This is a genomic window from Geobacillus stearothermophilus ATCC 12980 (genome assembly GCF_030369615.1).
Lineage (GTDB): Bacteria > Bacillota > Bacilli > Bacillales > Anoxybacillaceae > Geobacillus > Geobacillus stearothermophilus.
Window position 1 is genome coordinate 1,309,439 of sequence record NZ_CP128494.1, and the last position, 53,871, is coordinate 1,363,309.

At 53.5% G+C, this 53,871-nt stretch carries 63 protein-coding genes, 1 other RNA gene and 6 pseudogenes (1 of these 70 running past the window's edge); 51 read left to right on the forward strand and 19 right to left on the reverse strand.

Annotated features, from left to right (window positions below):
- Window positions 1-47: 47 nt before the first annotated feature.
- The 12 genes and pseudogenes from QSJ10_RS06975 to QSJ10_RS07030 all read left to right on the forward strand — a co-directional run.
- Window positions 48-1,286, forward strand: a pseudogene (locus QSJ10_RS06975) (P-loop NTPase family protein); the annotation flags it as partial.
- On the forward strand, window positions 1,286-1,474 hold the full coding sequence (locus QSJ10_RS06980; RefSeq protein WP_053532316.1) for a hypothetical protein: 189 nt from the start codon (window positions 1,286-1,288) through the stop codon (window positions 1,472-1,474). The pseudogene QSJ10_RS06975 and the gene QSJ10_RS06980, both read left to right, overlap by 1 nt.
- Window positions 1,471-1,737, forward strand: coding sequence for a YpbS family protein (locus QSJ10_RS06985; protein ID WP_033015313.1), 267 nt, complete (start codon window positions 1,471-1,473; stop codon window positions 1,735-1,737). The genes QSJ10_RS06980 and QSJ10_RS06985 overlap by 4 nt, the downstream gene beginning before the upstream one ends.
- 62 nt (window positions 1,738-1,799) lie before the next feature.
- Window positions 1,800-2,006 carry a rhodanese-like domain-containing protein gene (locus QSJ10_RS06990; protein WP_053532317.1) on the forward strand — a complete coding sequence of 69 codons (207 nt, stop codon included), beginning with the start codon at window positions 1,800-1,802 and terminating at the stop codon, window positions 2,004-2,006.
- 249 nt (window positions 2,007-2,255) lie between these two features.
- Window positions 2,256-2,405, forward strand: a complete 150-nt coding sequence (locus QSJ10_RS06995; protein WP_015374731.1) for a hypothetical protein — start codon at window positions 2,256-2,258, stop codon at window positions 2,403-2,405.
- A gap of 138 nt (window positions 2,406-2,543) precedes the next feature.
- Window positions 2,544-3,071 carry a TlpA family protein disulfide reductase gene (locus tag QSJ10_RS07000; protein ID WP_053532318.1) on the forward strand — a complete coding sequence of 176 codons (528 nt, stop codon included), beginning with the start codon at window positions 2,544-2,546 and terminating at the stop codon, window positions 3,069-3,071.
- 123 nt (window positions 3,072-3,194) lie between these two features.
- On the forward strand, window positions 3,195-3,326 hold the full coding sequence (locus QSJ10_RS07005) for an FbpB family small basic protein (protein WP_080706519.1): 132 nt from the start codon (window positions 3,195-3,197) through the stop codon (window positions 3,324-3,326).
- Window positions 3,327-3,381: 55 nt separating this feature from the next.
- Entirely contained in the window at window positions 3,382-3,525 is a 144-nt protein-coding gene (locus QSJ10_RS07010; RefSeq protein ID WP_011231056.1) for an acid-soluble spore protein N, read from the forward strand.
- Between the two features lie 30 nt (window positions 3,526-3,555).
- The gene (gene tlp, locus QSJ10_RS07015; protein WP_033015308.1) at window positions 3,556-3,786 is read left to right on the forward strand and encodes a small acid-soluble spore protein Tlp; all 231 of its coding nucleotides are present in this window, start codon (window positions 3,556-3,558) and stop codon (window positions 3,784-3,786) included.
- A gap of 112 nt (window positions 3,787-3,898) precedes the next feature.
- Window positions 3,899-4,315, forward strand: coding sequence for an acyl-CoA thioesterase (locus QSJ10_RS07020; RefSeq protein ID WP_033015306.1), 417 nt, complete (start codon window positions 3,899-3,901; stop codon window positions 4,313-4,315).
- Between the two features lie 14 nt (window positions 4,316-4,329).
- Window positions 4,330-4,647, forward strand: a complete 318-nt coding sequence (locus tag QSJ10_RS07025) for a hypothetical protein (RefSeq protein ID WP_033015303.1) — start codon at window positions 4,330-4,332, stop codon at window positions 4,645-4,647.
- The gene (locus tag QSJ10_RS07030) at window positions 4,644-5,051 is read left to right on the forward strand and encodes a hotdog fold thioesterase (protein ID WP_033015300.1); all 408 of its coding nucleotides are present in this window, start codon (window positions 4,644-4,646) and stop codon (window positions 5,049-5,051) included. The genes QSJ10_RS07025 and QSJ10_RS07030 overlap by 4 nt, the downstream gene beginning before the upstream one ends.
- A 25-nt stretch (window positions 5,052-5,076) precedes the next feature.
- Here QSJ10_RS07030 and QSJ10_RS07035 read toward each other — a convergent pair whose 3' ends face one another.
- Window positions 5,077-5,367 (reverse strand): HesB/YadR/YfhF family protein, encoded by a 291-nt coding sequence (locus QSJ10_RS07035; protein ID WP_033015298.1) that lies wholly within the window; start codon window positions 5,365-5,367, stop codon window positions 5,077-5,079.
- A 182-nt stretch (window positions 5,368-5,549) separates the two neighbouring features.
- Here QSJ10_RS07035 and QSJ10_RS07040 point away from each other — a divergent pair, with 182 nt between their 5' ends.
- The gene (locus QSJ10_RS07040) at window positions 5,550-5,696 is read left to right on the forward strand and encodes a hypothetical protein (RefSeq protein ID WP_162839626.1); all 147 of its coding nucleotides are present in this window, start codon (window positions 5,550-5,552) and stop codon (window positions 5,694-5,696) included.
- Between the two features lie 314 nt (window positions 5,697-6,010).
- Complete coding sequence (locus QSJ10_RS07045; protein WP_033015297.1) at window positions 6,011-6,949, forward strand: magnesium transporter CorA family protein; 939 nt, start codon at window positions 6,011-6,013, stop codon at window positions 6,947-6,949.
- 23 nt (window positions 6,950-6,972) lie between these two features.
- On the opposite strand, the gene QSJ10_RS07050 is transcribed toward QSJ10_RS07045, so the two are convergent.
- Window positions 6,973-7,569 (reverse strand): DUF502 domain-containing protein, encoded by a 597-nt coding sequence (locus QSJ10_RS07050; protein WP_053532319.1) that lies wholly within the window; start codon window positions 7,567-7,569, stop codon window positions 6,973-6,975.
- 117 nt (window positions 7,570-7,686) lie between these two features.
- Between QSJ10_RS07050 and QSJ10_RS07055 the strand changes: the two are divergent.
- From QSJ10_RS07055 to QSJ10_RS07085, 7 genes and pseudogenes are all read left to right on the forward strand, one after another.
- A pseudogene (locus QSJ10_RS07055) lies at window positions 7,687-8,049 on the forward strand (hypothetical protein); the annotation flags it as partial.
- 170 nt (window positions 8,050-8,219) lie between these two features.
- Complete coding sequence (gene bioB, locus QSJ10_RS07060) at window positions 8,220-9,218, forward strand: biotin synthase BioB (protein ID WP_033015291.1); 999 nt, start codon at window positions 8,220-8,222, stop codon at window positions 9,216-9,218.
- 359 nt (window positions 9,219-9,577) lie between these two features.
- Complete coding sequence (locus QSJ10_RS07065) at window positions 9,578-9,796, forward strand: YozE family protein (RefSeq protein WP_033015279.1); 219 nt, start codon at window positions 9,578-9,580, stop codon at window positions 9,794-9,796.
- Between the two features lie 130 nt (window positions 9,797-9,926).
- Entirely contained in the window at window positions 9,927-10,568 is a 642-nt protein-coding gene (gene yodN, locus QSJ10_RS07070) for a germination protein YodN (RefSeq protein WP_033015277.1), read from the forward strand.
- Between the two features lie 237 nt (window positions 10,569-10,805).
- Window positions 10,806-10,985, forward strand: a complete 180-nt coding sequence (locus tag QSJ10_RS07075; protein WP_033015276.1) for a YozD family protein — start codon at window positions 10,806-10,808, stop codon at window positions 10,983-10,985.
- Window positions 10,986-11,287: 302 nt separating this feature from the next.
- Window positions 11,288-11,494, forward strand: a complete 207-nt coding sequence (locus QSJ10_RS07080; protein WP_230847107.1) for a hypothetical protein — start codon at window positions 11,288-11,290, stop codon at window positions 11,492-11,494.
- Between the two features lie 116 nt (window positions 11,495-11,610).
- Window positions 11,611-11,772, forward strand: coding sequence for a hypothetical protein (locus tag QSJ10_RS07085; RefSeq protein WP_162839633.1), 162 nt, complete (start codon window positions 11,611-11,613; stop codon window positions 11,770-11,772).
- Window positions 11,773-11,817: 45 nt separating this feature from the next.
- Here the strand turns inward: QSJ10_RS07085 and QSJ10_RS07090 are convergent, their stop codons facing one another.
- Window positions 11,818-11,976, reverse strand: a complete 159-nt coding sequence (locus QSJ10_RS07090; RefSeq protein WP_017437412.1) for a hypothetical protein — start codon at window positions 11,974-11,976, stop codon at window positions 11,818-11,820.
- 131 nt (window positions 11,977-12,107) lie between these two features.
- Here QSJ10_RS07090 and QSJ10_RS07095 point away from each other — a divergent pair, with 131 nt between their 5' ends.
- The 3 genes from QSJ10_RS07095 (at window position 12,108) to QSJ10_RS07105 (ending at window position 14,366) form a co-directional block, all read left to right on the forward strand.
- Window positions 12,108-12,506 carry a hypothetical protein gene (locus QSJ10_RS07095; RefSeq protein WP_033015275.1) on the forward strand — a complete coding sequence of 133 codons (399 nt, stop codon included), beginning with the start codon at window positions 12,108-12,110 and terminating at the stop codon, window positions 12,504-12,506.
- Between the two features lie 285 nt (window positions 12,507-12,791).
- Window positions 12,792-13,499: a purine-nucleoside phosphorylase gene (gene deoD / locus QSJ10_RS07100; protein WP_033009203.1), complete on the forward strand. Its 708-nt coding sequence runs from the start codon at window positions 12,792-12,794 to the stop codon at window positions 13,497-13,499.
- A gap of 51 nt (window positions 13,500-13,550) precedes the next feature.
- On the forward strand, window positions 13,551-14,366 hold the full coding sequence (locus tag QSJ10_RS07105) for a M15 family metallopeptidase (protein ID WP_033015274.1): 816 nt from the start codon (window positions 13,551-13,553) through the stop codon (window positions 14,364-14,366).
- Between the two features lie 182 nt (window positions 14,367-14,548).
- Here the strand turns inward: QSJ10_RS07105 and QSJ10_RS07110 are convergent, their stop codons facing one another.
- A complete protein-coding gene (locus QSJ10_RS07110; protein ID WP_033015273.1) occupies window positions 14,549-15,247 on the reverse strand; it encodes a class I SAM-dependent methyltransferase in 699 nt (232 codons plus the stop codon).
- Between the two features lie 174 nt (window positions 15,248-15,421).
- Between QSJ10_RS07110 and QSJ10_RS07115 the strand changes: the two genes are divergently transcribed.
- The 7 genes from QSJ10_RS07115 to QSJ10_RS07145 all read left to right on the forward strand — a co-directional run bounded on the left by QSJ10_RS07115 (window position 15,422) and on the right by QSJ10_RS07145 (window position 19,771).
- Window positions 15,422-16,300 (forward strand): cation diffusion facilitator family transporter, encoded by an 879-nt coding sequence (locus QSJ10_RS07115; protein ID WP_033015260.1) that lies wholly within the window; start codon window positions 15,422-15,424, stop codon window positions 16,298-16,300.
- A gap of 281 nt (window positions 16,301-16,581) precedes the next feature.
- Window positions 16,582-17,538 carry a magnesium transporter CorA family protein gene (locus QSJ10_RS07120; RefSeq protein ID WP_053532321.1) on the forward strand — a complete coding sequence of 319 codons (957 nt, stop codon included), beginning with the start codon at window positions 16,582-16,584 and terminating at the stop codon, window positions 17,536-17,538.
- Window positions 17,539-17,630: 92 nt separating this feature from the next.
- Window positions 17,631-17,720: a YjcZ family sporulation protein gene (locus tag QSJ10_RS07125; RefSeq protein ID WP_080706518.1), complete on the forward strand. Its 90-nt coding sequence runs from the start codon at window positions 17,631-17,633 to the stop codon at window positions 17,718-17,720.
- Between the two features lie 206 nt (window positions 17,721-17,926).
- Complete coding sequence (locus QSJ10_RS07130; protein WP_053532322.1) at window positions 17,927-18,346, forward strand: EamA family transporter; 420 nt, start codon at window positions 17,927-17,929, stop codon at window positions 18,344-18,346.
- 124 nt (window positions 18,347-18,470) lie between these two features.
- Window positions 18,471-18,569 carry a YjcZ family sporulation protein gene (locus QSJ10_RS07135; protein ID WP_080706517.1) on the forward strand — a complete coding sequence of 33 codons (99 nt, stop codon included), beginning with the start codon at window positions 18,471-18,473 and terminating at the stop codon, window positions 18,567-18,569.
- A gap of 33 nt (window positions 18,570-18,602) precedes the next feature.
- On the forward strand, window positions 18,603-18,737 hold the full coding sequence (locus tag QSJ10_RS07140) for a YjcZ family sporulation protein (RefSeq protein WP_080985683.1): 135 nt from the start codon (window positions 18,603-18,605) through the stop codon (window positions 18,735-18,737).
- Window positions 18,738-18,877: 140 nt separating this feature from the next.
- On the forward strand, window positions 18,878-19,771 hold the full coding sequence (locus QSJ10_RS07145) for a DUF1028 domain-containing protein (protein ID WP_053532325.1): 894 nt from the start codon (window positions 18,878-18,880) through the stop codon (window positions 19,769-19,771).
- Window positions 19,772-19,944: 173 nt separating this feature from the next.
- Here QSJ10_RS07145 and QSJ10_RS07150 read toward each other — a convergent pair whose 3' ends face one another.
- The 3 genes and pseudogenes from QSJ10_RS07150 to QSJ10_RS07160 form a co-directional block, all read right to left on the reverse strand.
- Window positions 19,945-21,312, reverse strand: coding sequence for an MATE family efflux transporter (locus QSJ10_RS07150; RefSeq protein ID WP_033015246.1), 1,368 nt, complete (start codon window positions 21,310-21,312; stop codon window positions 19,945-19,947).
- Between the two features lie 98 nt (window positions 21,313-21,410).
- Window positions 21,411-22,674 (reverse strand): annotated as a pseudogene (locus QSJ10_RS07155) (two-component system sensor histidine kinase NtrB).
- A gap of 136 nt (window positions 22,675-22,810) precedes the next feature.
- Window positions 22,811-23,980, reverse strand: coding sequence for an alanyl-tRNA editing protein (locus tag QSJ10_RS07160; RefSeq protein WP_053532323.1), 1,170 nt, complete (start codon window positions 23,978-23,980; stop codon window positions 22,811-22,813).
- 412 nt (window positions 23,981-24,392) lie between these two features.
- Between QSJ10_RS07160 and ilvA the strand changes: the two genes are divergently transcribed.
- The gene (ilvA, locus tag QSJ10_RS07165; RefSeq protein ID WP_033015242.1) at window positions 24,393-25,601 is read left to right on the forward strand and encodes a threonine ammonia-lyase; all 1,209 of its coding nucleotides are present in this window, start codon (window positions 24,393-24,395) and stop codon (window positions 25,599-25,601) included.
- 166 nt (window positions 25,602-25,767) lie between these two features.
- Here the strand turns inward: ilvA and QSJ10_RS07170 are convergent, their stop codons facing one another.
- Window positions 25,768-26,025 carry a DUF6154 family protein gene (locus QSJ10_RS07170; RefSeq protein WP_080706515.1) on the reverse strand — a complete coding sequence of 86 codons (258 nt, stop codon included), beginning with the start codon at window positions 26,023-26,025 and terminating at the stop codon, window positions 25,768-25,770.
- 142 nt (window positions 26,026-26,167) lie between these two features.
- On the opposite strand from QSJ10_RS07170, the gene QSJ10_RS07175 reads away from it, so the two are divergent.
- A complete protein-coding gene (locus tag QSJ10_RS07175) occupies window positions 26,168-26,956 on the forward strand; it encodes a GNAT family N-acetyltransferase (RefSeq protein ID WP_053532324.1) in 789 nt (262 codons plus the stop codon).
- 48 nt (window positions 26,957-27,004) lie between these two features.
- Here QSJ10_RS07175 and QSJ10_RS07180 read toward each other — a convergent pair whose 3' ends face one another.
- Both QSJ10_RS07180 and QSJ10_RS07185 read right to left on the reverse strand, forming a co-directional pair.
- Window positions 27,005-27,142 carry a hypothetical protein gene (locus tag QSJ10_RS07180; protein WP_183084005.1) on the reverse strand — a complete coding sequence of 46 codons (138 nt, stop codon included), beginning with the start codon at window positions 27,140-27,142 and terminating at the stop codon, window positions 27,005-27,007.
- 6 nt (window positions 27,143-27,148) lie between these two features.
- Window positions 27,149-27,397 carry a hypothetical protein gene (locus QSJ10_RS07185; protein ID WP_013145420.1) on the reverse strand — a complete coding sequence of 83 codons (249 nt, stop codon included), beginning with the start codon at window positions 27,395-27,397 and terminating at the stop codon, window positions 27,149-27,151.
- Between the two features lie 33 nt (window positions 27,398-27,430).
- Here QSJ10_RS07185 and QSJ10_RS07190 point away from each other — a divergent pair.
- A pseudogene (locus QSJ10_RS07190) lies at window positions 27,431-27,754 on the forward strand (TetR/AcrR family transcriptional regulator); the annotation flags it as partial.
- Between the two features lie 429 nt (window positions 27,755-28,183).
- Here QSJ10_RS07190 and QSJ10_RS07195 read toward each other — a convergent pair.
- Complete coding sequence (locus QSJ10_RS07195; protein ID WP_121626030.1) at window positions 28,184-29,320, reverse strand: IS110-like element ISGka2 family transposase; 1,137 nt, start codon at window positions 29,318-29,320, stop codon at window positions 28,184-28,186.
- A gap of 370 nt (window positions 29,321-29,690) precedes the next feature.
- Here QSJ10_RS07195 and ssrS point away from each other — a divergent pair.
- The 7 genes from ssrS (at window position 29,691) to QSJ10_RS07230 (ending at window position 33,808) form a co-directional block, all read left to right on the forward strand.
- Window positions 29,691-29,879, forward strand: a non-coding RNA gene (gene ssrS, locus QSJ10_RS07200) — 6S RNA.
- A gap of 205 nt (window positions 29,880-30,084) precedes the next feature.
- Entirely contained in the window at window positions 30,085-30,525 is a 441-nt protein-coding gene (locus tag QSJ10_RS07205) for a MarR family winged helix-turn-helix transcriptional regulator (protein WP_011231100.1), read from the forward strand.
- Between the two features lie 2 nt (window positions 30,526-30,527).
- On the forward strand, window positions 30,528-31,166 hold the full coding sequence (locus QSJ10_RS07210; protein ID WP_049625345.1) for an HlyD family secretion protein: 639 nt from the start codon (window positions 30,528-30,530) through the stop codon (window positions 31,164-31,166).
- A gap of 10 nt (window positions 31,167-31,176) precedes the next feature.
- Entirely contained in the window at window positions 31,177-32,889 is a 1,713-nt protein-coding gene (locus QSJ10_RS07215; protein ID WP_033015191.1) for a DHA2 family efflux MFS transporter permease subunit, read from the forward strand.
- Window positions 32,890-33,021: 132 nt separating this feature from the next.
- Window positions 33,022-33,171, forward strand: coding sequence for a YflJ family protein (locus tag QSJ10_RS07220; RefSeq protein WP_011231104.1), 150 nt, complete (start codon window positions 33,022-33,024; stop codon window positions 33,169-33,171).
- A gap of 89 nt (window positions 33,172-33,260) precedes the next feature.
- Window positions 33,261-33,455, forward strand: a complete 195-nt coding sequence (locus QSJ10_RS07225; RefSeq protein WP_033015194.1) for an NETI motif-containing protein — start codon at window positions 33,261-33,263, stop codon at window positions 33,453-33,455.
- Between the two features lie 146 nt (window positions 33,456-33,601).
- Entirely contained in the window at window positions 33,602-33,808 is a 207-nt protein-coding gene (locus QSJ10_RS07230) for a DUF6501 family protein (protein ID WP_014195730.1), read from the forward strand.
- 56 nt (window positions 33,809-33,864) lie between these two features.
- Here the strand turns inward: QSJ10_RS07230 and QSJ10_RS07235 are convergent, their stop codons facing one another.
- From QSJ10_RS07235 to QSJ10_RS07255, 5 genes and pseudogenes are all read right to left on the reverse strand, one after another.
- Window positions 33,865-35,157: an ATP-binding protein gene (locus QSJ10_RS07235; RefSeq protein WP_053532570.1), complete on the reverse strand. Its 1,293-nt coding sequence runs from the start codon at window positions 35,155-35,157 to the stop codon at window positions 33,865-33,867.
- A 148-nt stretch (window positions 35,158-35,305) separates the two neighbouring features.
- A pseudogene (locus QSJ10_RS15565) lies at window positions 35,306-35,443 on the reverse strand (MFS transporter); the annotation flags it as partial.
- 121 nt (window positions 35,444-35,564) lie between these two features.
- Window positions 35,565-36,713, reverse strand: coding sequence for a Ger(x)C family spore germination protein (locus QSJ10_RS07245; RefSeq protein WP_033015181.1), 1,149 nt, complete (start codon window positions 36,711-36,713; stop codon window positions 35,565-35,567).
- Window positions 36,710-38,242, reverse strand: coding sequence for a spore germination protein (locus QSJ10_RS07250; RefSeq protein ID WP_033015174.1), 1,533 nt, complete (start codon window positions 38,240-38,242; stop codon window positions 36,710-36,712). The genes QSJ10_RS07245 and QSJ10_RS07250 overlap by 4 nt, the downstream gene beginning before the upstream one ends.
- A complete protein-coding gene (locus QSJ10_RS07255; protein WP_033015170.1) occupies window positions 38,239-39,333 on the reverse strand; it encodes a GerAB/ArcD/ProY family transporter in 1,095 nt (364 codons plus the stop codon). Before QSJ10_RS07255 ends, QSJ10_RS07250 begins: the two co-directional genes overlap by 4 nt.
- A gap of 261 nt (window positions 39,334-39,594) precedes the next feature.
- Here QSJ10_RS07255 and QSJ10_RS07260 point away from each other — a divergent pair, with 261 nt between their 5' ends.
- The 4 genes from QSJ10_RS07260 (at window position 39,595) to QSJ10_RS07275 (ending at window position 42,947) form a co-directional block, all read left to right on the forward strand.
- Window positions 39,595-39,873 (forward strand): YetF domain-containing protein, encoded by a 279-nt coding sequence (locus QSJ10_RS07260; protein WP_053532572.1) that lies wholly within the window; start codon window positions 39,595-39,597, stop codon window positions 39,871-39,873.
- Window positions 39,874-39,993: 120 nt separating this feature from the next.
- Complete coding sequence (locus tag QSJ10_RS07265) at window positions 39,994-40,401, forward strand: GntR family transcriptional regulator (RefSeq protein WP_015374759.1); 408 nt, start codon at window positions 39,994-39,996, stop codon at window positions 40,399-40,401.
- Window positions 40,367-41,266, forward strand: a complete 900-nt coding sequence (locus QSJ10_RS07270; RefSeq protein WP_053532573.1) for an ABC transporter ATP-binding protein — start codon at window positions 40,367-40,369, stop codon at window positions 41,264-41,266. The genes QSJ10_RS07265 and QSJ10_RS07270 overlap by 35 nt, the downstream gene beginning before the upstream one ends.
- Entirely contained in the window at window positions 41,241-42,947 is a 1,707-nt protein-coding gene (locus QSJ10_RS07275) for an ABC transporter permease (protein WP_033015167.1), read from the forward strand. The genes QSJ10_RS07270 and QSJ10_RS07275 overlap by 26 nt, the downstream gene beginning before the upstream one ends.
- A 69-nt stretch (window positions 42,948-43,016) precedes the next feature.
- Here QSJ10_RS07275 and QSJ10_RS07280 read toward each other — a convergent pair whose 3' ends face one another.
- Window positions 43,017-43,244, reverse strand: a complete 228-nt coding sequence (locus tag QSJ10_RS07280; RefSeq protein ID WP_033015165.1) for a YczF family membrane protein — start codon at window positions 43,242-43,244, stop codon at window positions 43,017-43,019.
- A 132-nt stretch (window positions 43,245-43,376) separates the two neighbouring features.
- On the opposite strand from QSJ10_RS07280, the gene QSJ10_RS07285 reads away from it, so the two are divergent.
- From QSJ10_RS07285 to QSJ10_RS07305, 5 genes are all read left to right on the forward strand, one after another.
- Window positions 43,377-45,002, forward strand: a complete 1,626-nt coding sequence (locus tag QSJ10_RS07285) for a spore germination protein (RefSeq protein WP_033015164.1) — start codon at window positions 43,377-43,379, stop codon at window positions 45,000-45,002.
- Window positions 44,999-46,201 carry a Ger(x)C family spore germination protein gene (locus QSJ10_RS07290; RefSeq protein WP_053532575.1) on the forward strand — a complete coding sequence of 401 codons (1,203 nt, stop codon included), beginning with the start codon at window positions 44,999-45,001 and terminating at the stop codon, window positions 46,199-46,201. The genes QSJ10_RS07285 and QSJ10_RS07290 overlap by 4 nt, the downstream gene beginning before the upstream one ends.
- A gap of 53 nt (window positions 46,202-46,254) precedes the next feature.
- On the forward strand, window positions 46,255-47,358 hold the full coding sequence (locus QSJ10_RS07295; RefSeq protein WP_033015161.1) for a GerAB/ArcD/ProY family transporter: 1,104 nt from the start codon (window positions 46,255-46,257) through the stop codon (window positions 47,356-47,358).
- A 659-nt stretch (window positions 47,359-48,017) separates the two neighbouring features.
- Window positions 48,018-49,754: an ABC transporter ATP-binding protein gene (locus QSJ10_RS07300; RefSeq protein ID WP_033016723.1), complete on the forward strand. Its 1,737-nt coding sequence runs from the start codon at window positions 48,018-48,020 to the stop codon at window positions 49,752-49,754.
- Window positions 49,738-51,540 (forward strand): ABC transporter ATP-binding protein, encoded by a 1,803-nt coding sequence (locus QSJ10_RS07305; protein WP_033016724.1) that lies wholly within the window; start codon window positions 49,738-49,740, stop codon window positions 51,538-51,540. The genes QSJ10_RS07300 and QSJ10_RS07305 overlap by 17 nt, the downstream gene beginning before the upstream one ends.
- A 150-nt stretch (window positions 51,541-51,690) precedes the next feature.
- Here QSJ10_RS07305 and QSJ10_RS07310 read toward each other — a convergent pair.
- Both QSJ10_RS07310 and QSJ10_RS07315 read right to left on the reverse strand, forming a co-directional pair.
- Window positions 51,691-52,339 (reverse strand): annotated as a pseudogene (locus QSJ10_RS07310) (MOSC domain-containing protein).
- Window positions 52,340-52,344: 5 nt separating this feature from the next.
- Window positions 52,345-53,349, reverse strand: coding sequence for an LLM class flavin-dependent oxidoreductase (locus tag QSJ10_RS07315; RefSeq protein ID WP_033016728.1), 1,005 nt, complete (start codon window positions 53,347-53,349; stop codon window positions 52,345-52,347).
- Window positions 53,350-53,731: 382 nt separating this feature from the next.
- Here QSJ10_RS07315 and QSJ10_RS07320 point away from each other — a divergent pair, with 382 nt between their 5' ends.
- Window positions 53,732-53,871: the 5' end (the start) of a thioredoxin family protein gene (locus QSJ10_RS07320; protein WP_033016730.1), read on the forward strand. 424 nt of this gene lie beyond the right edge of the window; 140 of the gene's 564 nt are visible here — the first part of the coding sequence; the start codon lies at window positions 53,732-53,734; its stop codon lies off the right edge, out of view.

Consider the following 53,871-nt stretch of genomic DNA (forward strand, 5'->3'; position numbering starts at 1 on the left):
TGCACGACCGGCTTCAGCAAGCCGGCGACAACGAAAATGCCGATAAAGTGAAGCATGCCGATGCGCTGCTGTTTGTCACGTATTACAACCACGCGTTCTCGAAGGCAGACCGGGAGTTTTTGCTGCAGCTCGGGCGCGTCAAAGATGCGTTTTCGCTTGATAAAATGTTTTTCATCATCAATGCGGCTGATTTGGCCCAGTCGAAAGAGGAGCTTGAGGCCGTCATTTCCTATATGAACGGAGAGCTCGCCCGCTTCGGCATCCGCTTCCCGCGCCTTTATGCGCTCTCAAGCCGCTTGGCGCTGGCGGAAAAAACGGGGGCCGAGCCCGGTCCGCGCGGCGTCTTGGCGGACTCCGGCTTGTCTGCCTTTGAAACCGACTTCTTCCGCTTCTTAACGGAAGAACTGGCGGAAGTCGCCGTCGAGAGCGCATATGCCGAGCTTGAGCGGGCGCGGCGGGCGGCAGAGGAATTCGCGCGCGCCGCAGGGCAAAGCGAAGCGGAAAAAGCGGAGAAACGGCAGGCGCTTGAGGCGGTGAAAACGAAGATGCACGCCGTGCTTGCTGGCATTGATGATGCCTACGGCCGGCAGGCGCTTCGCCAGGAAGTCGACGAATTGCTCTATTACGTCAAGCAGCGCGTCTTTTTCCGCCTCAACGATGTGTTTAAGGAGGCGTTCAACCCGGCGGTGCTCCGCGACGACCAAGGCCCGGCGCGGCGGGCGCTTGAGCGTTGCCTCGACGAGTTGCTCGCATCGGTTGGCTTTGATTTGGCCCAAGAGTTGCGGGCGACGAGCTTGCGTGTTGAGTCGTTTTTGCACAAACAGCTGGCCGAGCAGTTCTCGCGCCTATTCCATGAGCTTCGTCGTTTCGATGATGCGCTCGCGCTCACGCCGCCTGAGCCGTTTGCCTTTTCGGCGCCGGAGTTTGCCAACGCCCTTGGGGATGTAGACCGGGTGCGGTTTACCAAGGCGCTTTCGCTGTATAAAAACGCCAAATCGTTTTTTGAGCGCGACGAAAAGCGGCGGATGAAAGAGGAAATTGAGGCGGCGCTTGTCGAGCCGATCGACGCCTATTTGGCTGAGCAAAAAGAGCGGCTTGTGGCGACGTACGAAGAACAATACAAGGCTGCCGTCGCCGCACTTTTGGCCGCTCTCGCGGAACAAGTCGACAGCTATATGGAGGGCTTGCTTGCCGCGCTCGCCGAAGCGGCGGATCATGAGGCGCTCGCCCGCATCGAAGCGGCGCTTCGCGGCCTTCTTTCGGGCCGCGTCGGGGAGGCGCGTTGATGAACCGGTTTCACGCTTGCGCTAAATGCATCTACTACCGTATAGAAAAGCGAGCCGACGGGCTGTACACGTATTGCCGCCGGCTCGGCTATAAGACGAAGCCAAACTATCGGTTCAACTGCTGGACGCCAAAACCGAACGTCCGGCGTTTGATGGAAAAAGAAGCAGGAAAGGACGAGGACCATTGAGCGAAGTACATCACGCCATCACCGCCCATATCAACAAACAGCACGCCATCTTAAAGCGGTTTGCCGCCCTTGAGCTCGAGCGCGAGCGGCGCATCGATGAGGCGGTTGAACGGTGCCGCCGCGGTGAGCCGTTTACGGTCGAGGCGATCAATGAAGTGACGAAACAAATGAACGAGCTGGCCGCCGGCGGCCTCGTGCCGGCGCGCCGCTATGTAACGCCAGAGATGGTGCGCGACTACGTGCGCCAGCTTGAAGAGAAGTAACGCACACAGCCGAAGCGTTGGCATTGGCTGCCCGGCTGCCGGCCTGTAAGCAGGCCGGGCTGATGAAAACGAAAGAGGGGGGAGAAACAATGGCGTCTCTCGTTTCCCACGAATGGCTGTTGGCGCATTTGTCCGATGAAACCATCCGTATTGTTGATTGCCGGTTTTGGCTTGGCGATCCGGCTAAAGGGGCGTCTCTTTACCGGGAAGACCATATTCCCGGAGCGGTGTACCCGATTGAAACGGGTGACCCGTCATCCGATGCTTAGTTTTCTCCGATTCGGGCTGAAACATCATTCGACGCCTCGGTGTTGTCGGATGGAACCGTTGTTTTCTTTTCGTTTTCTTTTTTCGGTCCGCATGAGGTCGAAGCGTTGTTGATTTTCAACGATTTTCACCTAGTGTTTGGTTCGCTTTTCTTCCATTGTTTCGGACGCCGGTTGAAGCCGCTGTATGCATAGTTTTTTGGCCGCTGGCGGATACTATAGGTGAACCGACGGAAGCAGAGGAGGAGACGCATGGGCCGGACCAAACTTGGCAATGCCAATGCCCAACGGAACAACAACGCCAAAAAGAAAAACGGCTTCAATGAATGGACGAGCGAGTTTGCTTCGTACGCCGAGGTGGAAGCCGAGAAACTGAAAAACGACCATAAAAACATCCGTTAATGACGAGGGCTCGCCCCTCGTTTTTTCGTCCTTAGACGTCAACGTTGGCAAACACAAACGTATGTGCTATAATGATGGGCAGAGCGGCGGAGGGCGCTGGATGGAAGAAAGGGCGCCGGCCGGCAGGGAGGGAAATGCGTGCGGAAATGGTTCGTCGTCCTATTGTTTTTGGCCGTTGCCGGCTATGGTCTTTGGAATGTGATGGCTGCCGGGAACGAACAGGAAACAGACGAAATAGAAAGCGGCCCGGGCATCGGCCAGACGGCCCCTGATTTGACGCTGCCGACGCTTGGCGGCAAAGCCGTCCGGCTGTCTGATTTGCGCGGCAAAGCGGTTGTCCTCAACTTTTGGACGTCGTGGTGTCCGCCGTGCAAAAAGGAAATGCCGGAGCTTGAGGCGTTTTACAAGCAGCACGGCCGCGAAGTCATGTTGCTTGCCGTCCATTTGACGACGCAAGATACACTCGATAATGCGGAGCGATTTGCGAAAGACAAAAAACTGACGTTGCCCGTCGCCTTGGATGTGCGCGGCGAGGCGCTTCACCGATACCGAATCCAGACGATTCCGACGACGTATATCATCGACCCAAACGGCGTCATCCGGCAAAAAATCATCGGCCCGGTGACCGCCGCGCAACTCGAAAAGAAGACAGCGCTCTTTCGTTGACCGAACAGTTTTGACGGAAGGCGCTTTTTTTTATGGTTCATTATTTTTTGAAAAGTTGTCATAATTTTTATCTTTTTTGGGCATGAATAAGATTACAATATAAATGAGGGGAGGTTGATAGCGATGAGACGATCCCGCAAAATGACTCTCCAAGAACTGATCAGCGAGAACAAACGGCAATTGTTGAGCGACCGGGAAGCGCTCGAGAAAATCGAGAAAAAGCTGGAAGAGCGGATGCTCAAGAAAGCAGAATGACCCATGCATAGCGGTCCTCCGGGCGGACAGACTAGATGGCGAGGAGGCGAAGACAATGAGCAATCCGAAAGGAAGCCGCAAACATTTTGTTCCCAACCATATCGGAACACAGCCTCGCGCCGCTGGAGGAAACAAAGGCAAACAAATGCAAGATCAATCCGGCCAGCATGCTCAAGTCATCCAAACGAAGGGTGAGTAGCTGGAAAATCTCGTAAAGGAGGAAGCCTATATGCCGCGTCCGAAACCGGATGACCGCAGCGACAATGTTGAGAAGCTGCAAGAGATGGTGCAAAACACCATTGAAAATATTGAAAAAGCCGAAGAAACGATGCAGTTTGCTTCCTCGGAAGAGCGGGAGAAAATTCGCGAGAAAAACCGCCGCCGCGAAGAAGCGATCGCGGCCATGCGCGCGGAAATTAAAGACGAAGCCGCTGCACGGGAGCACGGCTACCAATTATGACAAAGCTGCCCCGATGCGGGCGGCTTTGTTTTTTGGGTTGCCGCTTGAGCGGCCGGACGGACAAATGGTAACATAAAGGAGAAGCCCGGCAAAAAATGGAGGGAGAACGAACATGAAAGTGGCAGAAAAACAAATTGAAGTGCGTTATGCGGAAACAGACCAAATGGGCGTCGTCTACCACGCGAACTATTTAGTTTGGATGGAAGTCGGGCGTACGGAATTGATCAAACAGCTTGGCTTTCATTATGCCGACATGGAGAAAGAAGGCATCATTTCGCCTGTTGTCGATTTGCAAGTGTCGTACAAAAAGCCGCTTCGTTATGGGGAAACGGCGACCGTCCGCACATGGATTGACGCTTACGACGGCATCCGCGTCACATACGGCTACGAGATTCTCGCCCCGGACGGCGAGGTGGCCGTGACCGGCAAATCGCAGCACGTTTGCGTCAAGCGCGATACGTTTCGGCCGATCGTCATCCGCAAATATTTTCCCGAGTGGCATGAAGCGTATGAGCGGGCGAAACGATAAAGGGGAGCGGTGCGATGGCGTTTGGCATTCGCCGCCACGAGCTCGCGGCATGGAAAGAAAAAGTGAAGCGCGGCGAAATCGCCTTTTTGACCCATTATTGGCATGATGAACGGTTTCCGCACTGCACGACGGTGACGAAAGTCGGCTGCGCCGATGTCGAAAAACTTGCCGCCTGGGGGAGGCAATACGGGCTGAAGGAAGAGTGGATCGACCGGCGCAACGAGTTTCCGCATTTCGATTTGCTTGGGGAGACGCAGGTGCGCATTTTGCGGCAAGAAGGCCGGCTTCATGAGCTGGAACGATTCACGAAACGGGGGAAGAAGGAGTCATGATCGATTTGGCTGTTGTAAAAGAAATGACAAAACATACGTTAATCGAGACGCTCGGCATCGATATCATCGAGCTTGGCGAAGGGCGTGTCGTGGCGACGATGCCGGTCGACCATCGCACGCATCAGCCGGCCGGGCTGTTGCACGGCGGAGCATCGGTTGCCTTGGCCGAGACGGTCGCCAGCATCGGCGCGTACGCGCTTGTGGACCCCAACACGGAAAACGTCGTTGGATTGGAAATCAACGCCAATCACGTCCGCGTCGTTCGCCGTGGGACGGTGACGGCGACAGGGACGGTGTTGCACCGCGGCCGGACGACGATGGTTTGGGATGTGCGCATTACGGACGAACAAGGGGAGCTCGTCTGCATCTCCCGCTGCACGATCGCCATTATTCGAAAAAGCTAGCGTCACGGCTAGCTTTTTTCGCTGGTTAATGGAGCAAAAACACCGGTTCGCCGCTTTTTTCGTCCAAATCAACCGTCAAATCGCGGCCGTCAAAATACCATTGGTCGCTGTCTTCGACAAAAAACGTCACGCCGTCAACCGTTGTCTGCGCCGCTGGCTCTCCTGCCGGCTCGTCTTTCGTCATGCCAAGCGAAAACCCTTTTTGCACGGTGCTGTACCCGCCGTAGCGGACAAAAAAGCGGATCGCATCGCCCGGCTTCAGCCCGAGCTCCTGCTTGTACCAATCAAACGCTTTTTTTGTAATCATGATATTCATGGCTTCCCCTCCTCACTTGTTTATTATAAGTGAATGGACGGCGCCTGTAAAACGATTGTGTGAACATTAGCTGACAATTTTAGGATAAAATGCTTTCCATAAAGTGGCGGTGTCCTTGTTTTCATCGGTTGGAGTAAAACGCTGGCTGGCGGCAAACAGTAAAAGCGAAGGGGGTGAGGGCGGTGGGCAAAAAGCGGACGTTTCCGCTCAGCTACGAATCCGACGGACTGATGGGGAAAAGCAATGAAAAGCATCCGCGCCGCTCGGACAGCCAGCAAACGGGCAAACAAGCGCCTGATTTTTTCAACACGACGCCATCGAGCGAATAAAAAAGCCGAATCGAACGGGCGATGGTTGAACATCGCGCTGTTTTGTGAATAAAGTAGCCAGTAGGCTGCTTTTTTTCATGGCAACTACTATACAAACGGGCCGATCCGCGTTATCATTACTTGAGGGACATCTTTTTTGAAAGGAGTGGCGTTTTCGTATATGAGTAGTTCGAGCCCGAACGAACCGGAACCGGAATATAGCGGGGAACGCGGCCTGTTCCTTTTTCCGCCCGCTGCTCATCATACGAAAACGAGCTCCGGACGGAAAGGAAGAGGCGCCGCCTTCCTCGCATGAAAAGGAGGAAGGATGCCAGATGATGAAAATGTATTTGTCTGATGCGAGCGGCAAAATGCGCGAAATTGACCGGATCGAAAACGGCTGCTGGATCAATCTCGTCGCTCCGACCGAGGACGAAATTCGCTACATCGCCCACCATTTGGACATTCCGATCGATTCGATCAAAGATGCGTTGGACGACGAGGAGCGGTCGCGCGTCGAAAAGGAAGACAACCATGTGCTCATTATCGTCGACATTCCGATCGCCGCCCATGATGAAGTGGACGGCCCGATTTATGAAACGATTCCGATCGGCATGATCATTACGAACACATGCTTTATCACCGTCTGTTTGCAAGAAAATCCGATTTTTGAGGAATTTTCAAAAAACAAAATCAAAAACTTTTACACGTTTATGAAGACGCGGTTTGCGTTGCAAATGCTGTACATGATTTCCACGTATTATTTGCGCTACTTGAAGCAAATCAACCGGCGGACGAGCGAAATTGAAAAAGAGCTGCACCAGTCGATGAAAAACAAAGAACTGTTTTCGCTCCTTAGCATGGAAAAAAGCTTAGTCTACTTTATGACGTCGCTCAAGGCGAACAACATCGTCATGGAGCGGCTTATGCGCCTCAACTATTTGCGCATGTACGAAGATGACCAAGATTTGCTGCAAGACGTCATTATTGAAAACAAGCAGGCGATTGAAATGGCCGAAGTATACAGCAGCATTTTAAGCGGCATGATGGATGCGTTCGCTTCGGTCATCTCGAACAACTTAAACATTGTGATGAAGTTTTTGACCGCCATTACGATCGTCATTTCGCTGCCGACGATGGTGGCGAGTTTCTACGGCATGAACGTACCGATTCCGTACCAACACTCTCCGTACGCCTTTTTGATCGCGATGGCGCTCGCCGGTTCACTGTCAGCGGCGACGGCGTACATCTTTTGGAAAAAGCGATACTTTTGACGGCCGGCGGAACAACGGCTGCCCTATTGTTCGGGCAGCCGTTTTTGCGTTCTTGCCGCCACTCCGCCGGAGAGGATAAACTTCATCGCCTCTTCCGGCGCCATGTCGATGACTTCAACTTGTTCTTTTGGAACGAGGAGCGTCAGCCCCGCAACTTGAAACGTCTGCGGAACATAGACGGCCACATAATCGGCCAGCGGATCGTGCCAGGCGCCGACGTCATCCATTGTAATGAAGCCGAGGCATTTCCAGCCGCTTTCCGGCAGCGTGACGAGCACGACTTTGGAAAACGACCGTTTTTCCCCGATCAAAGAGGCGATCGTATCTTTGGCGACCGAATAAACGGTTTTCAGGAAGGGAATGCTTTCAAGCAACCGGTCGATCAGTCGAATGAGGCGGCCGCTCACGTATTGCGTCGACAGCCAGCCGAAGACCGTGATGAGCGCAACCGTTGCGAGCAAACCAAGGCCGGGGACGTAGCGGCTGTCCAGGTGTGGGCGGACGTATTGACCGAGCAATCCGTCCAAAACGGTGAATACTTTGTAGCACACATAGACCGCTACGAAAATCGGCACGATCGTCAACATGCCGTTTAGGAAATTTTTGGCCAAAAAGCGCATCCGTTTGCTCCCCTTTCCTTCATTCTCTTTGGCGCGGAGCTCCCCACTTCGATCGACGGAAACAAGCGGGAAGCTGCTCCTTTCCTACCATACCAGTTTTTCTTTTTGCCGACAACGCTTTTAAAAGGACGGCAGTCGACGGAAAAGCGGATTAAAGAAGGATTTATTGAACCAACGCTAAAAGAGGCGGTGCCGGGCGATTTAGGCCTTGTGTTGCCGTACAACACGATGAAAAGCTTGATTGAGATGACGGAAGCGCTCAATCACGTCACCCCGGGGCTGGCGTCGGAACATACGCTCTTTTATGGCGTCGAGGCGAAGTTTTATTCGGCGCGCCCGAAGCTAAACGACCGGTTTGAAACAGAAATTGCTGGGCTGTACGTTGGCGGCGACGGCGCCGGCATTACGCGCGGCCTCGCCCAAGCGAGCGCTTGCGGCGTCTGGATCGCCCGCGACATCGTCGAAAAATTGACGCGCTAAGCTGAAGGCGGCAAGGCAGGCTGTCCGAAACGGAAGCTTGCCTTGTTTTGCATCGGATGGTTCATCAGCGGGCGTTCGCCCGAAAAGTAAACTTAAAATAAATTTAGGTTGACAATCAATCGCCCGATTCGTTACGATAAATGTAATGATGTGGAAAGGGGAGAGGAACGATGGCAAATTGGCTTCATTTGGCTGAACAAGTGCTCGACGGCCATGAACTGACCGACGAGGAAGCGCTGGCGATATTGGATTGTCCGGACGAGGAGCTGCTCCTTCTTTTGCAAGGGGCGTACCGCATCCGCTCGGCGTACTACGGCAACAAGGTAAAACTGAATATGATCATTAACGCTAAGTCCGGTCTCTGTCCGGAAAATTGCGGCTACTGTTCCCAGTCGGCCGTAGCGACGGCGCCCGTGAAAACGTACAAAATGGTTGATAAGGAGACGCTGCTCCGCGGAGCGGAAGAAGCGCACCGGCTGCGCATCGGAACGTATTGCATTGTGGCGAGCGGCCGCGGGCCGAGCGATAAGGAGATCGACACCGTTGTGTCCGCGGTCAAGGAAATTAAAGAGCGGTTCGGGCTGAAAGTGTGCGCCTGCCTGGGGATTTTAAAGCCGGAGCAGGCGGCGCGGCTGAAGGAGGCGGGCGTGGACCGCTATAACCATAATATTAACACGTCAAAACAGCACCACCCGAACATTACGACGTCCCATACATACGACGATCGGGTGCGGACGGTGGAAACGGTGAAAGAGGCGGGTCTTTCGCCGTGTTCCGGCGTCATTGTCGGCATGAAGGAAACAAAGCGGGATGTCGTTGAGATGGCGCGCAGCCTGCGGGCGCTCGACGCGGATTCCATTCCGGTCAACTTTTTGCACGCGATCGACGGAACGCCGCTGGCCGGCACGAACGAGCTAAACCCGCGCTATTGCTTGAAAGTGTTGGCGCTGTTCCGGTATATGAATCCAACGAAAGAAATCCGCATCGCCGGCGGACGCGAAGTGAACTTGCGCTCCCTTCAGCCGCTCGGGCTGTATGCCGCCAACTCGATTTTTGTCGGCGACTATTTGACGACGGCCGGGCAGGAAAAGGCGGCCGATTATCAAATGCTTGAAGATCTAGGATTTGAAATTGAATTTGCCCCAGCACCGCCCGCCGGGGTGGTGTAACGGTTGACGGGGCTGACTCAAAAGTCCCTTTTTGATGGAATGTAACCGAAGTATGTGAAAGAGACCACCTCTGAAATCCTCGGTTTTACCGGGTTTTTCATGGTGGTCTATTTTTATGTCGCCCCAGATAGGAGCATTACCGCTCTTTTGGGTCAGCCCTTTTTCATATGGCTAGTCCGGGATCGGTCATTGGAAACGGCTTCTAGAAGGACGGGGATTTTATGGAAACAGCGGCCCGATGGTTGGCATGAAACGCGAACGTGGCGCGTACGATGGCAATACAAGCGGCAAAAAAGCTTCACAAACAGAAAAAAGCTCATTATAATAGCAACAAAGAGAAAGGAAGGGGATGGGGAAACATGGCAAGATCGTTTTATCGTTACTTATTGCGCTTCCGCCACGGGTGTGAAGAAGATCCAATCGTCCGGTTTGCGAACGGGGCGTACGATGACCACAGCTTTCCAAAAGGATCGGCCGACTACGAGGAGCTCAGCGGGTATTTGGAGGTGCATGGCGATTATTTGGAAAGCATGGTTCTCTTTGATGAACTATGGGAGCAGTTTTTACACGAAGCATAACATGGAAGAGGGTTTTGCTCCGAATATTGACAGCGATTTCAATCGTTTTTCCGCGCTGGCAAAGGTGTCCACCCTTGTATGCATGCATATACTATACTAACCATTTGTTCAACAAGGGTGGGAGATGCCAATGAGCGCGCCGAAACGCCCGAAATTTTCTGTCGGCGATATCGTTGTCAATACATTGTACGGAACAGTCGGAACCGTCACCGATATTCAGCAAGTAGACGGCACGTTTTTGTACGAAATCAACCATGGCCATAGCCTGTTTGCTGAGCAGACGCTCGTGTTGTTGTCTGAATTTACCGGCGATTTGTGGATTGCCGAAGAAATTGAAATTGAGCTGCCGTTTTTCCTTGGCGAAATTGTCCGCGTCCGCGATTATGGCGGCCAATTGTTCAAAGTCGTTGGAGTGCGGACAGAAATTTACCGCTATTATGGGGAAGGATGGGAAGAGACGATTTATGAATTGAAACGGCTGACGGACGGCTGGGAAATTGAAGTCCATCTCGAAGATATGATTCCGCTGGCCGATGGGGACGAAACGTCCGTCACGCTCGTGCAAGATATCGTGATCGCCGCGCCGATGAAGGCCTCGATCGCGCTGCCGCCCGCCGGCGAAAAGAGTGGGCCGTCGGTTGACGACCTGCTTGATATGTACAATGACTACAAAGCGCTGTATGAATGGTTCGGCGATGACCAATACAAACGAATGATGGAAACGGTTGTTCAACGGTTGCAAACGATTGTAAACTACCATAATAGGAACTGACAAAGAACAAAGAGAAAGTAGGGAATGCCGGCGAAGAGGACGAACGCAGCCATTCTGTTAACAATTGTTTCCATTATTTTATCTGCAATCGTCAGCTTGTCCATTTTGTTCCGCCTCCGTATTTTTTTGTTTTATTGGTACATATGGTATGAAGGAAGCGGAAAAAGTAGTACAACATGATTTTTGACATAAAACGGAAGGCGGCGACATACAACATTACAAAGGGGGCGAGATGGAGTGAAGGAGATTGAAGTGATTATTGATACGGAGGAGATCGCCGAATTTTTTTACCAACAGCTCATCCGCCGCGGCTTTGTGCCGACGCAGGAGGAACTGGAAGAGCTCGCGGATATTACGTTTGACTATTTGCTGGAAAAATGCATTATCGACGAAGAGATTGATGTCGACGACGAGTAACCGTCGTCGTTTTTACAATTACTCGGCCGCCGCGATGGCGGCCGCTTTCATCATGGCCAAATGCCGCTCGTAGCGGTCGGTCATCTCGCCTGAGGCCGGAAGCGGAAGCGTCTCGAGCGCCCGCATGATCGTGTCGTCGGTGAACCAGTCGCGCCGATCGTCAAAAGAATGGGTGAGACTCCCATGACAAAAAAAATTTCGTCACCATCGGAAGGATGAAAAGACCTCTATGTTGAATTTTACAATTTTACACATTTTGGAGTTCGGGTATTTTCAGGATAGGATACCGTCAAGTATGCCGGTTGACCGTGACGGCCGCCGATCATCATGAGGCGCTGTCGATTTTGTACCGAATGTTTAACGTGGCTGATTTGATTCCGAAAAACTGCCAAGCTCGGTTTAGGGGGACCGGCGATATTGTCTTGATCGACGAAGGGCGGAAAGGACAGACGTACTACCGCCTCTGCCCGGATGACTGGAAACGGGTGGAACGCCAGCTTGTCTGTTGACGGAATATTCAAAAATACAGTCGCCTTCAACCGATTGGGGATGGTATAATAGCGATAACATCGAATAAAGCCCGGCCGTTTAGGGAACGGATAAGAAAGGAAAGGGGACGGATCAGATGGAAGAGCAAAGACAACGGCGCGACACGCCGACGGTAGCGCCGGGAATTGACGATGATGAAGTGTTGAACGAAAAGGCGACGGAAGAGGAAATTGAGCGCGGAGACTATACGAAAGTCGTCACACTGGCGTGGGACGAAGTCGAGCCGTCGGAGCCCTGATCGAAATAGAAACCCTTGTGCGGCACAAGGGTTTCTCCGGGTTTGTTACGATTCGGGATTGTCGTGATGGCCCGGGCCGTTTTTCCGGCCGCCGGCGGCCGAGTATTCCTTGGCGTGCGCTGCGTCTTCAGCGATCAACGCCTCTTTTGGAATATGGTTGTTCTTTTTCTGCCCGTTGATGCGGTTGCGATGCTTTTTGCCCATCGTTTTCCCTCCTTGAACTGTCGTTGTCGTTAGTGTATGCGGCAAAAGGGCGGTTCATCGACGGAAAATGTTTGCAGGCGGCGCCGGGCGGGCGGAGCGGAGACTGAAGGGAACTGGGAGGGGGACGGAATATGGCCGCATTGGCGCTGGCGCTGTGCGTCGTCTCGATCGCCGCGTCGCTTTGGCTCAAAGAGCAGGTGGAGCGCGTTTTGTTTCGCTGGAGAAACGTTCCTGTTCTCCATGCGGCCAATATCGTCATCATTGCGGCCATCGTTGCGGTTGCCTATTATCGGCTGAGCGGCATCGGCGTCTACTTGCGTGATTTGGCCGACATCGATGGATTTTGGTATGTATTTGCCGGAACAACGCAGCTTGTGCTGCCGCTTTATTTGTTCGCCAGCTGGCTGCTCGCCAGGCGACGCGGGCGCGAGAAAAAATATACGCGCAGCAAAGACAAAAAGGTGCTGTATATCAACGAAAGGTATCTTGCGCGCCGCTATCGCGACGATTATCGTTCGAAAACGTCTTAAAAAGGGAGAGCAGCTCTCCCTTAAAATTTTGTTTTTTCTTTTTTGGACGTTGACGGCTGGTTGTTCGCTTTTGAGGATGGATTCGTTTTGTTGGCGTACTCCACCGCCTGCTCAAGTTTCTTTTTCACCGTCTTTCCTCCTTTCCCGCCGTGTGGGCGCGAATAGTATGCCCGCCTTTCGCTCAAGCTACTCGAGGCAAGACTGCCATTTTCCGCAAACATATGATATGATAAACAAGGGCATGGCCGAACCATAACCGTTCGAAGTCATAAGGAGGAATCGAGTTTGAGCGTACATATCGGAGCCAAACAAGGGGACATCGCCGAACGCATTTTGCTGCCGGGCGACCCGCTGCGCGCCAAATACATTGCCGAGACGTTTTTGGAAGGGGCGGTGTGCTACAATGAAGTGCGCGGCATGTTCGGATTTACGGGGACATACAAAGGGCATCGCGTCTCCGTCCAAGGGACGGGGATGGGAGTGCCGTCCATTTCGATTTATGTCAACGAATTGATCCAAAGCTATGGAGTAAAGACGCTCATCCGCGTCGGAACATGCGGCGCCATTCAACCGGATGTGCGCGTGCGTGACGTCATTTTGGCGATCGGCGCATCCACCGATTCTAACATGAACCGTCTCATTTTCCGCGGCCGCGATTATGCGCCGACGGCGGATTTCCACTTGCTGCGGACGGCATACGACGTTGGAATGGAAAAAGGATTGGCGCTCAAAGTCGGCAACGTCTTTACCGCCGACATGTTTTACAACGACGAACCAAACTGGGAAACGTGGGCGCGCTACGGCGTATTGGCCGTCGAGATGGAAACGGCGGCGCTCTATACGTTGGCGGCCAAATTCGGCTGCCGGGCGCTGTCGGTGCTGACGGTCAGCGACCATATTTTAACCGGCGAGGAGACGACAGCCGAAGAACGGCAAACGACGTTTAACGAAATGATCGAGGTGGCGCTCGAAGCGGCGGTTCGCAGCAGCTGATGATGCGGCGGCTGTTCGGTGCGCCCCGGGAAACAGAAAAGGGGAAGATGAATGAATCAGCGTTGGCAAACAGCGGCGCTTATGTGCCTGTTGCTCGTTGGCTGCCAAACGGGAGGAAGCGGTGACGGCGGCGCGGCCGGCTCGCCCGGGCAGCCGGCGGAACATACGGCGCCGCCCAGCGTTCATAAACGAGAGGAACTCAACCGGCCGGTTGACCCGGATTTGCAGCTTGAAGCGAAATATTGGAACGTCATCGAGGTGCGAAACGGCCAAAAGGTCATTATGAATCCGGACAACATTTTGGTGCTCGTCAATAAAGAGCAGTCGCTTCCGTCCGGTTACAAGCCGGCCGATTTGGTTGTGCCGCGCGTGCCGTTTTCGTTTGCCGACCCGAATGCAGAAAAGCGGCGTATGCGGGCCGAGGCGGCCGCCGCGCTCGAAGAAATGTTTGCCGCCGCCCGCCGCGATGGCATCGAGCTTGTCATGGTGTCCGCTTACCGGTCGTATGAGCGGCAGAAGGCGATTTTTGCGGAGGAGGTGCGGCAAAAAGGGGAGAAAAACGCCGTCCAGGCCGTCGCCCACCCGGGACAAAGCGAACACCAGACAGGGCTTGCAGTCGACATTAGCAGCCGGTCGATCGGCTGCCAGCTGACCGAGGCGTTCGGGGCGACAAAAGAAGGACAGTGGGTCGCTGCCCACGCGCACGAATACGGGTTTATCATCCGCTATCCGAAAGGGAAGGAAGCGGTGACCGGCTACAAGTATGAGCCGTGGCATCTTCGCTATGTCGGGCGGAAGGCCGCCGCCGTGATGAAAGAGCGCGGCATGACAATGGAAGAATATTTTCAAGCGGTAAAAAAAGTGTAAAGACGGGGCTTGCCTAAAAGAGCGGCAATGCTTCTATCTAGGGCAGCATGGAAAAACAGACCACCGCGAAAAACCCGGTAAAACCAAGGGTTTCAGAGGTGGTCTCTTTTTTACATACTTTCGGTTCCATTTCATCAAAAAGGGGCTTTTGAGTCAGTACCCGTGTTCGTTTGTTGCAGCCCCTATGTCTCACACCAAAACACGCAGTACCCGAGCCGGTCGGCAAATTGAGCTGTCAGCTGCTGATGCTTCTGCCACATGCTTGCCATCTCCGGCGTCGTCGGGAAGACGATGACGGCCGGCGCCCCTTCGCCCGCCGCCTCCGCCGCCGTTTTGTAAAAGAAATGGCGGCAGCGGAATCCGTTTTGTTCAAGCGTTTTTTTCCATTCGCCGGGCGTCATCAGCCGCTTGAAGCCGTAGAACGCGGTGATCCGCTGCTGCTCGGCGGCGGTGAGCCGCTTATGGCATGCTTCGATGCCGATGAATGTGCCCCCTTTCTTCAGCACGCGGCAGATTTCATCAAGGGCAGCAGGCAGTGAAACAAAGGCGAGCACCGATTCGGAAAGGACAAGATCAAACGTGCCGGCGGGAAACGGCAGCGATTCGACTGAAGCCTGGTGCAGGCGAACCGGAACCGCCATGGCACCGAAACGCTGCTTCGCCTTGGCGATCATTTTGGGATGGAGATCGATGGCCGTCACGTCCGCGCCGTACTGTCTAGCGATATACGCCGCTGTCTGCCCTGTGCCGCAGCCGACGTCAAGCACGGCGGTTGAGCGGTCAATATTAAGTTTACGTAAGATTTGTTTTGTCAACTCAAAACCGCCGGGGTGGGCGCCGTCAATCCCCATGTCCGCCAACCAGTCCAAATACGTCATCATGGCATTCTCTCCTTTTTCACTCAGTTGGTTTATCATATGCCAGAGAGCCGTTTTTTGTCTTTGAGCAAAAAAATTGGCTTGTCCCTATACTCATGAAAAAAAGCAATTTTGTTGCTATAGACCCAACCGCTATCAAGCTGGTACACTGATACGTGCAAGAACGAGAACGCTAGGTTGGTGAATGGAGTGGAACGGAAACAACGGGCGGAGGCTGGGGTGTTGTTAAGCCTCTTTATCTATCTTCTGCTGGCAGCCGGCAAGCTTTTGGCCGGGGCGGCAGCCGGATCGGACGGAGTGAAAGCGGACGGATGGAACAATTTGAGCGATGTGATGGCTTCCGTCGCTGTCTATATCGGCATGAAAATTGCCAAAAAACCGCGCGACCGCAATCATCCGTACGGACATTCGCGGGCGGAGAACATTTCGTCGCTGTTGGCCGCCTTTTTCATGATGTCCATCGGTATTGATGTGATTACAGACGGCGCCCGCACGCTTCTTGGCGGCGGGAGGGAGGCCGCCCCCGATTGGCTGGCGGCAGCGGTCGCCCTTGCTTCAGCAGCAGTGATGTTCATCATCTATGTCATCAATGTGCGGCTGGCGCGGCGGACGAACAGCATGGCGCTGGCGGCCGTAGCGAAAGACAACTTATCGGATGCACTCGTCAGCATTGGCGCCGCGCTTGGGATTGTCGGCGCGCATCTTGAGTGGGCATGGCTTGACCCGTTGGCGGCGCTCGTCATTGGTGCGCTCATTTGCAAGACGGCGTGGGAGGTGTTTATGGAAACGGCCCATGCGTTGACCGACGGGTTTGATGAAAGAAAGCTCGCCATTTACCGGCAAGAAATCGCTGCGGTCAGCGGGGTGCGTGATGTCGCGGATATTAAGGCGCGCATGCTCGGCGATGACGTTGTGCTCGAAGTAACCATCCGCGTCGATTCGCAGTTGACGGTAGTGAAAAGCCATGAAATTGCCGACGAGGTCGAGCGTTTAATGAAAAAACGGCATAACATCCGGGCGACGCACGTTCATGTGGAGCCGGAAGCGGTGCGCTGAGCGGAGGCCAAGCAAACGGGGGCGCGGCCGTCGCGCCCCAACCGCCTGCCGATCAAGAGGGAGGGATGGTCCTCCTTTTTTTCGAATGCTGCCGTCCGATGGACGCTCCTGCTTTGTTAAGGCATCGTTCCATTCGGCGGACAAAAGCGGCTTTCGGCGGGCACGGGGCGGCGTTGCTGCGCCGATGTTCCGGCCGTTTTTTCGGCGGCCGGCGAGGAGTAGTTTTTCGGCAAACGGCAAACAATACGAATAAACGCATCAGTTAGAAAGGAGACTCGTGTATGTCCATCCATCCGAACCCCCGCTTGCCGCTTGGCGGAATATACGAACGGCATGCGCCGGCGGGCGGCCAGTCGTGCTGGCTTCATTTCACCGCCGCCGCCAAGCCGGATTTGGAACGGTTCCTCTCCTCGCTGTCGATTCATCCGCTCGCCCGAAAACGGCTTATAGGTGGAACAGACATTCCACTGGTCGATGAGTACGAAGGATTCCTTTTTGTATCGTTGTTTATCATCCGTCCGTCCGGCCGAACGGCAAACATTCGCCTGCTTGCCGCCGAGCGGCATATCATCAGTTATATGGATGAAGATGACCCGTTTATCGGCCATGTGAAAGAACGGCTGTTGGATCATCGCGATCAGGCGCTGTACCCTGGATATGTTCTTTACCATTTCCTGGACTTAGCCGTCGCTCGCTTTTTGCAGGTGATCGACCAAATCGCCGACCGCATTCAGGCGCTTGAGCGGCAAGTGTTTGCGACGCCGTTCGCCAATGAAATCGGGCGTGAAATTTACCGGATGAAAACCCATCTTCATGAGCTGCGGCAAGTGGCCGAAGCGCAGGAAGAGGCGATCAAAACGATCCGCCATGCCGAGCTGCCGTACATCAACGCGGAAACGAATCCATACATCGATGAGGTGGCCTCCCGTTTCGCCCGCGTGCCGGCGGCGCTCGACGCGTTTAAGGAATCATTGTCCGCCATTTTCGATTTGCAACTGTCGCTCAAATCCGATCATATGAACGTCATTATGAAAACATTGACATTGGTGAGCGTCATATTTTTGCCGATGACGTTTATTGCCGGTGTCTACGGCATGAATTTTTCGTTTATGCCCGAGCTGAAATGGCGGTACGGGTATCCGTTCGCCCTGCTGCTGATGGCGACCGTCGCCGTCCTCATTGCCCTGTATTTTAAGCGCAAAGGTTGGTGGGGGGAGACTGGGACGAAAGAAAAATAGGCGCCAGCTTGCAAAAATGGGCGTTGGCCCGGTCGTTTGGGCGGGCGGACGCATATGATGGTCCCATCAACGGGACCAAGGAGGTGTCCGCCATGAGCAGTTTGGTCAGCAGCGGTTATGCGCTCGTCATTGTTTTGTTCATTTTGTTGATTATTGTCGGTTGTGTATGTGTCGCCTGGTAGGAAGCCGGACGGAAAAGAAGGGGAAGACGGGTCAAACAGTGCGGCTAGGCAAGACGGTGAAAGGGGCGGGCGCATCCCGTTTTGCGTCGGTTTCCCCTCGTTTTGTTCACAAAAACACGCCGGATGACGCGGTCGTGTTTTTTTATAGATAAAATGAGGCGGCGGTATAATGGAACGGAAGCGATTAGGGAAAAGGAGAACATCATATGGGGCATTTCAGTGAAGAAAAGCAAGGGGTTTTGTACACCGCCGCCTCATACTTGTTGTGGGGAGTGCTGCCACTCTATTGGAAACTGCTTGAGGCGCGCCCGGCGCTCGAGATTTTGGCGCACCGCATCATATGGTCGTTCGCTTTTATGATCATTCTTTTGGCGGCGACCGCCGTGCCGCTTTTGTATTTCGCCAAAGGGGCGAAGCGCGTGTCGATGACGATGCTCGGCTTTTTGCAATACATTTCGCCGACGATTAGTCTTCTCCTTGGTGTCTTTTTGTTCGGCGAACCGTTTACGCGAGCCCATTTGTACGCATTCAGCTGCATTTGGACGGCGCTTATCGTGTTTTCCGTTGTTCAAATCAAGCAAGCGCCAGGGCAGAAAAAATGGAAGCGAAGTTCGCTTAAAGCATAAAAGCGGTCCGAGAACGGGCCGTTTTTTTGTTTTTACGGCAAATACCTATTTTTGCCGAACCCCCTAACCATTTTCCTGGTTTGTGAATAGTCTACTAGTACAAAAACAAAGGAGGTGTTGGTAAATGGGTGCAGCTTACGGCGGCGGATTCGCGTTGATCGTTGTTCTGTTCATCTTGTTGATTATTGTCGGATGCGCATGTATCGGTGGTTGGGTGTGCTAACGAACCCTACTTTCTAGCAAGGAGGTGACGAATATGACATGCGGCTTTTATGGCGGCTGGGGCGGCTATGGCTTCGGTTATCCGGGTTACGGCGGCTACGGCTACGGCTTTGTGCTGATCGTCGTTTTGTTTATTTTGCTCATTATCGTCGGGGCAACATGGTGCTAGGCGGATGATGGGCATGCGGAGGGAGACGGCCGGGCAACGGCTGTTTCCCTCCGCTTTTTTTGTGAACAGGCAGGAACAACGAAAGGAAGTGGAGAAATCATAAACGATGAGAAAATGGAAAGCATATGGAGGACGGGGAAATGACACATATTGCAAAAGACATCGTCGCGACGTTTTCGATCGTCGCGTTCGATCCGGCGACCGGGGAGCTTGGCATCGCTGTTCAATCGAAATTTTTAGGCGTTGGTGCGGTTGTTCCGTGGGCGAAAGCGGGCGTCGGCGCCGTGGCGACGCAGTCATATGCCAACACGTCATACGGCCCACGCGGCCTCGAATGGATGGAACAAGGGAAAACGGCGCAAGAAACGCTTGAGTTGCTCGTTGCCGATGACAGCGAGCGCGATTTGCGCCAGGTCGGCATCGTGGATGCGAAAGGACGGGCAGCAACGTTCACCGGAAAAAAATGTTACCCGTGGGCGGGCGGCATTACCGGACCGAACTATGCAGCGCAAGGCAATATTTTAGCCGGGGAGGAAACGGTGCTGGCGATGGGAAGAACATTCGAGCAGGCCAAAGGGCCGCTCGCCGAGCGATTGCTAAAGGCGCTTCAAGCTGGTCAGGCGGCGGGGGGCGACCGCCGCGGGCAACAGTCGGCTGCCTTGCTCGTTGTGAAAGAAAGGGGCGGCTATGGCGGGTACAATGACCGCTATATCGATTTGCACGTTGACGACCACCCGCGGCCGATCGAGGAGCTCATTCGCCTGTATGAGCTGCGCCAGCTTTATTTTGAGAAACCGCGCCCCGAAAAAGTGGCTGTAATGGAAGGCGCGGTCAAGGAAGAGGCGGCTTTCCACTTGATCCGGCTCGGCTACTTGCCGAAAGAGCGCGCCGCCGACAGCGAGGCGCTTCACGAAGCGCTGAAAGCGTATATACATACAGAAAACTTTGAGGAACGCGAACTAGAAAAAGGGAAAATCGATCTTGACGTGCTCGCGTATATGAAACAGCAGCCGTCGCCGCAGGGGGAAAAATAAAAAAATAAAAACGATCACTGCATGGTTGGTCGGGCGGATGAATGGCGTTGTATGAAAAGCGAAGGTGTCCCAAAAGGAGCGGGACACCTTTTCCTATGACTGCATATGCGCAGACAATGATTTATGCGGTGTTTCGGTTCAGGAAAAACAGCCCGTGTTTGGGCAGCGGCCGTTTAGGAGGCGAGCGGCGCACGCCCGCTGTCATGTCTGCGCCAAACGGCCCGCAGGCGAAAGCTGAGAAACAGAGCACCTGCTGCCAATCCGGCGATCAGGCCGATCCAATAGCCGAACGCTCCGGCGGCAGTCAAGAGAGCGAGCGCGCAGCCAAGCGGAAGGCCAACGCCCCAATAGGCGAGAAGAGCGGACCAAAAAACAGCGTTCACCTCTTTATAGCCCCGCAGCGCTCCTTGGATGGGAGCGGCGATGGCATCGGAAACTTGAAAGAAGATCGCATAGAGCAAAAATTTCCCCGTCAACGCCGCCACTGTCGGATCGTTTGTATACAGTCGAGCAACATCGCCGCGGAAGATGGAAAGAAACAATGCAGCGGCGGCAGCGACCGCCAAGGCGAGGGTGATACCGATCAGGCAATATTGTTTGGCCGCTTCATAACGGTTGGCCCCAGCTTCAACGCCTACGGCGATCGTCAGCGCCATCGATAAGCTGAGCGGAATCATATACAACAAGGAAGCGAAGTTGAGGGCGCTTTGATGGGCAGCGACTGTTTCGGTGCCAAACCGGCCGACAAGCAGCGTCACCGCAGCGAAAATGCTCGTTTCAAAAAAGATGGCTGATCCGATCGGCACCCCGGTTTTCAGCAACTCTTTCCATGCGGCCCATGACGGACGGTAAAAACGGACGAGCACGCGATAGGGAGACAGACGGCGAAATTTCACCGCGGCAAAGGCAGCGGCCGCGAAGCAGTATGCGTACGTGATCGCTGTCGCATAGCCGGTGCCGATGCCGCCAAGGCGCGGAAACCCGCCATGCCCGTAAATCAACAGCCAGTTGAACAGCATATTGATCGGCAAGGCGGTGAGCGTAATCCACATCGTCACGTTCGTTTGCCCAAGTGCATCGATGAAATAGCGGAGCACAGAATAAAGAAACAGCGGGACGATCCCAAACGACAAGGCGCGTAAGTAATGAAAGGCGATATGCCGAACGTTTTCGTCCAAAGACATCTGTTTCAAGATCAACGGCACAGAAGCGGCGCCGGCCATGACAATGGCGGCAGCAAGCGCGACAGCCAAGTAGAGCGCCTGGGTGACGGCGCGGGCGATTGAGTCATGGCGTCCGGCGCCGAGATGATGCGAGACGATCGGGGACAAGGCGAGCAAAATGCCGCCGACGCCGGTCCACACCGGCACCCATAGGCTGGAGCCGATCGCGACGCCGGCAAGATCTTCGGCGCTCGCGTGGCCGGACATGGCGACATCGACAAAGTTCATGGCATATTGGCCCGTTTGCGAAACGAAAATGGGAAGAAACAAGGCGAACAGGCGCCGCCATTTGCCGTTGGGCGGAGCGGGCGTGGTCATAATCGTTCCCCCTTTTTCCATGATAAAGTGACACATTGTTCTAAATCATCAACCTCATCGTTTCCGAAGCCGGGATGGCCTCCCTCTTCGGAAGCAATTTACGACGAAAGAAACGGCGGTTGGCTGCAAAGCGGAAATTCGATCAAAAAACAAGTGCCGCGTGCATCGCTTTGCACTTTCATCGTCCCGCGATGCAGTTCGACGATTTTTTTCGATAACGACAGGCCGAGCCCAGTTCCCGTTTCCTTCGTTGAAAAAAACGGATCGAAAACATGGTCGATGACCGATGGCGGAATGCCGGGCCCATCGTCGCAGAAGCGAAGCTGGACGATATGGTTCACTTTCCGGCTGCTCACCGTGACATTCATCGTTTTGGCCACTTTGGCTTCCACAGCGTTGCGGAATAAGTTTAAAAACACTTGCAAAAGCTGGCGGCGGTCGCCGCTCATTTCGTAATCGTCCAGTTGTTCGTCGAGGTCAAAATGGACGTTCACACTGTGCAGCAACGCCTCGCTCTGCAGCAGAACGCCGACATCGTCGCGCAAAAAACGGTGCAGCCGGAACGTTTCCATCTTCACGTCCGCCGGCTTGGCGATGTTTAAAAAGTCGGTGATGATGCCGTTTGCCCGGTCAAGCTCAGGAATGAGCAGGCGTTCGACGAGCGAGGCGATCCGGTCTGGCAGCTCGGTTTTGAGCAGCTGCAAATAGCCGCGCACCGTTGTCAGCGGATTGCGGATTTCATGGGCGATGCCGGCGGCGATGCGGCCGGCGACGGCGAGCTTTTCCGTTTCTTTCATCATATTGAGCGACTGAAACATACTGATGACTCGTTTGATCGATCCGTCATCGTTGTAAATAAAACGGGTGTTGACGATGCCGTAAAATCGGTCGAGCACCTCGTGATTGTAGAGCGGCTCGCCTTTTTCAAGCGATTCGAGCGTTGCGATCAGCTCGTCAGGCAGCTTCAGCAGCTCGCGAATATGTTTGCCGATGATGGCGTCGCGCTCGACGCCCGTGTCAATGGCCGCCTGCAAATTGCAAAGCGTGATGATCCCTTTGTCGTCGACAAAAACGATATGGTGCGGCACGAGATCGAGCAGCGGCGTCAAAAAGGCTTCCACTTTTTCAAACGGTACGTCGCGATACAAGTCAATATCCCACTGCCATTTGGCTTCCTTTTCAAGGGACGGTGGAATGGTGCGAAGGTGCGGCCGGACGTCGCCGCGCTTTTTTTTCGATGGCGATTCCACTTTCGTAATCGGCAAAGGTGAACGGAAACGGAAGCGTTTCGATGAGCCGCTCATAAGCGCGCAGCTTTCGTTCGAGCTCTTCGATTTGCGATTGTACGAGTCGATCGTTCATCTCTTCAAACTCCTTAGCTGCATATTTCGTTTTTCATTTTACAAAAACCGCCATCCGTCGGCTATGGCGGACATCGCATCGATCCGACGGGAGGACGAAACGAATCGAAGCAACCGGGCGGTGCGGGCAGGAGCCGTCAATCGATGCCTGCCGTTTCCACGCGGGAAAGGAACTGGCTAAGCGCCTCAAGGGACGGAAAAGCAGCTTGCCCCTGCCGCTCGTTGCCGCCCCCTTTGCCGCCAAACAGGGCGGCTTGTTCTTTCAGCCAGTTCCCTGCATGGAGCAAGGAAGACGGTGCTTTGGCGATCACGGCGCGCCAATCGGAGGTGGAGGCGAGAAGCGCGGTTTTGCCATAACGGTCGGCGATCAGACGGGCGATCATTTGCAGTTCTTTTGCCCCATATTGGTCGTAACAGCCAATCACTGCACGTCCTGATTCGGCGGCGGCCCGTTCGGCTTCGACGGCAAAGACGATTGCCTCGTATTGGCGCAGCCGTTTTTCCCATTCTTTTTTCTCTTGTTCCCATTTTGCGATCACGTCGAGCAGCTGATCGCGGCTTGTCCCGAACCGACCTGCTGCCGTCTGCACGACGCGGTGGGTTTGCTGGTAGTCGGCAAGCGCCCGGCCGCCGCAAAGAAAGGAAAGACGCGTCATGCCGCGATGGCGCTCTGCTTTCAGCAATTTGATCACGCCGATTTCGCCCGTGCGTTTCACATGGGTGCCGCAGCACGCCGACAAATCGATCCATTTCATCTCGACAACACGGACAGAACCTTGGACATCGGGACGCTTGCGAAACGGCATCCGTTCTGCTTCTTCCGGCGTCACCCAATACGTCTCGACCGGGAGATTCGCGTAAATGAGTTCGTTGGCCCGGTTTTCCACTGCCAGCATGTCTGCTTCCGTCAGCGCACCCGCCGTGATGTCGATTGTGACGACCTCGCGCCCAAGGTGAAAACCGACTGTTTCGGCGCCGAGCTGTTCAACGAGTACAGCGGATAATAAATGTTGGCCGCTATGCTGTTGTGTATGATCGCGGCGCCGTTTCCTATCAAGGACGCATGAAACGGCGCCCATTCCCGGGTGGGCAGGAAGGCGGTGATACACTTCCCCGTTTTCGTCAAACACATCGAGCACCGGCAAGCCGGCGATCGTGCCGGCGTCAGACGGTTGGCCACCGCCTTCCGGGTAAAACGCTGTTTCCGCCAAGGTGACAATGTATGTTTCGCCGTCTTGGCGGACGCTTGTCACCGTTGTCGTCCACACTTCAACATCCGGCGCCGTATAGTACAACTTTTTCGTCACAACCGTTTCATCCCTTCGTCTTCCGAATGCTTTTCTTTCATATTAGCAAATTCCCTCGCGTTTGCCTATCGCCGATCTTTTTGGCCGCTTTTTCCCGTTGGCAATTGACTAAATCTATAGAACAATGTTCTAAATAAACAATATTCACAAAAGAAAAAGAACAGACCATAGACAGCTCTTCCCCTAGAAACACTCTGATGTTTTGAGACAAGTCCAACGTTCAAACGGTTTGACAAAGGAAGCGGGTTGCAGCGATGTTTGTTGAACATGATTTTATGCAACAAAACTATATGCTAAAAATAATCCAAAACCAACTAAAGAAAAGCAACATTTGTCGGTGATGGAATGTTTTGTATATAATAAAGCGGGGTGAACAAGAACCGGTCGCCCGATCGGAAAGGGTGGTTTGATGATGTTGACGTTAACAGACATTGAACAAGCGCGAGCGAAAATGAAAGGCATCGTCCACCAAACGCCGCTTGAGCATTCGCAGACGTTCAGCCGGCTGTCCGGCAATGAGGTGTATATGAAACTGGAAAATTTGCAAAAAACAGGTTCGTTTAAGGTGAGAGGCTCATTCAATAAAATTATGTCGCTCACGGAAGAAGAAAGGGCGCGCGGCGTCATCGCCGCCTCGGCCGGCAACCACGCCCAAGGGGTCGCCTACGCAAGCGGCATGCTCGGCATTCCTTGCACGATTGTCATGCCGAAAGGGGCGCCGCTCAGCAAAATTGAAGCGACGAAAAGCTACGGGGCGGAAGTCGTGCTGTACGGCGATGTGTTTGACGAGTCTTTGGAATATGCATTAGAGTTGCAACGTGAACGGGGGATGACATTTGTTCATCCGTTTGACGACTTGGCGGTGATGGCCGGCCAAGGGACGATCGGCTTAGAGCTGATCGAGCAGCTTCCCGACGTCGATGTCGTTCTTTGTCCGGTCGGCGGCGGCGGGTTGCTTGCGGGGGTGGCGCTTACGTTAAAACAGCTGAAGCCGTCGGTTGAAGTGTACGGCGTTGAGTCATCGGCTTGCCCCGGCATGACGGCGGCCATACGCCATAAACAGCCCGTCTCCATTGCCGCATCGAATACGATCGCCGATGGGATTGCCGTGAAAAAGCCGGGCAATATTACGTACCAATACATTGAGCAATACGTCGATGGCGTTGTATGCGTGAAAGAGGCGGAAATTTCGCGGACGATGCTGTATGTGCTCGAGCGGAACAAGCTGTTAATCGAAGGGGCGGCAGCTTGTCCGTTGGCGGCATTGTTGTATCAAAAGCTGCCGTTTCGCGGCAAAAAAATCGCCGCCATTTTAAGCGGCGGCAACGTCGATGTGACGCTCATTTCCCGCATCATTGAGCGGGGGCTTGTCGAAGCGGGCCGGTTTGTGACGTTTACAACGGTCATCTCCGACAAGCCGGGCCAGTTGAACAAGCTGCTGCGCATTATTGCGGAGCTTGAGGCAAACGTGATGTCGATTCACCATCAGCGCATCGGCGCCAAGGTGCTGCCAGGTCAGGCGGAAATTCACTTTTCGCTCGAGACAAAAAACGAAGACCACATTCAGCAAATCTACCAAGTGTTGTTGAAAGAAGGCTACGATGTACAGTTTTACCGATGAGCGCGCGATGGGAAAACGGTTTGTGTTTCGCCACTGTCTGTTAAGCAAACAGTGGAAAAGCCGTCTTCGAAATCATGTTCACAGGGCTGCCACATGAATACGAAACCATCATTTGCCCAACATAGCGGCTGTTCTTTATGACATGCAGGACAGCCGTTTTGTTTTGTCAATGCACGCGCGGCGCATCTTGCGGCCGCGTCGCGCCGAGGCCTTCGCGGGCCATTTTCGCTTTCAAGCTTTCCAGGACATACAAACCGAACATGCCAAGCAGCTCTTCATCAGTCATCTCACCAATCAGCTTGAGCACATCGCGGCGGCTAAGTTCATCTAAAATCGACATCGCCACCGCTTCGGCATCTTCTTCATCCCCGGTCAGTCGATCTTTATAGTATTCGTACAGATCGTCAATAAACTTCATCTGCACGGCCGCCCTGCTTTTGGAGGCAGCCTTCCTCCTTTCCTCACGGTCGGCCGAAGCCGGTCGCTCCCTGATCATCCCGCCATTGGCAACGGGTATACGTTATAGTATAATGGAAAAAATATCATTCGAAAAGCGGGGGAATTCTATGATTCGCCGGTTAACGGCTGAAGACCATCAACAAGTCTATTCGTTTTTGCGGCAAGATCCGTCGTTCAATTTATTTATCATCGGCGATATTGAGTCGTTTGGCTATGACGCCGATTTCCAAGACGTTTGGGGGCAGTTTGACGATGCCGGCTCGCTGAAGGCGGTGCTGCTCCGTTATTACGATTCCTACATTCCGTACGCGCCTGGCGATTTTGATGCCGATGGCTTTGCTCGTCTCATCCGCGAGACAGCCCCATCATCGTCCATCCAGCTGTCCGGCAAGGCGGACATTGCCAGGCAGTTCGAAGAGCGGCTGCCGCTTGGGGAGAAGCGAACGCTTTACTTTTGCGAGTGTCGGACGGATGAATACGCCCGTCAAGAAATGGGGGCGTTCGCCGTCAAAAAAGCCGAATTGGCCGATGTCGACCGGATTCTCGACTTGCGGCGCCGCATTGCCGAATTTGAAACGAGGCCGTCGTCCCGCGATATGCTAGTGAAAGGGATGGAAACCAATTCAGCTAGAACGTACTACATTGAACAAGACGGCCGAATGGTGGCCGCCGCATCGACATCAGCGGAAAACTCATTGTCGGCGATGATCGTCGGTGTCTGCACGGATCAGGAGCATCGAGGGAAAGGGTATGCCAGCACCATCGTGGCGAAGCTCGTTTGCGATTTGCTCGCTGAAGGGAAGATGCCGTGCTTGTTTTATGACAATCCAGACGCCGGCCGCATTTACCATCGCCTTGGTTTTCGCGATATCGGATTGTGGGCGATGTACCGTTAGAAGGCGGAAGTCCCGCCAGCTTGCTTGTGTACAAAAGCAGGCTGGCGGTTATTGTCCGTCCGCTCCGTTTGGCGTGACGCGGCGAATGTGCTCGTCGCCGCGCTCTTGCATCGCTTTTGCCTTGTCGTTGACGAGCTGTTTTTGGTCTACGATGGAAGAAGAAGGTGTTTGTTTTTTGTTCGCCATATGGAATCACCTCAATGGAGACGATTTTGCGCGCTGAATGAACATGTCCGCATCTTCGATCAGCCCGCAGACGCCGCATTGGACGCGGTAGCTCGGGCCGCGGTACGGGAGATGGAACGGTTCGAGCGCTTCATTTGTGTATTCATGCTCGATGTCGCCGGTGTGCGGATCGAGCTTGACCGCACGCGGATGCTGCTCAATGAGATGAAACCGCGTCCGGTTCGTTTTGCAGTTTGGGCATAGCATCGGTTCCAATCGAAGCCACCTCCATCTTTATCATTTGAAAACATGGCGGCCATTATGTATCAGCAGGCCCTGTACGACCGTGTTGGTCATGAGAAGCAATGGTTGACAATCATGGTGCAGTTCGGGTATGGTAAAGGAAAAACAAAAAATATTTCACTTTTTCAGAAAATAGTGTATTATAAATGGCAAAGGGGATTTTCTATGGCTGACAAACCGCTCAGAGACCGCATTATCGATACGGCGCTTCATTTATTTGAGAAATACGGCTACCACGGCGTGACGGTCGACCGCATCGTTGCGGAAAGCGATACGTCGAAAGGCGGGTTTTACCATAATTTTAACATCTTTCCGAAAGAAGTCTTCCACTTCTAAACGAAGTGAAAGTGGGAGATGAATTTTGGTTAGGTATAGCCTAAAATTGTCTCTTTTTCCGTGAAAATGCAGGACTGACGCGAGATTTTCATCCCTGGGTGGAGGGCAAAGCGTGCTGCCCATGGATCTTTTCCGTGAAAATGCAGGACTGACGCGAGATTTTCATCCCTGGGTGGAGGGCAAAGCGTGCTGCCCATGGATCTTTTCCGTGAAAATGCAGGACTGACGCGAGATTTTCATCCCTGGGTGGAGGGCAAAGCGTGCTGCCCATGGATCTTTTCCGTGAAAATCCCCACCACTTGGTGAGTGCGGTATACTCTCCTGATCCGTGAGGGTATACTGAAAATGGCCAAAAAAGGCAATAGGAAAGCAGAGGTGCCCGATTTTAGGCATCTCGTATAACCTGTCTGCCTTTTGGCTAGACTAAATAAGTTGTGGTTGGCGGAACGGCTCTTTGCGGGAGATCATGCAAAAGATGATCACCAACATCCGCCGAGCAATGGCGATGAGGGCTTTTTTCTTCCCGCACCGGGCCGCCAACGACCAAAACTTTCGGGACAAGGGATGCGTCTTGGATCGAGCTGCTGACCATGCCGCCTCGCATAACGCCGATCGGAGATGGGGATTGCCTTTTGTCGTGCGCGTGCTCTTTCGCTTTCCGGCGCTTTCATGGTTGCCGGGGGACAATCCAGTCCATGAAGCCGCCCGTTCCGGCGTTTCAAAGACGCTCATGTCGGTTCCCATCTCGGCGATGATGACGGCGGCGGTTTGTTTTTTCACTCCGGGCATGGTCATCAGCAGGTTCACTTCCTCGCGATACGGCTCGAGCAGGCGGTCGATGTGTTGGTCGACTTCTTCGATGAGCCGCTCCAATTCCTCAACGTGTTTCCACAAGAGGCGAAGGAGACGGAGCTCGTGTTCGGTCAAGGTGCCGAGCAGCGAATCGTACACCGCTTGCTTTTTCGTTTTGAGCCTTCCGCGCAGGCATTCATCCAACTCGTCCTTGTCCACGTATCCCTTCTCCAGCAGCCGGGCGAGGATGTCTTTTCCGGAAACGCCGAAGAGATCGGAGAGGACCGAGCCGAGTTTGACATTGGAAGACTCGAGCACTTTTTGAATCCGGTTTTTCTCCGAAGTCAGCTGTCCGACCCACTTTTTGCGGAGGCGGGTAAAATCCCGCAATTCGCGAATATCCGCTGGGGGGACGAAACTTTTTTCAACGAGTCCATGGCGGAGCAGCTTGGCGATCCACTCGGCGTCCGAGACATCGGTTTTTCTTCCCGGGACATTTTTGATCCGCTGCGGATTGGCCAGTGTCAAGTCGACATAGCCCTCGAGGAAGGCGAAGACCGGTTTCCAATACACGCCGGTGGATTCCATGGCGACATGGGTGACGCCATGTTCTTCGAGCCACTCAAGCAGGTCGCCAAGTCCCTTCGAGAACGTGGAGAAGGTTTGAATGTCCTTTTGAATGTGTCCATCTTCTTCCCATAGCGCGCAGGCGACGATGGTTTCGGCATGAACATCCAATCCTGCGCAGCGAGGATAGATGACATCCATGATGAAAATCCTCCTTTTCGATGATCGAGTGCGCAAACAGTGAATCCACGGGAGACATGCGGCAGTTTTCCGTTCGTCGTCACCTTTCCTCTGTCACAGGAAAGGCCGGACAATGGGTGGTGCACCCAGTGGATTCAAACACTTTTCTGTACAGGGTCCAAGCCACCATTAAGTATAACGTCCTGTTAAACTGTTTGCGCCTATTCTTCATTATGGGAAGAAAAGGGGGATTTTCATCCCTGGGTGGAGGGCAAACCATTGCCCATGGATCTTTTCTGAGCGGAAGCATGGGGTGTATCCAGTTTGAAAAAATGGATGGATGTCCCTCTTGCCAAGGGACGGCCGATCATGTATCATAATAATCACCAATCCGTTGCTGCGTTGTGCGTTGTAGAATGAAGTTTCAACCGATGGCAATCAAAAGGGAGTTCTACATTGAAGCGGGAATGTCATGCCTCAATATTCGTGATGGAGGACGGCAGGAACGCTTCTGCGAACACCCACCTGGTGGAGCGTGGTTGAGAAACTGCATTCAGCCAACGGCAACAGCGGCGCGGATTCACGAATGAGGAGTTGGCAAAAGAGTCCAACTGGATGCAAAACATCCGGTTGGACTCTTTTTCGTTGCGTATGTTTTCTCAAAAAGACATGAAACAATATAGTTGATTTTTCCTGTTTTCATGTTATAATAACCATATTTCGTACAGTAATAATTCGTATTGAAACTATTCCAACAAGAAAGATGAGGCAAGGAGGGGGGATGAATGGAAGGGATCAGCCGGGACATCATGTATGCTGTCTTCCGGACGCAAAAGGCGCTTTATCGCCTCATCCGCGAGGACGCCGCCCGCGTCGGGGTGACAGAGGTGCAGCTGATCGTCTTATATACGCTGCTGAAAAAAGAGCATATTCGTCTGAATGACTTGGCGGAAAAATTAAACTTAAGCAACAGCAATGTCAGCGGCACGGTTGACCGGCTCGTCGGCGCCGGCCTTGTTGTCCGAGAGCCGTCGAAGCAAGATCGGCGCGCGGTCATTTTGAGTTTGACGGAAAAAGGAAAAGAGACGGTGTCGGAAGCGTTTGGCGAGCAGTCGGTGCTGCGCCGGCGGCTTGGCCGCATTCAAGAACTCGTCTCTCCAGAGGAGATTGAACAGTTTTTGCATCTTCATGAAAAAATTAAAGCGATTTTACTCGGGGAGGAATAGACGTGAACGTGAAACGACTGGTTGCGCTGAACATCATTGTGCTCATTTTGCTTGTCGGTGGAGGCTTTGCCGCCTACTACTATGTGAATGAAGCAACGAACTACATTAAAACGGACAACGCCCGCATCGACGGCCAGGTCATCTCCGTCGCTGCGCCGCTGTCCGGGAAGTTAACATCCTGGCGGGGCGACACGGGAAAAACCTTCTCAGCTGGGGAAGAAATCGGCGAGGTGTTTGACGGCAAAACAACGATTCCGGTGACAGTGCCGCATCGGATGACGATCGTGCAGCAAAACGCAGTCAAGGACTCGTTTGTCGCTGCGGGGATGACGCTGGCCCGCGGGTTTGATTTGAACGATTTGTGGGTGACGGCGAATATTGAAGAGACGGATATTGAAGACGTGAAAATCGGGCAAGACGTCGATATTTATGTCGATGCGTATCCGGATCGCAAATTCAGCGGCAAAGTCGAAAAAATCGGCAACGCGACAGCGAATACGTTCAGCCTGCTGCCAAGTTCCAATGCGACCGGCAACTACACGAAAGTGACCCAAGTCATCCCGGTGACGATTTCCATTGACAACTACAGCGGAGCCGGACTTGTGCCGGGCATGAACGTCACCGTCCGCATCCATAAGTAGGTGATGGAAGATGACAGCATTTGTCATTGGTTATATTGTGTTTGCCGTTTTGGTTTTGGCGGCGGTCAACATCGCGCTGCGCCGCCGCAAACCGGCTTCAGCCGCAGGGAAGGCGGCAGATGAAGCGGCGGAAGCCAACGCTCAACCGTTAGCGGAAACGAAAGCAGAGCCGTCGACAGGAACGGATGGGCGTCCGGTCGCTCCGGCCGGTCAAGGCGGCCTTGGGGATATCGGCAGCCGCGGCAAGGTTGTGGCGACGGTCATGCTGGGCGCGTTTGTCGCCATTTTGAATCAAACGTTGATCAACGTCGCCTTGCCGCATATGATGCAAGATTTCAACGTGGAAACGTCGACGATTCAATGGCTCGTGACCGGCTATATGCTCGTCAACGGGGTGCTTATCCCGATCAGCCCGTTTTTAATCGCCAAGTTTCCAGCGAAACGGTTGTTTTTATCGGGCATGTCGTTTTTCGCCATCGGCGCGTTTGTCTGCTCGATCGCTCCGTCGTTTGCCGTCATGCTCACGGGGCGGTTGACACAAGCGGTCGGGGCCGGCATTATTATGCAGCTGATGATGGTCATTATGTTGTCGATTTTCCCGCCGGAACGCCGCGGGGTGGCCATGGGAACGGTCGGAATCGCCATGATGTTTGCGCCGGCGGTCGGGCCGACGCTGTCTGGCTGGATCGTTGAACATTATACATGGCGGCTGTTGTTTTACGTCGTGTTGCCGATCGCGATTTTAGACATTGTGCTCGCCTCCGTCTGGCTGAAACATACGCCGCGTAAAGGCAATCCAGTGCTGGACGTGCAAGGGGCGGTCTACTCTACGATCGGGTTTGGCGGTGTTCTGTATGGCTTCAGCGAGGCCGGAAGCAAAGGATGGGGCGAGACGGAAGTCGTTGTTTCGCTTGTCATCGGCGCCTTGTTCCTCATCATGTTCACATGGCGTTCGCTGCGCTCGGAGCATCCGGTGCTCAATTTCCGTGTGTTCCGCTACCCAGTGTTTACGTTGGCGACCGTCATCGGATCGGTCATCAATATGGCGATGTTTGCAGCGATGGTGTTGCTGCCGGTGTATTTGCAAAACTTGCGCGGCTTTACGCCACTTGATGCCGGTTTGCTGTTGCTACCGGGAGCGATTGTCATGGCGATCATGTCGCCGATTTCCGGCTGGGTGTTTGACCGCATCGGCGCGCGGGCGCTGGCGATCGTCGGCTTGATCATCACCGCGGTCACGACGTGGGAATTCAGCAAGCTGACGATGGATACACCGTACAGCCAGTTAATTTGGCTTTATATTTTCCGCATGTTCGGCATGTCGATGCTCGGAATGCCGATTATGACGGAAGGATTGAACGCCTTGCCGCGCCATTTGTACAGCCACGGCACGGCGATGTCCAATACGATCCGCCAAGTGGCCGCTTCGCTCGGAACGGCGTTCTTGGTGACGATCATGTCCAACCGGGCCAAATTCCATGCGGACATGTACCGAAATGAGATGACGGAAAACAATCCGTTTTTCATGAGCCTTGTCGGCCAGCTGAAGCAGGCGATTCCGAGCGATGAAGCGGTGGTGCAGCTGCTGTATGGGCTCGTGCAGCAGAGATCGACTGTCGAAGGGATTAACGATGCCTTTTTCGTCGCCACCTGCTTGACGGTATTGGCGTTAATGATGGCGTTTTTCTTAAAGGGAAAAAAGCATAAATCGCCATCAGCGTAAACAAAGGAAGCGGCGCAGAAGCCGCTTCTTTTTTTGTTTTATGCCATTATGGACAACAATGTTCTTGCTCCCTTTTTGCACACATATACATCATAAAGACAAGCGGATGACAAAAGAGGGGAGGGGAGCGCCATGGCGCATTTCGGCTCGAAAGGATGGCTTGTGGCTGAGTTGAAAAAGGCAGGCATCGCCCGCCATCCGGTCGGACGGAAAAAAATTGAGACATACAAAGCAGCCGAGCTGTATGGGTTGTACCGAAAATATGTGCAGAAAACGTGCTAGGCCGGATGAAAAATCCGGCTTCTTTTTTGGGCAACCTAAAGGGGAAAGGAGGGAGGCGCGCCTGATGGTTGACAAACGCGCCGGAAGCGATGAAGAAAAAACGGTTTACGGTAGCGGAAGGGGAAACGATCGCCGCCTGTTTAGCGCGAATGAAACAGGAAGGCTACCGCCCCATCCGCCGCATCGAGCAGCCAATTTTCCGCGAAGTGGAAACGAACGGCGAAACGATGGTTGAGCCGTGCGGGCGCATCATCGAATTTGAGGGGGTGCGCGATGAGCCGTAGCAACAGGTCGTTAGCACGGTTGCCCGCCGCCGCCAACGATTTGAGGCGTCGGCCATAGCGGCAAATGGCGAATGGGACGTTGCAGCCGGTTGTCCGGGTCGCTACAATAAAGAAGGGGAAAAATATAAAGAGAAGGAGATGACGCCATGATTCATCACACATGGGCGACCCGGCCGACGATCAAAAAAGTAAAGTGCGTTCACACGAACGCGGAAAAGTACATGGTCAGCAATGTATTGACGCCGGGCAAAGTATATGAAGTAAAAAACGAAACCGACGAGTTTTATTTTGTCATTGACAACAGCGGAAAAGTCGGCGGGTTTTACAAAGATTATTTTGAGGAAGTCAAGTGATCGCGCCAATCACCAAGAAAAAACGGATGTCCGAAACAGGGCATCCGTTTTTTCGATCAGCCGGCGGCGCTTTGTTCCGCCGTCGGCGGCCGCAACCGGCTTGCCGGCAGCGTGATCGTCAACGTCGTCCCTTTTTGTACGGCGCTTTCGATCGTCCACGTTCCTCCCATTTGTTCGATGATTTTGACGGCGACCATCGCACCAAGCCCAGTGCCTTTTTCTTTTGTGCTGAAGTATGGCTCGCCGAAGCGGCGCACTTGTTCTTTCGTCATGCCAACGCCGTTGTCGGAAATGGTAATGACGACTGATGCCCACCGGTTCTCGGCCGCAACATGGAGCGTGCCGCCGTTCGGCATCGCCTCAATGCTGTTTTTCAACAAGTTGAGAAAACACTGTTGGAAATATTGTACGTTTCCGATAACGACACCATGTTCGAGGGAAGAGGATACATGGATCGAATGCATATGCGCCATTGGCGTAATCATTTGCAACACTTTTTGAAGCTCGACGGCGACATCAATCGGCTCGGTCTCTTTTGGCGCCGGTTTGGCAAACGTCAAATAGTCGCGGATGATGGCTTCCGCCCGCTCGAGTTCCTCTAAGGCGATGCGAATGTACCGCTCTTCGGTTTCGCGCGGCAGCCGACCCGTTTGCAGCAGCTGGATGAATCCTTTGACGACGGTGAGCGGGTTGCGGATTTCATGGGAAATGCTGGCTGCCATTTGGCTGACAATCTGCATTTTTTCCATCTTCATCAGCTCCGCTCGAGCGAGCTGTGCCTCATGAAGCGTCTCCATCAAATAGACAGCGAACATCATGACGAACGGCGGCATTATAATGAAATACGCGATATACGGCCTCGTTACCGGAAAATCAGCAATCATCACGGCGACAAATGTCGTCAGCACCGCGAGCAAAAACGTCAGCCCAAGCGACATAACGAGCTTGCTCGGCCGCGGTAGCTTGCGAAACAGCGGCGAGGCGGCCGCCGCTATGGCAAACATGATGGTGTAAACGATCAACGTAAGCGGCTGAAATCCGTACAAAACGGTGCGTGCCAGCATCAAGACAACAAACAGCACCGCCCCGACCGCGCCGCCGCCATACAATGTCCCAAGCAAAAACGGAATTTGCCGGAAATCATGGACGCACAGCGGATCCATGTAAATCGGAAATTTCATGCACAAAACGGCCGCCAACGCCAAGCAAGCGCCAAGCAGCGCTTGGCCATAGAGCGGGCGCTGCCGGATCGCTCGACTATGGTCATAAATAAAGGAAAAGGCAAAGATCGTGACTAAAATATAAAATAAGTTGTTCAAGACGTGCTGGTTAATGTATAAACCGGCCATACGAAAAATCTCCTAACTGAATAGACATCATCACCTTTCATTATAGCGGAAAGAGATTGAAAGAAAAATATGCATTGGCTATGTCCGGTCTTTCAGCAGCCAAACCGCCAAGGCGCCAAGGAGCGGCAGCGAGCGTAAACGAAGCCGCCGTCGAGCGCAAAATCGGAAAGAGCGCCGGGATGACCGCCTGCATCGCATCGTTCAAAAAGTGGCCGAGGCTGATGCGAACAAAAATCGGGTAGACGGTCATGCTGACGGCGCTTGTTCGTTCCGTATGAACCCCCATCGTTCTCCCCCGTTCCAACCATAGATCTTAATATGGCTAAATTATACTTGATCCTTGCCACCAGAGAAAGCCCCATTTCCCAGCGTGAGCGCAGGCAAGAGGGCGCTTCATTTTTGTCTTTTCAATCGCCAGCGCGGTAATTCAGCTTTTCTTTTCCAGATGCACTGATGACGAGCTCGACGTTTACGAATAGCGTGTTGTTATGGAGTGGGATGAGGCCGTTGATCTGATGTTTTTTCCAGAGATCCGGACGCTGGCGATACAGCTGCTCCGACAGATTCAATATATCGATCTGCTGCTTCTTGCCAAGTTCATACAAGCGGCGGATCTCCTGCTTCACCGTTTGTTCCGCCAGTTTGGTCAGTTGTTTTCGCGAGAGCGGTTTGCGCAGTTCGATGATGGCGCCTTGCGCCTGCACTTGGACAGTAAACGCAGGCTCTCCATCCTTCACTTTGACCGACCATTTCGTTTTCGGGTCCCGGACGACAAGAGAGGCGACCGTTTTCCCTTTTTGTTTGACATAAATCGGGGTGCGGCGAATGTCGTGTTCGAGCCAGCGAAGTCCCTCTAGATCGGAACGGCGGACACATTGCTGGAGGCTGTAATGGTGGACAAAACACACGCCGGAAACAGCGAGCATCGGTTTCGGCTTTTTATTTTCGATCCAGCGCCGGCGGTCGAGCGTTAAATACGGAAGCCTTGCCGTATCGGCTTTTTCATCCATATCGACAATCAGCCGGCTGAGCCGGATCGGGCGGATAAACGAACTTTGTTGAAAGATTTCTTCCGGATTGGACAACAGCGAATAATACGAGGAAGCGTTTAACAGCGGCGTCGCTTCAAACAGCTCGGACAGCGGCTCATCGGTGGCGTACACCCATGCTGTATGGCGAATTTCGTTGTAACGGTTCAGCACGTCGATCACATCGGCCACGATGCCTTTTTGCAAGGCCCGTTTGGTAAAGACAATGCTTTTTACATGGCCCCATGACACCCTTTGTTGAATGGAAGGGTAGATTTTGTCGGTCGCGATATTAAACGTTTCGCCAGCGGCTTTGCCGATGGAAACGGCCGCTTTCTCTTTGCCGCCTCCGGCCTCGACTTTGGCGAGGGCGGTGAAACCAACCAGCTGAACGTAGGCGACCACTTGGCCATCTTTATAATCCACCCCAATGGCATGAATATACACAATGTGATCGATGTTGCGCGTGTCCCAACAGCCGCTGAGCAAGATGACGGAAGCGATGACGGGAAAGAGCCGCTTCCTCATTTTTGTTCCCTCTCTTTCGCAATGAGATCATTTGGGTGCACAATGCGGTTGCGCGTGCGGAACTGCTTCCATGTACTCGGGATAAAGACTTTCCCGATATCTTTTGATGGCGGCGCCAGCGGCGTGAGATACGGAACGCCGCAGGTGCGCAAGTTGACCGCATAAGTCAAGATGAAAAACAGCGACAGAATGAAGCCAAACAGGCCAAGAACGGTGGAAGCCGTCAAGACAATAAAGCGCAGCAAGGTGACACTGCCGGCCATATTTTGATTGACGAGCGTGAATGTCGAGATGACGGAAATGGCGGCAATGACGAGTGTGGCCGGGGCGGCGAGCCCGGTGTTGATCGCCGCCTGGCCGATGATTAAGCCGCCGACGACGGACAGCGTCTGCCCGATGGCGATTGGCAGCCGCATCCCGGCTTCCTTAAACACCTCAAACAAAATCATCATCACAAACATCTCCAGCGGCACCGGAAGCGGCACTCCTTGGCGCGACAAAATGAGCGTCGCCAGCAAGGTGAACGGAAGCTGGTCCGGATGGAAGCAGGTCAAGGCGACCCAGGCGCCCGGCAAATAAATGGCGACCGAAGTGCCGACGAGCCGAAGCAGGCGCTGAAACACGACAAACAAGAAAAGCGTGTTGTTGTCTTCCGCCGTGTTCAGCAAAAACGTTAAATTGCCCGGTCCGATCAAGGCGGTCGGCGCCCCGTCCACCAAGATGATAAAACGGCCGTTGAGGAGCGAATTGACGGCAAAATCGGGCCGCCCGGTGTAGCCGAACATCGGGAACAAAGAAAAACGGGTGTCGGAAAACCACTCTTCAATTTGGTTGGTGCTTGTCACCGAGTCGATGTACAAACTGAGCAGACGGCTTCTCACCTCGTCGATGATTTCTGTATTGGCAATATCATCGACATAGAGGAGCCCGACTTTTGTCTGGCTGCGTGTGCCGATGACAAACGGTTCGTAGACGAGCCGGTGTGAGCGCAGCCGCTTGCGAATGAGGGCGACATTTTTGCTGATTTCTTCAATAAATCCATCTTTGGGTCCACGAATCGATACTTCCGTGTTCGGCTCTTCCGGATCGCGGCTGGGCGGGCTGGCGAGCGGCATCGTGTACAAGACATCGGCTTCATGGAAATAAATGAGCAAATCGCCGCTAAACAGCCTGAAGTTGAGATCATCGATCCGCACTTCTTTTCCCATATACTCAAGCGCCGCCGGTTTGCGGGCCTCGATGTCAGCAGCCGTAAAGCACGGATGCTGTTCGCACAGCTCGCGGAACATCGGATAAATGGCCTTTTGCAGCATTTGCGTATCGCACAGTTCTTCACAATAAATAAACAGCAAGTGCACGACAGCCGCCGAGCCGTCAAAAGAGGTTGGAATCGCGGCTTCCGTCATGATGACATCCGGGCATTTGGCGTACATCGTGCGCAACGCCTCTTCGGAGATGATGACGGTCTCGAGCCCCGTGTAATCGTCTTTCAACCGTTTGCCTTCGGCGGCTCGCATGGGTCGTTTCATCCTGCCACCCCTCTTTTCTTTTTTCGATATGCCAACAAAGCGAAACCACTTAACACAACGGACAGCGCAAGACTAAACAGCAGCGATGCCGGCAGCACCCCATGTTTGACAAAATGCAAAAACTGTTCATCGCTGACCGGCGCCAGCGCCGCCAATGTGATCGCCAAGTAGAGGACAATGAGCACCCAACGGCGGGTTTGCGGATGGCGGATCGGAAACAATTCCACAATCAGCGCTGTCGATAAGGAGATGCGGATAAAGGCGCCGGACAGCCATTGATAGACCGACAGAAAGTCCACATGCTCAATGTACGTCCCTAAACTGACCATCCGCCATTGCTCAAACGCCGGATAGCGAAGGCGCGTCGCCTGCTCGGGGCCAAATTCGGTGATGGTGCCAATCGTCGGCCCGATGCTCAGCCCGGCTGTGAAAACAGCGATGGCGGCAAGCGCCTTCCATGAAAATGGGCGAGGCAGGCGATGGGAGAGAAACAATAGAACGATCACTTCCACATATCCTGCTCCGGCGTACATCATGCCGTTGAGCACAGGTCCAACACCATGTTCAAGCGTTGGTCTGAGCAGTGAATAATCTTTATGAGGCGTGGTCGAGAGCATAACGAAAAAACCAAACACGATGACGAACGGGCAAATGATCATGGAAGTGTTGGCAATCGAGTCGATGCCTTGGTACGAGTTATAAAAACAAACGGCCACGATGACCAAAATCAGCGCCCATCTCGGCGTCGCCGTCAAATAAGAGGTGGTGGTAAACGTGACCGTATCGTTTAACGTGACAAAACTATGAAGAAGCAAGAATGCGCTGCTGACACCGGCCATCGCATAAGCAGCCGCGCTCGAAAATCGGGCCTTGAGCCAGTCAAACAGCCGCTCGCCGTTCAGTTGTCGGATGGTGAAATAAAGCAGCGGCAGCCAAACGAGCAAACACGCCAACGCTCCCAAGGCGGCGATCCACGCATCGCGGTGGGCGGCCTCAAGCATAAAGGGGATGATGATGACATGATTCATCAGCCCGACCGACAGCATGACCATAAATAACAGTTGCAGAGCGCTAAGCGGCTGTCCGTTCATCATGGATCCCTTTCTTTCCATGCAATCTCCAAAGGGCGGGGGATGTAGGGCAAAAGGCTGCTGATTCCAGAAACCTTGCTGAACCGGCTTCTTTTCTGATGAAATGCCGCTGATTGGCTTTCTAAAACGATAGTGTTTCCAGTCCAGGGGAATTTATCCGCGCAAACGGCAACCCAACAGCGAAACTTCTCAGGCGGCAGGGGGCACAATACAGGGAAGAAAGGGCGAACATCAACGGCATGCAAGGGGGCGCAGCATGAAATGGCTTCATTTGACGATCGGCGTGAAGATTTCCAGCTGCCGCCCCACCCGGTGTATGTCCCGGTGACGCTGATCCGCGATGGCCAGCTGTTGGCAGACGAATTAGCGGAGCTTGGGAAAACGGAGCAATGGCTGGCCGCCAAACTGCAAAAACAAGGAATTGCCTCGCCAAAAGACGTGTTGATCGCCGAGTGGCTCGAAGGAGATGGGCTGTTTGTTCAGACGTATCAGCCCGCCGAGCGGCAACGGTCAACGCGGCGGTCGACGGCGTCGGAATGAGAGAAAGAAAGAATCCAGGGATGGATTCTTTCTTTATTTTGGAAAAAACTCTTGCCTTTCTTCTGTTTTATGTGTACTATTGGTTATAGTACGGTTGTGACAATGAGAGGAGGAGGGGAGATGTTTGAGCTTGATATCCGCAGCCGCCAGCCGATTTACGAACAACTGATTGACAAAATGAAAGAAATGATCGTCCGCGAACTATGGCAGCCGCACGATCAGCTGCCATCGGTCAGGACGATGGCGAAACAGCTGATGGTGAATCCGAACACGATTCAAAAAGCGTACCGCGAACTGGAACGCGACGGCTGGATTTATTCGATTCCAGGGAAAGGCAGCTTCGTTGCCCCGCGCTCGAAAGAACCAAACATCGAGGCGATCGCTGCGGTCCGTGAGCAGCTTGTCCGCCTTGTCAAGGAAGCACGGTTTTTAGGGGTGACAAATGAGCAGTTATGGCAATGGGTTCGAGAAGGAGAGAAAGAGGGGGAGAATCGTGATTCAACTTGTGGACGTGACGAAAATGTTTGATCGATTTGCCGCTGTCAAGGGCGCGAACATGATGGTGCCAAAAGGATCGATTTACGGGCTGCTCGGCCCGAACGGCGCCGGGAAAACGACGCTGCTAAAGATGATGGCCGGCATTCTCCGCCAAGATCGCGGAACGATTACAGTGGACGGGGAGGATGTGTGGGAAAATGTCCGGGTGAAGCAACGCCTTTTGTTTTTGCCGGACTTTGTCTACTTTTTTCCGCACGCGACGATTCGGCAAATGGCGGATTTTTACGAGCAACTGTACCCGTCGTTCAGCCGCGGGCGGTTTATGGAATTGCAGTCCGTCTTTGCGCTTGATCCGAACAAAAAGATTCAGCAGTTTTCCAAAGGCATGCAGCGCCAAGCGGCGTTTTGGCTCGCCTTTTCCGTCCAGCCGGATGTGCTCATGATGGATGAGCCGCTTGATGGGCTCGATGCATTCGTCCGCCGTCATGTGAAGCAGCTGCTCATAGAAGAAGTGGCCGAACGGGAGATGACGGTCGTCATTTCGTCGCACAATTTGCGCGAGCTCGAAGATTTATGCGACATCGTCGGATTGATGGCGCAAGGGACCGTACGGATGGAGCGTGATTTAAACGAGCTGCGCGCCGGGATGCATAAAATTCAAGTCGCGTTTCGCGGCAGATTTCCGAGCGAGTTGGCCGAACGCCTTGACATCGTGCATCGCGAGGAGCGCGGCAGCATCGTTCTTCTTGTCGTCCGCGGCGAGAAACGATCCATCGAAGAGACGGTGAGTTCGTTTGCTCCGCTCATTCTCGACATCTTGCCGCTGTCGTTGGAAGAAATTTTTATGTACGAAATGGGGGATGTTGTCGATGTCCGCGAAACGGTTGTCGGCTAACCGCGCCATGTGGACGCAAAATGTTCGCCAAATCGGCTGGATAGCCATCATTCATCTGCTGTTATGGCTGGCGGCGATCGTATTGCCGATTGGGCTTTCGTACTCGCAATATGATCCAAAAGTCGGAAATGTGCCGCCATGGAAAGACGTTTACGATATATCCAACGGGTTCGAGACGTTGATTGCTTGGCTTGTCCCGATCTTGGCGGCGGCCGGCGTGGTTCGCTATATGCATGAGAAACGGTCGGCTGATTTCATCCATAGCTTGCCCATCCGCCGCACCGAACTGCTTGCCGGGCAGATGTTTATTGGATGGCTCTTTTTGGCGGTTCCGCTCGTGTTGACCGCCTTGGTTGCGATCGGATGTCTGTACGGACTTGATCTCCCGTGGCCGATTGGAGCGGGGGATGTGGGACGATGGCTTGGCGAGACGCTTGTCGTAGAGACGGTGATTTTTGCGCTAGGTGTCATGGTCGGCGTGCTCGTCGGCCAATCGATCGTTCATATTGTGTTAACGAATATTGCTCTCTTTTTTCCGACAGGCATCATGGTGTTGCTGTTTAGCAATTTGCCGTTATGGTTGTATGGATTCCCCGATGGGTACTATTTATCGGGAAATCTGATGGATTGGGCGCTTCCGATTCGTTATGCGATGCTGACGGATCAAGCGATGAGCGCGGGGGAAGCCGGACTGTTGCTGCTGTTGTCGCTTCTATTTTTCAGTTTGTCCATTTGGTTGTACGAGCGGCGGCCGACGGAAGCGGCCGGACAGGCGCTCGCCTTTTCAGTGCTTCGCCCACTGTTTGTGTATGGAGTGGCGTTTTGCATGTGCTTGACCGGCGGGTTCTACTTTGGACAAGTCCAACGGCAGTGGGGATGGATCATCTTTGGGTATGTTGCGTTTTCGCTTATCGGGTATGCCGTTGCGCAAATGGTCGTGATGAAAACATGGCGTGTTTTTCATAAATGGAAAGGGTATATCGCCTTTGCCGCTGTGATGTCGGTCTTATTTTTGACTGTGCGCCTTGATCCGGTTGGATATGTGAGACACGTTCCGAATTTGTCCGATATTGAGAAAGTCTATTTCGGCCAGTCGGTGATGAATTGGCAAAATCCTAACTTGATGGAAAGAGAGTTTGAAGCATTCGATCAGTTTTTGCGCACGAAGGACAACATCAAAGCTGTCAGGGCGCTTCATGCGCAGCTTGTGCACGATCAGCCGCTCCCGTCACGTTTTGGCAACGTCCGGCCGATTGTGATCGGGTATGTGCTCAAAGACGGCACGCGTCTCCTCCGCCGCTACGAAGTGCCGATTGAACCGTACATGCCGTATTTTCAGCGCATCATGGGCTCAAACGAATATAAGCAGCAATATTATTTGCTCCTTCGCCCGAGCTATTCTCCGATCCGCCAAGTGACGATCCGCAATGTCGAAACGGGGCGTCCGGTGGTCGTGCTGGCCGATCCGAAGGAGATCGAGTCGTTTGTCCAGGCGCTCAAACAAGATTTGTGGAATGAGCCGGTGGAGGACATCATCCGCGGGGGGAGAACATGGCAGGGGGATATTGAATTGCTGCAAAGCGACGGCGATTCGTTTACCGTTCCCTTATCTTCACACAGCACCCATGTTCGCGAGTGGTTGCAACAACGGCATCATTGGGAGCAAATACAGAAAAGGTAACGCCCGATGAAGAGAAAAGGTGTCCCGTTGCTTTTGGGGCACCTTCCTCTTTTTTCCACCGGCTGTTGGTCAAGACGTTTTGTTTTTTCGTTTCCACATCCAAACGTTCAATAGATCGAGCAACAGAAAAAAAATGAACAAGGATAAAATAAATAGTTCCGGCATTTCCATTGCCCGAAAGGGATTCAGCACGATATACAACGATTGATGCAAGGTCATCCCCATCAACTGATCCATGCTTACCATCGTTCCTATGGCGAGCAAGGCAAACATCAGCCAAACAACAATTAGTTTCATGGCGTTCCACCTGCTGTTTTTCTTTTTTCTTTAGTTTTTGCTATTGATTCAAAACTGATGCACGGGCGTATACCCTCCCGATTTCGTGTCCATAATGAGGGATAAAAAGGAAGCGGAGTGAGGAGGAAAAACATGCTGTTTCAATGGGGAATGGGCCGACAAAAAAAGCAGATCAATGACAGGGTGAAACAAGAAGGACCGGACCATAGCGGCGAGGCAACGGACGTCCCGCAAGAGCCGATGTCAGCTGAATTAGCCGTCAACCTTGACATCATCCGCCAAACGACTGGACAAAGCAGCGATGTTGTCATCCGCCGGTTTTCGCTTGGCCAAGAGAAGCAAATCAATGCAGCCATCGTCTTTGTGGATGGTCTTGTTGACGAAAAACATGTGTACGAGTTTTTGCTAACGCCGTTGCTAGAGGCGTCATTTCCACTGTCATTAACAGAAAAAGAATCGTTTCCGTGGATCGAACAAAAGTTGGCCGCGGTGGGCGGTGTGAAGCATGTCATCGATTGGGAACACCTGTTTTTGGAGCTGTTTTCCGGAGAGACCATCATCTTGTTGGATGGGGTGCCGTCCGCTGTCAGCGCCAGCACCAAAGGCGGCCAATATCGTGCAATCGAGGAGCCACAGACGCAACTCGCCGTCCGCGGGCCGCGCGAGGGATTTACGGAGTCGTTGCGCGCAAACACCGCGATGATCCGCCGCCGCATTAAAAATCCCAATCTTTGGCTGGAAACGATGCAAATCGGCACCGTGACGCAAACGGATGTCGCGATCATGTACATCAAAGGCATTGCCAATGACGAGGTTATCGAGGAAGTGAGAGCGCGCCTGCGCCGCATTGATACGGACAGCGTGCTTGAGTCCGGTTATATTGAACAGTTAATCGAAGATCAAACGTTTACGACATTTCCGACGATCTACCATACCGAGCGTCCCGATGTGGTGGCGGCGAATTTGCTGGAGGGGCGGATTGCGATTTTGATTCAGGGGACGCCGTTTATCCTGATTGTGCCGGCTTTGTTTATCCAATTTTTTCAAGCAGTAGAGGATTATTATTCCCGTTTTGATATTGCGACCGCTCTTCGTTTTTTACGCGTATTGATTTTTTTTCTCTCGCTCGTCGCGCCCTCTATTTATATTGCTGCGACGACGTTCCATCAAGAAATGATCCCAACTCAGCTTGTCATCGCCATTGCCGCCCAGCGTGAGGCTGTGCCGTTTCCCGCTTTTGTCGAGGCATTAATCATGGAAGTGACATTTGAGATTTTGCGCGAAGCGGGGATTCGGCTGCCGCGTGCGGTCGGGCAAGCGGTGTCGATTGTCGGGGCGCTTGTCATCGGTGAGGTGGCGATCGATGCCGGTTTTGTTTCATCGGCCATGGTTATCGTTGTCTCGCTCACCGCGATTGCCAGCTTTGCAACGCCGGCGTTTGCCATCGCCATCTCAGCACGCCTCATCCGCTTTGGGTTGATGTTTTTAGCGGCGATGTTCGGGTTTTATGGCATTATAATGGGTCTGCTGATCATGATTCTCCATTTATGCAGCTTGCGTTCATTTGGCATGCCATACATGTCGCCGCTTGCTCCATTTATTTCAACCAATGTAGGCGATACCCTCTTTCGGATTCCGACATGGATGTACCGCGAGCGGCCGCGCCTGATTAATCAGAAAAATATCATTCGCCAATCAGGGGATCAGAAACCGCAGCCTCCGGCACCAACACGCCAGGAAAAGGAGGATGAATCATGAAACGATCTATCGCCATGTTTGTGTCCTTTTTTGTTTGTGCAGTGTTGCTGGCTGGCTGTTGGAGTAAAAAAGAGTTAACCGATTTGTCCGTTGTCATTGCCGTCGGCCTCGATAAAACAAAAGACGGCAGATATTTGGTCTCGTTTCAAGTCGTCAACCCGGGCAACGTTGCGGGAGCGCTCCAACGAGGAGGCGGGGCGGGCGGCGTGCCCATTTCCGTTTATACGTCGACCGGAGACACATTGGTCGAGGCAAGCCGGAAAGCCTCGAAAAAGTTGTCGCGCATCCTGTATTACGCTCATACCAACTTGGTGGTCATCAGCGAGGAATTGGCACGCCAAGGGTTGAATGGGGTATTCGATGCGATAGAACGGAATCAAGAGTTTCGGACGACAACGAAGCTGGTTATTGCTCATGGCCACTCAGCGAAAGAGGTGTTAAGCGTATTAACACCCATTGACAAAATTCCCGCCAATCAAATTATTAAGACGTTGGAGTTTTCCGAGATGGCCTTGGGGCAGACAATCAGCACTGATGTCTGGGAAGTGATTCGTGATTTTACATCTTCAGGAAAAAATATAGTCTTGACGGGTGTTGTCATTGAAGGAAACACACAGCGGGGCAAACGGCAAACAAACGTTCAATCCTCTGTGCCAGATGCTCGCATCAGCTTGGATGGGCTGGCGTTATTTAAAAAAGACCGTCTTGTTCGCTGGGTGAACGGCTCAACGGAACGAGGCGTGCTTTGGGGGTTGGATCGAATCAAACAAACGAATATTACGATCCCATGGAAAGGAAAAAAAGAAGCGATTGGTTATCGAGCGATGGGAGTGACAACGAGGTTAAAAGTGGAATTGAAAAACGGCCATCCTTCCATTTTGGTTCATATCCAAACAGAAGGGGATATCAGTGAGACGTACGTCCCGATCAATTTGGCTGATTACCGATTATTGTTTCAATTAGAAAAGGCGATTGGTCGGGATATTGAACGGGAAGTGAGACAGGCGATTGAAACGGCCCAGCATGAAAAAACGGATGTTTTTGGTTTTGGCGAGGCGGTGCATCGCGCCCACCCCCGCCTGTGGAAAAGAATCAAAAAAGAGTGGGATGACCGCTATTTCCCTCATCTTCCGGTGACAGTGAAAGTGGATGCTTCCATTCGACGCACGGGATTGCGGAATACGCCATATATCAAATAAGCGTTTTCGGCTTAAAAACTTGGATACGGTAGCGTGAGGAGCGATGGAGCGAGATGGAACATAGTAAAATCAATATGCGCCAGCTGTTTGTCCTGATCGTATTGTTTGAGCATGGCAGTGCGATAGTCATTCCGCTCGGCGCCAGCGCCAAGCAAGATGCGTGGATCGCCATTTTGCTCAGTCTGGTTCTTGGGCTATTGCTGATTTTGGTTTATGAGCGTTTGTTTCATTATTATCCCGATCAGCCGCTGACTTCCTATGTGACACATATCGTCGGTAAGCCGCTCGGCAAGGTGTTGGCAGTTCTCTATATTACCTATTTTTTCCATATCACCGCCCGTGTGTTGCGTGATTTTGGCGAACTGTTGCTCACGTTTGCCTATCCGGAAACGCCGCTGTTTGTTTTGAATGCCCTTATGGCTATGACGGTCATGTACGGTGCCTATAAAGGCATTGAAGTATTGGCACGCACCGGCGAACTGCTTTATACGTTGTTGCATATACTGGCAGTTGTTGGATTCCTCTTAGTTATCGCTTCCGGAGTTGTTGATCTCACCCAGATCCAACCGGTGTTAGAGGAAGGGTGGAAACGGGTGTGGAAAACGGTGTTCACGGAAACGTTGTACGTGCCGTTTGGCGAAATGATCGTGTTTACCATGCTGTTTCCATACTTGAATCGTCCGGAAAAAGCGCGGCGGGCCGCCGTTGCCGGGATGGTGTTGACCGGGATCAACCTGGCGATCATTATGGTCGTTAATACGGCCGTCTTAGGAGCTGATGCGGTGTCACGTTCATCGTTTCCGTTGCTCGATACGATCCGCCGCATTCGAGTCGCTCACTTTTTAGAGCGGCTTGATGTCTTTTTTATGGTCGCTCTAGTGATCGGGGGGTTTTTTAAAGTCTCCATCTTTTTTTATGCCGGCATCGTGGGGGTGGCTCATGTATTCGGGTTTTCGAACCACCAGCGGCTTGTTTATGCGTTTGGGGTGCTTGTCTTATTGTGGTCGGTGGCGATGGCCAGCAACTACTGGGAACATATTCATGAAGGATTAAAGATTGTCACGTTCTATCTGCACATCCCGATGCAAATCATCATCCCGGTGCTCTTGCTTGTGATTGCGGCGATTCGCCGGCGGTTTGGACAATCAGCAAAATAAGAAAAACGGACTATATAGATGCAATTTGAAGATTTACCATTTGCAGCTTTTATCGACTGTCAGGCGACCGAACAACGCCGCTTCCAGCCCCATATATGGGTCTGTGAAGCAGGTGGTTGTTCGGTCTTCCGTCACGCCTTGGCGTGACGGAGAAGTCTGTGGCTTGCCTTCGACAGTCGAAAATGGACAAACCGCTTTTCTGTCAAGGATATGTTAAACTTCTTCGTTGCATCTATCCTGAAAACACCATTTAAGATAAAAAAACGGAACCCGCCTAGCCTTCGGAATTTGATTCCAAAGGAGCGACATTCCGTAGTGCACCAGACTACTGGGGTCCGTCTATATATCGGACTTTTACGTACCATAGATACAACGACCTCATGACCCCAGCTGCAAGGAGACCATTCGACAGAAGGTTGTTTTCATCCTTCCGATGGTGACGAAATTTTTTTGTCATGGGAGTCTATATATATAAGTTGCAATAAAGATTTTCCGATTGTTCGATTCTGTTTTCCTTCATAACAAGTCATTTTGATAGAATGCGGTGGGCGCTCTACTGGATGTAAAACAAAGTTTCAACTTATATAGAATAAAATTATACACAACGATGAACGGCGGCTGGGCCCCGCGATCGGAATGGAGAGGAGAGTGGCGCAGACATGGGGCGGGTGCTGATCTATTTGCGGCCATATGGGAAGTGGATGGCGTTAGCTTGGTTGTTTATGTTGACCGAGCTCATCATCGAGCTTTGGCAGCCGCTGTTGATGGGGAAAATCATCGACGATGGTGTCATGAAACAGGATGTTGCGGCCATTTTCACGTGGGGAGCCGTGATGCTCGGGGCGTCGCTGTTGGCGTTTGCCTCAGGCATCGCCAACTCATTTGCCGCAGCCTACGTCGGTCAGGAGTACGGATTTGCGCTGCGGACGGCGCTGTTTGCCAAAATCCAATCGTTTTCGCTTGCGCGCATCGAGCAGTTGTCGCCGGCCTCGCTCGTCACCCGGATGACGAACGATGTGACCCAAGTGCAAAACATGTTGTTTATGAGTTTGCGCATCGCCTTGCGTGCGCCGCTTCTGGTCGTCTTCGGCGTCGCGATGGCGTTTGTCGTTCATGCGCGCTTGGCGCTCGTTTTGGCGGTGGCTGTTCCTCTGTCCGCTGTTTTTTTATTGTGGGTTGTACAAAAGGCGGCGGCGTCCTTTTCCGCCGTCCAACGAGCGCTTGATCGCGTCAACGGCGTGATGCGTGAAAATTTGGCCGGCATGCGCCTCATCAAAGCGTGGATGAGAAAAGAATACGAAGAGGAGCGATTTGCGGCGGCGAACGATGCGCTGATGGAACGGACCATGAGTGTGCTGCGCCTCGTGGAGACGATCACGCCGGTGTTGCTGATCGTGATGAACACCGCCATCGTCGCCGTTCTCCTTTTTGGCCGCCACCATATCGAGGCCGGGACGGCGAGCGCTGGGCAAGTCGTGGCTGTCATCAATTACGCCACAAGGACGACGGCTGCGTTGTCGATGTTTACATTTATTACGATGGCGTTTTCACGGGCGCGCGCCTCGGCCGCCCGCCTCGCTGAACTTCTTGAAGCCCCGGGCGAGCGACACGGGGCGGATGCGGGCGGTGGTCCGGCCGTTCAGCGCGGGGAAATTCGCTTTGAGCACGTTTCGTTCCGCTATCCAGACAACGACCTTGACGCGCTTTCTGACGTATCGTTTGTCATCCGTCCGCATGAGACAGCCGCCATTTTAGGAGCGACAGGGGCCGGCAAATCGACGCTTCTTCAGCTGATTCCCCGGTTGTACGAACCAAGAGGCGGGCGCGTGTTGATTGATGGCGTCGATGTGCGCGAGTTTTCCGCCGAACAGCTGCGGACGGCGGTGCGCTTTGTTCCGCAGGAAGTGCTGCTATTTTCCGGAACGGTTGCCGACAACCTTCGCTTCGGCAAGATGACAGCGACGATGGAAGAGATTGTGCAGGCGGCTCGTGATGCGCAAATTCATGAAACTATCACTCGGTTTCCGGATGGATACGACGCACGGATCGGTCAAAAGGGTGTCAATTTATCAGGCGGGCAAAAGCAGCGGCTGTCGATCGCCCGCGCCTTGGTGGGGCAACCGCGCGTTTTGCTTTTGGATGACAGCACAAGCGCGCTCGATGCAGAGACGGAAGCAAAGCTGCTCGCAGCGTTGCGGAAGTATGCATGCACGACGGTGATAGTGACGCAAAAGGTGAGCACCGCGATGGCGGCGGATACGATTTTGCTTTTGGAAGACGGCCGCTTGATCGCACAAGGAAGTCATGAACAACTGCTGGCGACGAGCGACCTGTATCGACGCATCGTCGCCACGCAGGAAGGAAAGAAGGGATCGGTGGATGTCACTACGGCATAGCCCGCACGGAGCGCGTGTTGGCGCAAGTGCGCAACGGGCGAAAAACAGCGTCGGCACTTTGCGGCGGCTTTGGGCATTTATCGCTCCGCAAAAGCGAAAGCTGTTTGCAGCCATGGCCATGGTGATGGCCAGCTCGGCGCTGGCGCTCGCCGGCCCGTACGTCATCGGCTGGGCGGTCGATGGGTACATTGTGGAGCGGAAGACGGACGGGTTTATGGCGACGCTCGTTTTGCTTCTTGCCATTTATATGGCCCTTGGCGCGGCGACGTTTTGGCAAAACTACTGGATGATCGATGTCGGCCAGCGGACGGTGCGCGGGATTCGCGAGCGGTTGTTTCGCCATTTTCATGAGCTGCCGATTTCGTTTTTTGACCGCCGCCAGCAAGGGGAGCTGATGAGCCGGATTACAAACGACATCGACCATATGAGCCAGACATTTAACAGTACTGTTGTCCAGGTCGTCTCGAGCACGTTGACGTTGATGGGCGCGATCGTGGTCATGCTTTTACAGAGCGTTGTGTTGACGATCGTAACGCTTGTTGTCGTGCCGCTGATGTATGTAGGCATGCGCTGGATTACAAACCGGACGCGGGTGCGTTTCCATGAGCAGCAACGGGCGCTCGGAGAGATGAACGGCTTTATCGAAGAGGTCATTTCCGGACAGAAAGTGGTGAAGCTGTTTTCCCAAGAAGAGCGGATGGAGGAGGAATTGGCGCGCAAAAATGCCGAGCTGAAACAAGCCGGGTTTTGGGCGCAAACGTATTCCGGCTTTATTCCGAAGCTGATGAACTTTTTAAACAGCGTAAGCTTCGCTCTCATCGCTGGCGTCGGCGGATGGCTGGCGGCGAAAGGGACGATATCGGTCGGGACGATCGTCGTGTTTGTCGAATACGCCCGCCAGTTTACCAGACCGCTTAATGACCTGGCCAATCAATGGAACACACTGCTGTCGGCGTTGGCTGGCGCTGAACGGGTGTTGGAAATTTTGGATTTGCCGGAGGAAGAGGAAGACGAGCGGGAAGCGGTGGCTTTGGACCGTCTTGATGGACGCATTGAGTTTCGTCAAGTCGTCTTTTCTTACGACAAACAGCGTCCGGCGCTCGACGGCGTCACCTTTTTCATCGCCCCGGGGGAGACGGTCGCGCTTGTCGGTCCGACTGGAGCCGGCAAAACGACCGTATTGCAGCTGTTGACCCGCTTTTACGATCCGGATGAAGGCGTCATTTTGATCGATGGACGCGACAGCCGGACGATCAAGCGAGCAAGTTTGCGCCGGCATATGGCATTTGTGCTTCAGGATACGTTTTTGTTCGCCGGAACGATCCGCGACAACATTCGTTACGGCCGGCTTGAGGCGACCGATGAAGAAGTCGAAGAGGCGGCGCGCCAGGCGAACGCCCACTCGTTTATTATGAAGCTGCCGAACGGCTATGACACCGTTTTGACCTCGGGAGGAGGCGGGATCAGCCAAGGGCAGCGGCAGCTGTTGGCCATCGCTCGGGCGATGATCGCCGACCCGGCCATTTTGATTTTGGACGAAGCGACGAGCAACATCGATACGGTGACCGAAGTGCGCATTCAAGAAGCGCTCGCGCGGCTCATGAACGGCCGGACGTGCTTGGTCATCGCGCACCGGCTGAACACGATTCAACATGCCGACCGCATCCTTGTGCTCAACGAAGGCAACGTGATCGAGCAAGGGACGCATGAAGAACTGTTGGAAGCAAAAGGATTTTACTTCCAATTGTATCAGCGCTATTGGTTGCGCAATGTGCAGCAGGCATAACTGTATGGTGTTCACGTTTGTGGAGGACTTCAGATGAATGCGTGTCTCCTCCATGCGAACTCGAGTGCTCAGGAAAGGAAGAGTGGATGAAAAAAACAATTAAACAAAAATATAAAGATATTTTGTTAGTCATTTCCGCCGCTTTGTGCTTTACGGCCGGGGCCGATCGGCAAGCCGCTTTTGAAACGTTTCGCGCCAGCTTGCGGATAAGGCCGGATGGCTGGCGATTTGCTTCATGGCAGCAGCATTGTCGCGCTCATGATAGTAAATGTGATTGATATACGCGATGGACAGCGCCCCCCACGCCCCGTTCGACGAGAACGAGCGGCGCGCCCGGCTCTATGACGCCTTCTTGCAAGACGCGGAAATAAAACCCGCTTTTTCCTGTCTGGCAGACGGCTTTCGGCAAATCGGGCAGCTGATGTTTGAACGCCAATTTGGAGCACGGCTGGCGCGGCTGCGACACTTGTACGAGCGCTGTGCCGGCGACATAAATGTCGCCAAGACATACATCGTCTTCCGTCAACCCGAGAAGCGTCCAGTTTTCGCCAAACGCCCCCGCCGTAAATGGGCGGCCGTATCGCTCTTCCCAATAGACGAAATGCTCGGACGGATAGGCGCAAATCGCTTTATCTTCTCCTCCGTGATGGACGAGGTCGGCTTGTCCATCTCCAGCCAAGTTTTGTTTGCCGACCGCAACGGGATGAGCGACCGGCGTTTTGTCAATGCCGGTTGTGATCCGCTGGCCGCCGATGTGGAGCGTTTTCGGCTTCCCGACATTAATGGAGAGAATCTGCATCGCGTTCACCCCCATACCGCCTCGGCGATGAGCCGGAAGCTTGCGAGTTTATCCTCGAAGTCGTATGTAATCGTCACGAGCATGATTTCCTCTGTTTCATACGTTTCGCTCAGCCGATACAGCTTGTCTTTGACGCGCGTCGGACTGCCGACGATCATCCGCCGCCGGTTGTCTTCCACCCGTTTGCGCTCATACGGGCTGTACGGATACGCAGCCGCTTTTTCCGGGCTTGGCGTGCCGTTCAGCGCCATCCCTTGCTCGATCATAAGAAGCGACAGATCAAGGCTGCCGGCGATCCATTCCGCTTTTTCATCCGTTTCGGCGCAAATTGCAAACACCGCGACCATTCCGCGCGGCTCGGCCAAATACGGCGATGGAACAAACCGGTCACGGTACAGCCGCATATAATGTTCGCCGCCTTCCCCGTTGATAAACTGGGCGAACACATACGGCAGCCCTTTATCGGCTGCCAGCTTCGCCGTTTCCGAACTGGAGCCGAGCAGCCATAGTTCCGGCGGGGACTGCACGATCGGCGTCGCCTTGACGCCATAAAGCGGGTGGACGGGCGGAAGCGCATCGTGCAAATACCCAAGCAAGTCATCGATTTGCTCCCGATAGCGATCCGCTGAACGCGGCCGGCCGTCTTGGAGCGCCATCGTCGCCCGCGGCATGCCGCCGGGTGCCCGCCCGATGCCGAGATCGACGCGGCCGGGATGAAGGCCGGCAAGCACATGGAAGTTTTCCGCCACCTTGTACGGGCTGTAATGCGGCAGCATCACGCCGCCTGAGCCGATGCGGATGCGCGACGTTTTCGCTCCGATGTGTCCGAGCAGCACTTCCGGCGACGAACCGGCAAGGCTGTTTGTATCGTGGTGTTCCGACACCCAAAACCGCTTATAGCCGAGCTGCTCAACGTGTTGGGCGAGCTTGACGGTGTTCTCGAGCGCTTCTTCTGCCGTCATGCCTTCGGCGATCGGCGACTGGTCGAGGACGCTCAGTTGCAGCGCCATTGCGATTCCTCCTTCTTCCGCCGCAGCGGTGGAAATAATGATTAGTTTCTATTATGCGCTGTTTTGCTTCGGTTTGTCCATTCATTTGTCCACCCGCCTAGCAAAAAACCGATCCGCCGTCGGCGGATCGGCCAATCCCGTCAAGATGCGCGGCAGTGCGGCGATAATAAAACATCGGGTGGGATGCGGGTGGTGTGGCAGCTGGCCCGTACACGCGCGGGGTCATGTGTTTATTCATATAAATCAATGCACAAACGCCTCCTTTCCGTCGTCTATGTGGCATCATATGCCGAGCTGTGCAGTTCGGTTTGGGCGCTGGATTTGTGACACCCGCCTTCCTTTTGATATAATGAAAGAAAATATTGGAGAAAGGGTGTTGTTGATGCCAGCTGTCGAATCGAACATGTTTCCCCTCGGCAAACAAGCGCCGTCGTTTTCCCTCACGAATGTCATCGATGGCAACGTCGTCCGTCTTGAGGATGTGAAATCGGACGTCGCAACCGTCATTATGTTCATTTGCAA

Excerpts from the sequence above, each read along its gene's own strand:
- QSJ10_RS07260 (WP_053532572.1), top strand. The coding sequence starts at position 39,595 with ATGGCTTCATTTGACGATCGGCGTGAAGATTTCCAGCTGCCGCCCCAC.
- QSJ10_RS07225 (WP_033015194.1), top strand. The coding sequence starts at position 33,261 with ATGAAGAAAAAACGGTTTACGGTAGCGGAAGGGGAAACGATCGCCGCC.
- QSJ10_RS07230 (WP_014195730.1), top strand. The coding sequence starts at position 33,602 with ATGATTCATCACACATGGGCGACCCGGCCGACGATCAAAAAAGTAAAG.
- QSJ10_RS07135 (WP_080706517.1), top strand. The coding sequence starts at position 18,471 with ATGGGTGCAGCTTACGGCGGCGGATTCGCGTTGATCGTTGTTCTGTTC.
- QSJ10_RS07090 (WP_017437412.1), bottom strand. The coding sequence starts at position 11,976 with ATGGGCAAAAAGCATCGCAACCGCATCAACGGGCAGAAAAAGAACAAC.
- QSJ10_RS07220 (WP_011231104.1), top strand. The coding sequence starts at position 33,022 with ATGGCGCATTTCGGCTCGAAAGGATGGCTTGTGGCTGAGTTGAAAAAG.
- bioB (WP_033015291.1), top strand. The coding sequence starts at position 8,220 with ATGGCAAATTGGCTTCATTTGGCTGAACAAGTGCTCGACGGCCATGAA.
- QSJ10_RS07020 (WP_033015306.1), top strand. The coding sequence starts at position 3,899 with ATGAAAGTGGCAGAAAAACAAATTGAAGTGCGTTATGCGGAAACAGAC.
- QSJ10_RS07195 (WP_121626030.1), bottom strand. The coding sequence starts at position 29,320 with ATGGATGTCATCTATCCTCGCTGCGCAGGATTGGATGTTCATGCCGAA.
- QSJ10_RS07295 (WP_033015161.1), top strand. The coding sequence starts at position 46,255 with ATGGAACATAGTAAAATCAATATGCGCCAGCTGTTTGTCCTGATCGTA.
- QSJ10_RS07215 (WP_033015191.1), top strand. The coding sequence starts at position 31,177 with ATGACAGCATTTGTCATTGGTTATATTGTGTTTGCCGTTTTGGTTTTG.
- QSJ10_RS07315 (WP_033016728.1), bottom strand. The coding sequence starts at position 53,349 with ATGGCGCTGCAACTGAGCGTCCTCGACCAGTCGCCGATCGCCGAAGGC.
- QSJ10_RS07110 (WP_033015273.1), bottom strand. The coding sequence starts at position 15,247 with ATGATGACGTATTTGGACTGGTTGGCGGACATGGGGATTGACGGCGCC.
- QSJ10_RS07045 (WP_033015297.1), top strand. The coding sequence starts at position 6,011 with ATGATGAAAATGTATTTGTCTGATGCGAGCGGCAAAATGCGCGAAATT.
- QSJ10_RS07005 (WP_080706519.1), top strand. The coding sequence starts at position 3,195 with ATGAGACGATCCCGCAAAATGACTCTCCAAGAACTGATCAGCGAGAAC.
- QSJ10_RS07025 (WP_033015303.1), top strand. The coding sequence starts at position 4,330 with ATGGCGTTTGGCATTCGCCGCCACGAGCTCGCGGCATGGAAAGAAAAA.
- QSJ10_RS07205 (WP_011231100.1), top strand. The coding sequence starts at position 30,085 with ATGGAAGGGATCAGCCGGGACATCATGTATGCTGTCTTCCGGACGCAA.
- QSJ10_RS07140 (WP_080985683.1), top strand. The coding sequence starts at position 18,603 with ATGACATGCGGCTTTTATGGCGGCTGGGGCGGCTATGGCTTCGGTTAT.
- QSJ10_RS06990 (WP_053532317.1), top strand. The coding sequence starts at position 1,800 with ATGAAAACGAAAGAGGGGGGAGAAACAATGGCGTCTCTCGTTTCCCAC.
- QSJ10_RS07095 (WP_033015275.1), top strand. The coding sequence starts at position 12,108 with ATGGCCGCATTGGCGCTGGCGCTGTGCGTCGTCTCGATCGCCGCGTCG.
- QSJ10_RS07030 (WP_033015300.1), top strand. The coding sequence starts at position 4,644 with ATGATCGATTTGGCTGTTGTAAAAGAAATGACAAAACATACGTTAATC.
- QSJ10_RS07180 (WP_183084005.1), bottom strand. The coding sequence starts at position 27,142 with ATGGCGAACAAAAAACAAACACCTTCTTCTTCCATCGTAGACCAAAAA.
- QSJ10_RS07250 (WP_033015174.1), bottom strand. The coding sequence starts at position 38,242 with ATGAAACGACCCATGCGAGCCGCCGAAGGCAAACGGTTGAAAGACGAT.
- QSJ10_RS07120 (WP_053532321.1), top strand. The coding sequence starts at position 16,582 with ATGTCCATCCATCCGAACCCCCGCTTGCCGCTTGGCGGAATATACGAA.
- QSJ10_RS07010 (WP_011231056.1), top strand. The coding sequence starts at position 3,382 with ATGAGCAATCCGAAAGGAAGCCGCAAACATTTTGTTCCCAACCATATC.
- QSJ10_RS07305 (WP_033016724.1), top strand. The coding sequence starts at position 49,738 with ATGTCACTACGGCATAGCCCGCACGGAGCGCGTGTTGGCGCAAGTGCG.
- ilvA (WP_033015242.1), top strand. The coding sequence starts at position 24,393 with ATGTTGACGTTAACAGACATTGAACAAGCGCGAGCGAAAATGAAAGGC.
- QSJ10_RS06995 (WP_015374731.1), top strand. The coding sequence starts at position 2,256 with ATGGGCCGGACCAAACTTGGCAATGCCAATGCCCAACGGAACAACAAC.
- yodN (WP_033015277.1), top strand. The coding sequence starts at position 9,927 with ATGAGCGCGCCGAAACGCCCGAAATTTTCTGTCGGCGATATCGTTGTC.
- QSJ10_RS07145 (WP_053532325.1), top strand. The coding sequence starts at position 18,878 with ATGACACATATTGCAAAAGACATCGTCGCGACGTTTTCGATCGTCGCG.
- QSJ10_RS07300 (WP_033016723.1), top strand. The coding sequence starts at position 48,018 with ATGGGGCGGGTGCTGATCTATTTGCGGCCATATGGGAAGTGGATGGCG.
- QSJ10_RS07285 (WP_033015164.1), top strand. The coding sequence starts at position 43,377 with ATGCTGTTTCAATGGGGAATGGGCCGACAAAAAAAGCAGATCAATGAC.
- QSJ10_RS07275 (WP_033015167.1), top strand. The coding sequence starts at position 41,241 with ATGTCCGCGAAACGGTTGTCGGCTAACCGCGCCATGTGGACGCAAAAT.
- QSJ10_RS07125 (WP_080706518.1), top strand. The coding sequence starts at position 17,631 with ATGAGCAGTTTGGTCAGCAGCGGTTATGCGCTCGTCATTGTTTTGTTC.
- QSJ10_RS07265 (WP_015374759.1), top strand. The coding sequence starts at position 39,994 with ATGTTTGAGCTTGATATCCGCAGCCGCCAGCCGATTTACGAACAACTG.
- QSJ10_RS07245 (WP_033015181.1), bottom strand. The coding sequence starts at position 36,713 with ATGAGGAAGCGGCTCTTTCCCGTCATCGCTTCCGTCATCTTGCTCAGC.
- QSJ10_RS07050 (WP_053532319.1), bottom strand. The coding sequence starts at position 7,569 with ATGCGCTTTTTGGCCAAAAATTTCCTAAACGGCATGTTGACGATCGTG.
- QSJ10_RS07280 (WP_033015165.1), bottom strand. The coding sequence starts at position 43,244 with ATGAAACTAATTGTTGTTTGGCTGATGTTTGCCTTGCTCGCCATAGGA.
- QSJ10_RS07235 (WP_053532570.1), bottom strand. The coding sequence starts at position 35,157 with ATGGCCGGTTTATACATTAACCAGCACGTCTTGAACAACTTATTTTAT.
- QSJ10_RS07035 (WP_033015298.1), bottom strand. The coding sequence starts at position 5,367 with ATGAATATCATGATTACAAAAAAAGCGTTTGATTGGTACAAGCAGGAG.
- tlp (WP_033015308.1), top strand. The coding sequence starts at position 3,556 with ATGCCGCGTCCGAAACCGGATGACCGCAGCGACAATGTTGAGAAGCTG.
- QSJ10_RS07150 (WP_033015246.1), bottom strand. The coding sequence starts at position 21,312 with ATGACCACGCCCGCTCCGCCCAACGGCAAATGGCGGCGCCTGTTCGCC.
- QSJ10_RS07130 (WP_053532322.1), top strand. The coding sequence starts at position 17,927 with ATGGGGCATTTCAGTGAAGAAAAGCAAGGGGTTTTGTACACCGCCGCC.
- QSJ10_RS07255 (WP_033015170.1), bottom strand. The coding sequence starts at position 39,333 with ATGAACGGACAGCCGCTTAGCGCTCTGCAACTGTTATTTATGGTCATG.
- QSJ10_RS07290 (WP_053532575.1), top strand. The coding sequence starts at position 44,999 with ATGAAACGATCTATCGCCATGTTTGTGTCCTTTTTTGTTTGTGCAGTG.
- QSJ10_RS07085 (WP_162839633.1), top strand. The coding sequence starts at position 11,611 with ATGGAAGAGCAAAGACAACGGCGCGACACGCCGACGGTAGCGCCGGGA.
- QSJ10_RS07065 (WP_033015279.1), top strand. The coding sequence starts at position 9,578 with ATGGCAAGATCGTTTTATCGTTACTTATTGCGCTTCCGCCACGGGTGT.
- QSJ10_RS06980 (WP_053532316.1), top strand. The coding sequence starts at position 1,286 with ATGAACCGGTTTCACGCTTGCGCTAAATGCATCTACTACCGTATAGAA.
- QSJ10_RS07175 (WP_053532324.1), top strand. The coding sequence starts at position 26,168 with ATGATTCGCCGGTTAACGGCTGAAGACCATCAACAAGTCTATTCGTTT.
- QSJ10_RS07105 (WP_033015274.1), top strand. The coding sequence starts at position 13,551 with ATGAATCAGCGTTGGCAAACAGCGGCGCTTATGTGCCTGTTGCTCGTT.